Origin of the sequence: Rhizobium grahamii CCGE 502 (assembly GCF_000298315.2) — a bacterium.
Lineage (GTDB): Bacteria > Pseudomonadota > Alphaproteobacteria > Rhizobiales > Rhizobiaceae > Rhizobium > Rhizobium grahamii.
Genome location: NZ_AEYE02000029.1, coordinates 112,624 through 165,404, shown reverse-complemented (window position 1 = coordinate 165,404; position 52,781 = coordinate 112,624). Strand labels below are relative to the sequence as shown.

69 protein-coding genes, 1 tRNA gene and 1 pseudogene (2 of these 71 only partly in view) are annotated in these 52,781 nt (G+C 58.6%); 45 read left to right on the top strand and 26 right to left on the bottom strand.

What is annotated here, in order from left to right:
* The 4 genes in view from RGCCGE502_RS22690 to RGCCGE502_RS22675 are tightly spaced (at most 32 nt apart) and all read left to right on the top strand, a layout consistent with a single transcriptional unit that may run on beyond the window.
* A protein-coding gene (locus tag RGCCGE502_RS22690; RefSeq protein ID WP_016556537.1) for a fatty acid desaturase family protein crosses the window boundary here: on the top strand, positions 1-1,052 show its 3' portion. 37 nt of this gene lie to the left of the window's left edge; the window shows 1,052 of its 1,089 coding nt (coding positions 38-1,089); its start codon lies beyond the left edge, outside the window; it ends in the stop codon at positions 1,050-1,052.
* 32 nt (positions 1,053-1,084) lie between these two features.
* A complete protein-coding gene (locus RGCCGE502_RS22685; RefSeq protein WP_016556536.1) occupies positions 1,085-1,399 on the top strand; it encodes a MocE family 2Fe-2S type ferredoxin in 315 nt (104 codons plus the stop codon).
* 10 nt (positions 1,400-1,409) lie between these two features.
* A complete protein-coding gene (locus tag RGCCGE502_RS22680; protein WP_016556535.1) occupies positions 1,410-2,636 on the top strand; it encodes an NAD(P)/FAD-dependent oxidoreductase in 1,227 nt (408 codons plus the stop codon).
* A gap of 29 nt (positions 2,637-2,665) precedes the next feature.
* The gene (locus RGCCGE502_RS22675) at positions 2,666-3,463 is read left to right on the top strand and encodes a 3-methyl-2-oxobutanoate hydroxymethyltransferase (RefSeq protein WP_016556534.1); all 798 of its coding nucleotides are present in this window, start codon (positions 2,666-2,668) and stop codon (positions 3,461-3,463) included.
* A 28-nt stretch (positions 3,464-3,491) separates the two neighbouring features.
* Here the strand turns inward: RGCCGE502_RS22675 and RGCCGE502_RS22670 are convergent, their stop codons facing one another.
* From RGCCGE502_RS22670 to RGCCGE502_RS22590, 18 genes are all read right to left on the bottom strand, one after another.
* Positions 3,492-3,914: a hypothetical protein gene (locus tag RGCCGE502_RS22670; protein WP_016556533.1), complete on the bottom strand. Its 423-nt coding sequence runs from the start codon at positions 3,912-3,914 to the stop codon at positions 3,492-3,494.
* A gap of 16 nt (positions 3,915-3,930) precedes the next feature.
* Positions 3,931-4,245: a hypothetical protein gene (locus RGCCGE502_RS22665; RefSeq protein ID WP_016556532.1), complete on the bottom strand. Its 315-nt coding sequence runs from the start codon at positions 4,243-4,245 to the stop codon at positions 3,931-3,933.
* Between the two features lie 242 nt (positions 4,246-4,487).
* Positions 4,488-5,702, bottom strand: coding sequence for a site-specific integrase (locus RGCCGE502_RS22660; RefSeq protein ID WP_016556531.1), 1,215 nt, complete (start codon positions 5,700-5,702; stop codon positions 4,488-4,490).
* A gap of 29 nt (positions 5,703-5,731) precedes the next feature.
* A complete protein-coding gene (locus RGCCGE502_RS22655; RefSeq protein WP_016556530.1) occupies positions 5,732-5,938 on the bottom strand; it encodes a helix-turn-helix domain-containing protein in 207 nt (68 codons plus the stop codon).
* A complete protein-coding gene (locus RGCCGE502_RS22650; RefSeq protein WP_016556529.1) occupies positions 5,935-6,117 on the bottom strand; it encodes a hypothetical protein in 183 nt (60 codons plus the stop codon). Before RGCCGE502_RS22650 ends, RGCCGE502_RS22655 begins: the two co-directional genes overlap by 4 nt.
* Complete coding sequence (locus RGCCGE502_RS22645) at positions 6,114-6,329, bottom strand: hypothetical protein (protein WP_016556528.1); 216 nt, start codon at positions 6,327-6,329, stop codon at positions 6,114-6,116. The genes RGCCGE502_RS22650 and RGCCGE502_RS22645 overlap by 4 nt, the downstream gene beginning before the upstream one ends.
* Positions 6,326-7,048 carry a hypothetical protein gene (locus RGCCGE502_RS22640; RefSeq protein WP_016556527.1) on the bottom strand — a complete coding sequence of 241 codons (723 nt, stop codon included), beginning with the start codon at positions 7,046-7,048 and terminating at the stop codon, positions 6,326-6,328. The genes RGCCGE502_RS22645 and RGCCGE502_RS22640 overlap by 4 nt, the downstream gene beginning before the upstream one ends.
* Positions 7,045-7,803, bottom strand: a complete 759-nt coding sequence (locus RGCCGE502_RS22635; RefSeq protein WP_016556526.1) for a DUF5131 family protein — start codon at positions 7,801-7,803, stop codon at positions 7,045-7,047. The genes RGCCGE502_RS22640 and RGCCGE502_RS22635 overlap by 4 nt, the downstream gene beginning before the upstream one ends.
* 3 nt (positions 7,804-7,806) lie before the next feature.
* The gene (locus tag RGCCGE502_RS22630) at positions 7,807-8,145 is read right to left on the bottom strand and encodes an HNH endonuclease signature motif containing protein (RefSeq protein WP_040675471.1); all 339 of its coding nucleotides are present in this window, start codon (positions 8,143-8,145) and stop codon (positions 7,807-7,809) included.
* Positions 8,142-8,411: a hypothetical protein gene (locus RGCCGE502_RS22625; protein ID WP_016556524.1), complete on the bottom strand. Its 270-nt coding sequence runs from the start codon at positions 8,409-8,411 to the stop codon at positions 8,142-8,144. The genes RGCCGE502_RS22630 and RGCCGE502_RS22625 overlap by 4 nt, the downstream gene beginning before the upstream one ends.
* Complete coding sequence (locus RGCCGE502_RS22620) at positions 8,408-8,935, bottom strand: hypothetical protein (protein WP_016556523.1); 528 nt, start codon at positions 8,933-8,935, stop codon at positions 8,408-8,410. Before RGCCGE502_RS22620 ends, RGCCGE502_RS22625 begins: the two co-directional genes overlap by 4 nt.
* Positions 8,935-10,839 (bottom strand): DNA cytosine methyltransferase, encoded by a 1,905-nt coding sequence (locus RGCCGE502_RS22615; protein ID WP_016556522.1) that lies wholly within the window; start codon positions 10,837-10,839, stop codon positions 8,935-8,937. Before RGCCGE502_RS22615 ends, RGCCGE502_RS22620 begins: the two co-directional genes overlap by 1 nt.
* Positions 10,839-11,030: a hypothetical protein gene (locus RGCCGE502_RS22610; RefSeq protein WP_016556521.1), complete on the bottom strand. Its 192-nt coding sequence runs from the start codon at positions 11,028-11,030 to the stop codon at positions 10,839-10,841. The genes RGCCGE502_RS22615 and RGCCGE502_RS22610 overlap by 1 nt, the downstream gene beginning before the upstream one ends.
* Positions 11,020-11,370, bottom strand: a complete 351-nt coding sequence (locus tag RGCCGE502_RS22605; RefSeq protein WP_244441787.1) for a hypothetical protein — start codon at positions 11,368-11,370, stop codon at positions 11,020-11,022. The genes RGCCGE502_RS22610 and RGCCGE502_RS22605 overlap by 11 nt, the downstream gene beginning before the upstream one ends.
* Positions 11,355-11,537: a hypothetical protein gene (locus tag RGCCGE502_RS22600; protein ID WP_016556519.1), complete on the bottom strand. Its 183-nt coding sequence runs from the start codon at positions 11,535-11,537 to the stop codon at positions 11,355-11,357. Before RGCCGE502_RS22600 ends, RGCCGE502_RS22605 begins: the two co-directional genes overlap by 16 nt.
* Complete coding sequence (locus tag RGCCGE502_RS37485) at positions 11,534-11,707, bottom strand: hypothetical protein (protein ID WP_176705723.1); 174 nt, start codon at positions 11,705-11,707, stop codon at positions 11,534-11,536. Before RGCCGE502_RS37485 ends, RGCCGE502_RS22600 begins: the two co-directional genes overlap by 4 nt.
* Positions 11,708-11,781: 74 nt before the next feature.
* A complete protein-coding gene (locus tag RGCCGE502_RS22595; RefSeq protein ID WP_016556518.1) occupies positions 11,782-11,979 on the bottom strand; it encodes a hypothetical protein in 198 nt (65 codons plus the stop codon).
* Positions 11,980-12,215: 236 nt separating this feature from the next.
* Complete coding sequence (locus RGCCGE502_RS22590; protein WP_244441786.1) at positions 12,216-12,872, bottom strand: LexA family transcriptional regulator; 657 nt, start codon at positions 12,870-12,872, stop codon at positions 12,216-12,218.
* Between the two features lie 49 nt (positions 12,873-12,921).
* On the opposite strand from RGCCGE502_RS22590, the gene RGCCGE502_RS37480 reads away from it, so the two are divergent.
* From RGCCGE502_RS37480 to RGCCGE502_RS22430, 31 genes are all read left to right on the top strand, one after another.
* The gene (locus tag RGCCGE502_RS37480) at positions 12,922-13,143 is read left to right on the top strand and encodes a helix-turn-helix domain-containing protein (RefSeq protein WP_016556516.1); all 222 of its coding nucleotides are present in this window, start codon (positions 12,922-12,924) and stop codon (positions 13,141-13,143) included.
* A 211-nt stretch (positions 13,144-13,354) separates the two neighbouring features.
* The gene (locus RGCCGE502_RS22580; protein WP_040675521.1) at positions 13,355-13,804 is read left to right on the top strand and encodes a hypothetical protein; all 450 of its coding nucleotides are present in this window, start codon (positions 13,355-13,357) and stop codon (positions 13,802-13,804) included.
* 205 nt (positions 13,805-14,009) lie between these two features.
* Positions 14,010-14,240, top strand: a complete 231-nt coding sequence (locus RGCCGE502_RS22570) for a hypothetical protein (protein ID WP_016556513.1) — start codon at positions 14,010-14,012, stop codon at positions 14,238-14,240.
* Positions 14,240-15,883, top strand: a complete 1,644-nt coding sequence (locus tag RGCCGE502_RS34725) for a DNA translocase FtsK (RefSeq protein ID WP_016556512.1) — start codon at positions 14,240-14,242, stop codon at positions 15,881-15,883. Before RGCCGE502_RS22570 ends, RGCCGE502_RS34725 begins: the two co-directional genes overlap by 1 nt.
* Positions 15,870-16,148, top strand: coding sequence for a hypothetical protein (locus tag RGCCGE502_RS22560; RefSeq protein ID WP_016556511.1), 279 nt, complete (start codon positions 15,870-15,872; stop codon positions 16,146-16,148). The genes RGCCGE502_RS34725 and RGCCGE502_RS22560 overlap by 14 nt, the downstream gene beginning before the upstream one ends.
* Positions 16,145-16,444, top strand: coding sequence for a hypothetical protein (locus RGCCGE502_RS22555; RefSeq protein ID WP_016556510.1), 300 nt, complete (start codon positions 16,145-16,147; stop codon positions 16,442-16,444). Before RGCCGE502_RS22560 ends, RGCCGE502_RS22555 begins: the two co-directional genes overlap by 4 nt.
* Positions 16,441-17,685, top strand: a complete 1,245-nt coding sequence (locus RGCCGE502_RS34720) for a helix-turn-helix domain-containing protein (RefSeq protein ID WP_019280506.1) — start codon at positions 16,441-16,443, stop codon at positions 17,683-17,685. The genes RGCCGE502_RS22555 and RGCCGE502_RS34720 overlap by 4 nt, the downstream gene beginning before the upstream one ends.
* Positions 17,675-18,361: a transcription termination/antitermination protein NusG gene (gene nusG / locus RGCCGE502_RS22545; protein ID WP_016556508.1), complete on the top strand. Its 687-nt coding sequence runs from the start codon at positions 17,675-17,677 to the stop codon at positions 18,359-18,361. Before RGCCGE502_RS34720 ends, nusG begins: the two co-directional genes overlap by 11 nt.
* A gap of 264 nt (positions 18,362-18,625) precedes the next feature.
* On the top strand, positions 18,626-18,850 hold the full coding sequence (locus tag RGCCGE502_RS22540) for a hypothetical protein (protein WP_016556507.1): 225 nt from the start codon (positions 18,626-18,628) through the stop codon (positions 18,848-18,850).
* Entirely contained in the window at positions 18,825-19,280 is a 456-nt protein-coding gene (locus RGCCGE502_RS22535; protein ID WP_244441785.1) for an HNH endonuclease, read from the top strand. Before RGCCGE502_RS22540 ends, RGCCGE502_RS22535 begins: the two co-directional genes overlap by 26 nt.
* Before the next feature lies 1 nt (position 19,281).
* Positions 19,282-19,479 carry a hypothetical protein gene (locus RGCCGE502_RS22530; protein ID WP_016556505.1) on the top strand — a complete coding sequence of 66 codons (198 nt, stop codon included), beginning with the start codon at positions 19,282-19,284 and terminating at the stop codon, positions 19,477-19,479.
* A 287-nt stretch (positions 19,480-19,766) separates the two neighbouring features.
* Positions 19,767-20,063, top strand: a complete 297-nt coding sequence (locus RGCCGE502_RS38265) for a hypothetical protein (RefSeq protein ID WP_244441784.1) — start codon at positions 19,767-19,769, stop codon at positions 20,061-20,063.
* Positions 20,063-21,832 (top strand): terminase large subunit, encoded by a 1,770-nt coding sequence (locus tag RGCCGE502_RS22520; RefSeq protein WP_016556503.1) that lies wholly within the window; start codon positions 20,063-20,065, stop codon positions 21,830-21,832. The genes RGCCGE502_RS38265 and RGCCGE502_RS22520 overlap by 1 nt, the downstream gene beginning before the upstream one ends.
* A 50-nt stretch (positions 21,833-21,882) precedes the next feature.
* Positions 21,883-23,160 (top strand): phage portal protein, encoded by a 1,278-nt coding sequence (locus tag RGCCGE502_RS22515; RefSeq protein WP_016556502.1) that lies wholly within the window; start codon positions 21,883-21,885, stop codon positions 23,158-23,160.
* Positions 23,147-24,004 (top strand): head maturation protease, ClpP-related, encoded by an 858-nt coding sequence (locus RGCCGE502_RS22510; protein WP_019280504.1) that lies wholly within the window; start codon positions 23,147-23,149, stop codon positions 24,002-24,004. Before RGCCGE502_RS22515 ends, RGCCGE502_RS22510 begins: the two co-directional genes overlap by 14 nt.
* Before the next feature lie 27 nt (positions 24,005-24,031).
* Complete coding sequence (locus RGCCGE502_RS22505) at positions 24,032-25,540, top strand: phage major capsid protein (protein ID WP_016556500.1); 1,509 nt, start codon at positions 24,032-24,034, stop codon at positions 25,538-25,540.
* 65 nt (positions 25,541-25,605) lie between these two features.
* Complete coding sequence (locus RGCCGE502_RS36785; RefSeq protein WP_016556499.1) at positions 25,606-25,995, top strand: hypothetical protein; 390 nt, start codon at positions 25,606-25,608, stop codon at positions 25,993-25,995.
* Positions 25,996-25,998: 3 nt separating this feature from the next.
* Positions 25,999-26,568, top strand: a complete 570-nt coding sequence (locus RGCCGE502_RS34715; RefSeq protein ID WP_016556498.1) for a head-tail connector protein — start codon at positions 25,999-26,001, stop codon at positions 26,566-26,568.
* A gap of 6 nt (positions 26,569-26,574) precedes the next feature.
* Positions 26,575-26,928, top strand: a complete 354-nt coding sequence (locus RGCCGE502_RS22490; RefSeq protein ID WP_016556497.1) for a head-tail adaptor protein — start codon at positions 26,575-26,577, stop codon at positions 26,926-26,928.
* Positions 26,928-27,374 (top strand): HK97-gp10 family putative phage morphogenesis protein, encoded by a 447-nt coding sequence (locus RGCCGE502_RS22485; RefSeq protein WP_016556496.1) that lies wholly within the window; start codon positions 26,928-26,930, stop codon positions 27,372-27,374. Before RGCCGE502_RS22490 ends, RGCCGE502_RS22485 begins: the two co-directional genes overlap by 1 nt.
* Positions 27,375-27,764: a DUF3168 domain-containing protein gene (locus RGCCGE502_RS22480; RefSeq protein ID WP_016556495.1), complete on the top strand. Its 390-nt coding sequence runs from the start codon at positions 27,375-27,377 to the stop codon at positions 27,762-27,764.
* Positions 27,758-28,192, top strand: coding sequence for a phage tail tube protein (locus RGCCGE502_RS22475; protein ID WP_051158721.1), 435 nt, complete (start codon positions 27,758-27,760; stop codon positions 28,190-28,192). The genes RGCCGE502_RS22480 and RGCCGE502_RS22475 overlap by 7 nt, the downstream gene beginning before the upstream one ends.
* Positions 28,192-28,542 (top strand): hypothetical protein, encoded by a 351-nt coding sequence (locus tag RGCCGE502_RS22470; RefSeq protein ID WP_016556493.1) that lies wholly within the window; start codon positions 28,192-28,194, stop codon positions 28,540-28,542. The genes RGCCGE502_RS22475 and RGCCGE502_RS22470 overlap by 1 nt, the downstream gene beginning before the upstream one ends.
* Positions 28,543-28,676: 134 nt before the next feature.
* Positions 28,677-28,841 (top strand): hypothetical protein, encoded by a 165-nt coding sequence (locus tag RGCCGE502_RS38260; RefSeq protein WP_244441783.1) that lies wholly within the window; start codon positions 28,677-28,679, stop codon positions 28,839-28,841.
* The gene (locus RGCCGE502_RS22460) at positions 28,842-31,115 is read left to right on the top strand and encodes a phage tail tape measure protein (protein WP_016556491.1); all 2,274 of its coding nucleotides are present in this window, start codon (positions 28,842-28,844) and stop codon (positions 31,113-31,115) included.
* A complete protein-coding gene (locus tag RGCCGE502_RS22455; protein WP_016556490.1) occupies positions 31,115-31,828 on the top strand; it encodes a hypothetical protein in 714 nt (237 codons plus the stop codon). The genes RGCCGE502_RS22460 and RGCCGE502_RS22455 overlap by 1 nt, the downstream gene beginning before the upstream one ends.
* Positions 31,828-32,403 carry a hypothetical protein gene (locus tag RGCCGE502_RS22450; protein WP_016556489.1) on the top strand — a complete coding sequence of 192 codons (576 nt, stop codon included), beginning with the start codon at positions 31,828-31,830 and terminating at the stop codon, positions 32,401-32,403. The genes RGCCGE502_RS22455 and RGCCGE502_RS22450 overlap by 1 nt, the downstream gene beginning before the upstream one ends.
* Positions 32,385-32,798 (top strand): DUF6950 family protein, encoded by a 414-nt coding sequence (locus RGCCGE502_RS22445; RefSeq protein WP_016556488.1) that lies wholly within the window; start codon positions 32,385-32,387, stop codon positions 32,796-32,798. The genes RGCCGE502_RS22450 and RGCCGE502_RS22445 overlap by 19 nt, the downstream gene beginning before the upstream one ends.
* Before the next feature lie 5 nt (positions 32,799-32,803).
* Positions 32,804-34,852, top strand: a complete 2,049-nt coding sequence (locus RGCCGE502_RS22440; protein ID WP_016556487.1) for a phage tail protein — start codon at positions 32,804-32,806, stop codon at positions 34,850-34,852.
* Positions 34,853-34,870: 18 nt separating this feature from the next.
* Positions 34,871-36,622, top strand: a complete 1,752-nt coding sequence (locus RGCCGE502_RS34710) for a hypothetical protein (protein ID WP_016556486.1) — start codon at positions 34,871-34,873, stop codon at positions 36,620-36,622.
* On the top strand, positions 36,619-37,194 hold the full coding sequence (locus RGCCGE502_RS22430; protein ID WP_016556485.1) for an SGNH/GDSL hydrolase family protein: 576 nt from the start codon (positions 36,619-36,621) through the stop codon (positions 37,192-37,194). Before RGCCGE502_RS34710 ends, RGCCGE502_RS22430 begins: the two co-directional genes overlap by 4 nt.
* Here the strand turns inward: RGCCGE502_RS22430 and RGCCGE502_RS35710 are convergent.
* Positions 37,157-37,450: a hypothetical protein gene (locus RGCCGE502_RS35710; protein ID WP_016556484.1), complete on the bottom strand. Its 294-nt coding sequence runs from the start codon at positions 37,448-37,450 to the stop codon at positions 37,157-37,159. The genes RGCCGE502_RS22430 and RGCCGE502_RS35710 overlap by 38 nt on opposite strands.
* 49 nt (positions 37,451-37,499) lie before the next feature.
* The gene (locus RGCCGE502_RS22425) at positions 37,500-38,633 is read right to left on the bottom strand and encodes an acyltransferase family protein (protein WP_019280503.1); all 1,134 of its coding nucleotides are present in this window, start codon (positions 38,631-38,633) and stop codon (positions 37,500-37,502) included.
* Positions 38,634-38,776: 143 nt separating this feature from the next.
* Between RGCCGE502_RS22425 and RGCCGE502_RS22420 the strand changes: the two genes are divergently transcribed.
* From RGCCGE502_RS22420 to RGCCGE502_RS22395, 6 genes are all read left to right on the top strand, one after another.
* The gene (locus RGCCGE502_RS22420; RefSeq protein WP_016556482.1) at positions 38,777-39,433 is read left to right on the top strand and encodes a glycoside hydrolase family 19 protein; all 657 of its coding nucleotides are present in this window, start codon (positions 38,777-38,779) and stop codon (positions 39,431-39,433) included.
* Positions 39,434-39,441: 8 nt separating this feature from the next.
* The gene (locus RGCCGE502_RS22415) at positions 39,442-39,720 is read left to right on the top strand and encodes a hypothetical protein (RefSeq protein ID WP_141652403.1); all 279 of its coding nucleotides are present in this window, start codon (positions 39,442-39,444) and stop codon (positions 39,718-39,720) included.
* Positions 39,721-39,764: 44 nt separating this feature from the next.
* The gene (locus tag RGCCGE502_RS38255; protein ID WP_016556480.1) at positions 39,765-40,025 is read left to right on the top strand and encodes a ubiquitination-like system serine protease family protein; all 261 of its coding nucleotides are present in this window, start codon (positions 39,765-39,767) and stop codon (positions 40,023-40,025) included.
* 3 nt (positions 40,026-40,028) lie between these two features.
* Complete coding sequence (locus tag RGCCGE502_RS22405; protein ID WP_016556479.1) at positions 40,029-40,391, top strand: hypothetical protein; 363 nt, start codon at positions 40,029-40,031, stop codon at positions 40,389-40,391.
* Positions 40,366-40,638 (top strand): hypothetical protein, encoded by a 273-nt coding sequence (locus RGCCGE502_RS22400; RefSeq protein WP_016556478.1) that lies wholly within the window; start codon positions 40,366-40,368, stop codon positions 40,636-40,638. The genes RGCCGE502_RS22405 and RGCCGE502_RS22400 overlap by 26 nt, the downstream gene beginning before the upstream one ends.
* Before the next feature lie 166 nt (positions 40,639-40,804).
* Positions 40,805-41,425 (top strand): hypothetical protein, encoded by a 621-nt coding sequence (locus RGCCGE502_RS22395; RefSeq protein WP_016556477.1) that lies wholly within the window; start codon positions 40,805-40,807, stop codon positions 41,423-41,425.
* A gap of 2,111 nt (positions 41,426-43,536) precedes the next feature.
* On the opposite strand, the gene RGCCGE502_RS22380 is transcribed toward RGCCGE502_RS22395, so the two are convergent.
* Together RGCCGE502_RS22380 and RGCCGE502_RS22375 are read right to left on the bottom strand one after the other, a co-directional pair.
* On the bottom strand, positions 43,537-43,827 hold the full coding sequence (locus RGCCGE502_RS22380) for a hypothetical protein (protein ID WP_016556474.1): 291 nt from the start codon (positions 43,825-43,827) through the stop codon (positions 43,537-43,539).
* Between the two features lie 165 nt (positions 43,828-43,992).
* Complete coding sequence (locus tag RGCCGE502_RS22375) at positions 43,993-44,511, bottom strand: hypothetical protein (protein ID WP_016556473.1); 519 nt, start codon at positions 44,509-44,511, stop codon at positions 43,993-43,995.
* Positions 44,512-44,680: 169 nt separating this feature from the next.
* On the opposite strand from RGCCGE502_RS22375, the gene RGCCGE502_RS22370 reads away from it, so the two are divergent.
* Both RGCCGE502_RS22370 and RGCCGE502_RS22365 read left to right on the top strand, forming a co-directional pair.
* Positions 44,681-45,310: a hypothetical protein gene (locus tag RGCCGE502_RS22370; RefSeq protein WP_016556472.1), complete on the top strand. Its 630-nt coding sequence runs from the start codon at positions 44,681-44,683 to the stop codon at positions 45,308-45,310.
* Positions 45,307-46,395 (top strand): helix-turn-helix domain-containing protein, encoded by a 1,089-nt coding sequence (locus RGCCGE502_RS22365; protein WP_016556471.1) that lies wholly within the window; start codon positions 45,307-45,309, stop codon positions 46,393-46,395. Before RGCCGE502_RS22370 ends, RGCCGE502_RS22365 begins: the two co-directional genes overlap by 4 nt.
* A gap of 12 nt (positions 46,396-46,407) precedes the next feature.
* Here RGCCGE502_RS22365 and RGCCGE502_RS22360 read toward each other — a convergent pair whose 3' ends face one another.
* The 3 genes from RGCCGE502_RS22360 to RGCCGE502_RS22350 form a co-directional block, all read right to left on the bottom strand.
* On the bottom strand, positions 46,408-46,878 hold the full coding sequence (locus RGCCGE502_RS22360; protein WP_016556470.1) for a hypothetical protein: 471 nt from the start codon (positions 46,876-46,878) through the stop codon (positions 46,408-46,410).
* A gap of 302 nt (positions 46,879-47,180) precedes the next feature.
* Positions 47,181-47,257: transfer RNA gene (locus tag RGCCGE502_RS22355), tRNA-Arg, on the bottom strand.
* Positions 47,258-47,329: 72 nt separating this feature from the next.
* On the bottom strand, positions 47,330-48,493 hold the full coding sequence (locus tag RGCCGE502_RS22350) for a M20 aminoacylase family protein (protein ID WP_016556469.1): 1,164 nt from the start codon (positions 48,491-48,493) through the stop codon (positions 47,330-47,332).
* 157 nt (positions 48,494-48,650) lie between these two features.
* On the opposite strand from RGCCGE502_RS22350, the gene RGCCGE502_RS22345 reads away from it, so the two are divergent.
* Together RGCCGE502_RS22345 and RGCCGE502_RS22340 are read left to right on the top strand one after the other, a co-directional pair.
* Positions 48,651-49,778 carry a D-alanyl-D-alanine carboxypeptidase family protein gene (locus tag RGCCGE502_RS22345; RefSeq protein WP_016556468.1) on the top strand — a complete coding sequence of 376 codons (1,128 nt, stop codon included), beginning with the start codon at positions 48,651-48,653 and terminating at the stop codon, positions 49,776-49,778.
* Positions 49,779-49,790: 12 nt separating this feature from the next.
* On the top strand, positions 49,791-50,960 hold the full coding sequence (locus RGCCGE502_RS22340) for a CobW family GTP-binding protein (RefSeq protein ID WP_016556467.1): 1,170 nt from the start codon (positions 49,791-49,793) through the stop codon (positions 50,958-50,960).
* A 47-nt stretch (positions 50,961-51,007) separates the two neighbouring features.
* On the opposite strand, the pseudogene RGCCGE502_RS22335 reads toward RGCCGE502_RS22340, so the two are convergent.
* Positions 51,008-52,781 (bottom strand): annotated as a pseudogene (locus tag RGCCGE502_RS22335) (ABC transporter ATP-binding protein); it runs 88 nt beyond the window's last position.

The window sequence follows — 52,781 nt, the reverse complement described above, 5'->3', positions numbered from 1 at the left end:
TTGGCGAAAGCGGCCGGACGGCCGTCGACATGGGGCTGGCGGCTGCGGAGTGGTATCACACCGAGGTTCCGCGCAAGGAGATGAAGGCGCTGATGCAGCGCTCCGACGCGCCGGCCATTCGCGACACGATCATTTGGCTCGGTGCGATGATTCTCCTTGCCGGGCTTGGCGTCTATTTCTGGGGCTCCTGGCTCTGTGTGCCCTTTTTCCTTGCCTATGGAGTTCTCTACGGTTCGGCATCGGATAGCCGCTGGCACGAATGCGGCCATGGCACAGCCTTCAAAACGCGCTGGATGAACGATGCGGTCTATCAGATCGCCTGCTTCATGATCATGCGCAATCCAGTGATCTGGCGCTGGAGCCATACGCGCCATCACACCGATACGGTGATCGTTGGCCGAGATCCCGAAATTGCCGTGATGCGCCCGCCGGATCTGCTGCGGCTGGTCCTCAATTTCTTCGGCATTCTCGATGTCTGGCATGCGATGGTGGACATGCTGCGCAATGCCTTCGGGGTCATCAGTGCCGAAGAGAAAACATTCATCCCCGAGATGGAGCAGCCGCGCACGATCCTGATCGCCCGCATCTGGCTTGCTATTTATGTCGTCACGATTGCCGCCGCGATTGCCATGGGGTCTATCCTGCCGCTGGTGCTGATCGGTCTGCCGCGGCTCTACGGGGCATGGCATCACGTATTGACCGGCCTGCTGCAGCACGGTGGCCTCGCTGACAATGTCATCGATCATCGCCTGAACAGCCGAACGGTCCATATGAACCCGATCAGCCGGTTCATCTACTGGAACATGAACTACCACGTCGAGCATCACATGTTCCCGATGGTGCCCTATCATGCGCTGCCGCGCCTGCATGCGATGATCAAGCACGATCTGCCGGGCGCGAATCCGTCGATGTGGTCAGGGTATCTCGAGATGATCCCGGCGTTCCTGCGCCAGCTGCGCAACGAGGACTATTTCCTCAAGCGCGAACTGCCAGCGACAGCGCGACCCTATCGCGAAGAGTTGCACGCCGAGCTAGCGCCGGCCGCCCAATAGAGCAGCGAAGACATCAAGCATGGGAGGACAAGATGAGCGGAAATTGGATCGAAGTCTGTGCCGTCGAGGACATCGACGAGGAAGATGTCATGCGGTTCGATCATCAGGGCAGGACCTTTGCGGTCTATCGCAGTCCGGACGATGAGTTTTTCGCAACAGATGGGCTCTGCACCCACGAGCAGGTCCATCTGGCTGATGGCCTTGTCATGGACGAGATCATCGAATGTCCCAAGCACAACGGCCGTTTCAACTACAAGACGGGGCAGGCCAAGGGGGCGCCGGTTTGCGTCAACCTTGCCACCTATCCCGTGAAAGTCGAAGACGGCGCTGTCTTCATTTCGATCTGAGGTGGTTGCGATGACCCATTTCGTCATTGTCGGGGCGGGAGAATGCGGCGGGCGCGCGGCGTTTGCTTTGCGCGAAAAGGGGTTTGACGGCGAGATCACGCTAATCGGAAGCGAGACCCTCGCCCCCTATGAGCGACCGCCGCTTTCCAAGGCGGTTGACGGAGGTGCATCAGCGCCGAAGTTTATCGCCGAGCCGGAGAGATATGCGGCGAGCGGCATCAGCCTGCTGACGGGCGTGACGGTCGAGGACGTTCATCCTGATGCAAAGGCGGTTACGCTTTCCGATGGCAGCTCTATCACTTACGAGAAGCTCCTGCTCGCGACCGGCGCTCGCGCGCGGGCATTTCCCGGGATTGCCGAGGATAGCAGGCACATCCGCTCGCTCCGCACCCACGCGGACGCGGAAGCCCTCCGCAAAGCGATGATGCCCGGAAAGCATATCGTGATCATCGGCGGCGGTTTTATCGGTCTCGAGCTTGCAGCAACGGCGCGCGCGCTCGGAACCGAGGTGACGGTTCTCGAAGGCCTGGATCGCGTCCTGAAGCGCGGGGTTCCGGAGGAGGTCGCAGGCGCGATCTGCGAGCGGCATCTGCTGGAGGGCGTCGACATCCGCTGCGGGGTGGCGATCACTGCGATGGCCGAGGAGGGTAGCAAGGCGATCATCCAACTCGCCGATGGCGACACGATTAACGCGGATCTCGTGCTCGTCGGGATTGGCGCCACGCCGAATACGGAGCTTGCGGCGCGCGCCGGTCTCCAGATCGACAACGGCATTGCCGTGGACGAATTTCTGCGCAGCTCTGCGCCCGACGTGTACGCAGCCGGCGACTGCTGCTCTTTCCCGCTGGCGATCTATGGTGGCCGGCGGGTACGGCTCGAATCCTGGCGGAACGCGCAGGAGCAGGGAGCCTTGGCCGCCGCCAATATGATGGGGCTCGGCGAAGCCGTGTCCGCCGTTCCCTGGTTCTGGTCTGACCAATATGACGTAACGCTGCAGATTGCCGGTCTGGCGGAGGGCGCCGTCCAGCATTTGCGCCGGGACCTCGGTGACGGTGCCTTCATTCTCTTTCATCTCGATCAGGCCGGCAGGCTGCTGGCGGCGAGCGGCATCGGTCGCGGTAACGTGGTTGCCCGTGATATCCGGCTTGCCGAGATGCTGATCGCGGCGCGCGCACATCCGGATCCAGCCGCGCTGGTCGCAAGCAGCGTCAAATTGAAATCCCTCCTGGCCGCCTGACCGGCGGTGGCATTTTCAAGGTATTGGTGATGGGCAAACAACTCAGACCGACTGTGCATGATCTCTTGGCGATGAAGGGCAAGCGGCAGCTCAGCATGCTGCGCGTGGTATCGCTCGAGGAGGCCGAAGCAGCCGAGGCTGCCAGAATCGACCTGATTTCCATTCCGCCCGAACTTCTGTTCGATCCGCGATTTCGTGATGCTGCCCCAGGGCGATTCGCGATTCCCGGCGGCGAATACGGCCAGAGCGGCGCCACTACGGATGAGATACTGCGTTCGGCCGTGAAAATGCGAGCAGCCTCCGCCGATGCGGTCTATTGCGCTGCCAGCCTGCATACGATCAGGCGGCTGCGCGACGAGTATATTCCTGTCTGCGGGCACACCGGGCTCGTTCCATCGCATTCCACCTGGACGGGCGGCTTTCGCGCCGTGGGCAAGACGGCCCAATCCGCCGCATTCGTCTACAAGCAGGTGAAGGATCTGGAGGCCGCCGGTGCCTTCAGCGCCGAGATCGAGGTCGTGCCGGCCGAGGTCGCGGCGGCGATTTCTGAGCGCACTTCTATGCTGATGATCTCGATGGGCGCCGGCAGCGGCTGCGATGCCCAGTACCTCTTCTCCGAGGATGTGCTCGGCCTCAACCGCGGGCACTATCCGCGCCACGCCAAGGTCTACCGCAACCTTGCCGCCGAATACGACCGCATCCAGGCGGAACGGATCGTGGCATTCCGCGAATACTCCGCCGATATCGCAAACGGCTCCTATCCAGCGGAGCAGCATCGGGTGCCCGTCGATGCTGAGGAGTTGGTGGAGTTTCTATCAGGGCTCTGAGCAGTCGGCCCGGCGCAGCCCTGTCAGCTCATTGCCACACCACCTGGTCGGCGAAGTCGGGGTCGGCCTTGACCTTCTCGGCCGCCGCGCAGGCTTCCGACGGATCGTCGGACAGCGCTGCCAGTTCACCGCCGACGAGAATGCCGTAGATCACCAGGATGTGCTTGTCGTGATAGTCCTTCTGGGCGTCGCTCATCTTGGCCGCGTCGGCCGGGGCAAGCGCCTCGAAAGCCTTTCCCATTTTTGCGTCGTCGAGCGTAAATCCCAGGCAGACATCGGCGATCGCCGTCTGGTAGGCGACAAGTTGGAGTTTGGTCTGCTGTTCCTGCGTCAGCGCGCGTTCCAGCAGGTCGATCGCGTGCAAGCGAACGAAGCCGCTGGTCGGGCTTTCGGCAAAGGAGGGCGAAGCGGCTCCCAGGCATGCGGCGAGTGCTGCTACCAGTCGTCTCATCTCGGTTTCCTCGCAATCAGAATAGCCGGTTGGTCCAGGTCGGCAGAAAATCGCCGTCGGGATTGAAGCAGGCGCCCTGCCTTGGATAGCAAATGACGTCGCGGGCGGGACTGAAAGGCGCGCTGCGAGGCGGATAGGGCGGCGGCGGAGGAATGTACTGGTTTTGATGCACATGATCATGCGATGCGGCCGAAGCGGCAATGCCGCCGAGCAGCAGGCCACCGACCAGTGCGGCAGTATCATCGGAATGCCAGCTGCGTGCCGAACTGGATGCCGGCAGTGCGGTCGTTACGAGTGCGCAGAGAAGCAGTGTCATCGAAGTTCGAAGCATGGAACGTCCCCCGGGGAAACAATGACGCCGTGCAATCTAGGTTGCTAATGCAATCGAGGCAAGAATTGTGTGGGGAAGGATGTCAATCGAGAGATGATAGCGATAGCTGGCGCGAGGCGCCAAAACCTCGTCTACCAGCGAAAACATTGGTGATCCCGACGCGATTCGAACGCGTGACCCCCAGATTAGGAATGTGTTAATAACCCTATAGTTTGCAAGGCCTCTAGCCTATCGTGCGCCATTTATGCGCCATTGGCGAAAATCGACGATGCGATCGCGTCCATGGCGTGGCGGTGGTCATCGCTCGGAAATAGGTGGCCGTATCGGTCCATCGTGACGGCAAGCGACGAGTGGCCGGCGAAGGTTTGGACCGTCTTCGGCGCCAGGCCAGCCTCGATCCAAGTCGAGATTGCGAAGTGGCGCAGAGCGTGCCAGCCAAATGGTGAGAAGCTTTTACCTTGCTCTTTCATTGCTTCGGCCGCGCGCTTCAATGTCGGGGCGAGAACGCGCGTGCGCATGTTTTTATGGTTCTCGAATTTTCCTTTCGAGTTCGGAAACACGAGATCGTCGTCCTTCTTGAACGCTGTCTTCAAACGCCATTCCTTCATGACCTTTATGACGTGCGCTCCCAGCGGGATCTCGCGAAGGCCGGCTTTGCTCTTTGTGGTATCTTCCTGGCGTTTAGAATCGACGCGCGTTTCAACGGTAACGGTGCCCGCTTTCAGGTCGAGATGTTGCCAGCGCAGCGCGTGAAACTCTGAAGCGCGCACGCCTGACGCCGCAGCGAAGATAAGTTTGACGGTGAAGGCATCGTCCGCAGCTTTGATAACAGCGGCAATCGCGTCCTTTGACGGCGGGACGATCTTCTTTGCATCCTCGTTCCGCTTACCGACGACGCGGATGCCCTTTGCCACATTGACGGCCAGTAGGTCGTTTGCGATGGCGTTCTGTAGGACGCGAGAGAGAGTGCCTAGGATCTGACGGGTGGTAACGACGCTGACGCCGGATTTTCGAACCTCGTCGCGAAATTCGCTGACGATCCTGGCGCTGAGCTGGGACAGCTTTTTGTCGCCGATGCCCGACTGAAAGAGATCGGGACGGCGCTTGTTCTTGCCTTTTTGGTTCGCTCGTCGCTCCTCGTCGGGAGCGATGTAGTTCCACATATGGCCAGTGACGTTGTCGAAGTACTCGGACGTGACCTTTTCACCTCGATCCTTCCGGGCGCTGAGATCTTTCTCATACTGCTCGCAAGCGGCGCGGACCGTGGTCGTAGCTGCGTCCGGCCTATAGGTGCCCTTGCCGATCTGCTCCTCGATCTCCTTGCGACGGGCTTCGGCGTCCCGCTTCTTATCGAACTGCTCTCTGTGGCGCTTCCCGTTGGCGTCCATGTAGTTGAGCAGCCATGCCTCGTGCTCGCCGCTCTTGTTTGTCCATTGACGCTTTCGGATTGTCGCCACGTGTGACCCTCACATTCGAAGGGCGCACGCTAGCTGGCTGCGCGGTTTCCTTCAAGGCCTTCCATCCATTTCGTCAGGCTAGACCGACGGGCCGCGACGGTGCCGCCAAGCTTGAATGACGGGATGATCTCGTCATAGACCAGACGATAGACCTGGCGGCGCGTTACTCCAAGGAAACCTGCGATGGCGTCGGCGCCCATCAGCAGGTCACCTTCACGAATAGCTGGAGCGGTCATTCCGAGCTTTCCTCCCGGTGCGTTGGTACGGCCGCGTGAATTCGGCTTAAGTGGATTTCGTAGGCCTTGTGGAGGGAATAGCTCAGAGCCCCGATCGTTTCCTTGTCCCAATCCGGACCCATGAACATGACCATCCATTGCCATTTGTTGAGCGGCCGTTTGTCGATCTGCCCCATCATGCCGGTTGGTCCCTCGGTGTGGGTGGTGGGTAGTTGGGATCGTCGACGGCATCACCGAAATCGTCGTCGTAGGTTGGATCTATCAACCCTTCGCCCTCGCACTCCCAGCATGTGTCTTCGTCTTGGCCGCAGATGCAATCGCCTGGCCAGCAGTCGCAGCGGAAGTAACCGAGCCCGCCACAAGCTGAGCATTTCGCGAGCTTGTCGGTCATGAGGCCTCCTTCGACAGGCTGTCGATATTCTGGCGATGGACGGTGAAGGTGTAGGCGACGACCCATGGGTTGAGACCCCACGCTCCTTCGCCGTTGATGTAGTCCCACAAGTCCCAATAGGCGTTGGAGGGATTCGGCCAGATCCCGCCGTCTGGACGGCCAGACCACCCGGCATAGCCGCCGACATGCTCTTCAGTGATGCCTTCGGCTATTGCGTCATCATCGCTGATGTCCTGCAGGTGCTCGACGCGAACGTCAGTGACTATGAGGGTGAGCCGTGATGCCCAGCGGGGCATATGAATGGAGGGTTGCCAGCGCAGAGAGCCATCAGTGTTGTGGCTCTTACTTGGAAATACCGACGGCGCCTTTCCGTCGCGAATGCCAGTGCCGCATGTTGGCAATTGAAGCCATCGGCCAGATTCATCCTCGTCAGCTAGGTACGAGACCTGATGCTTGTCGCCATCCTCGTGGTGCCAGCTTTGATGGCGCACGGCGGCATTCTCACGCACCCAGAGGCGGTCGCCCACGTTTATGCGGGTCTGTACCTTTGCGAGGCAACCGCTGATTTCCGCGCAAGCATATGGGCCGTCATCGTCTATCTCGAGGGTGCCCGGCACCGCCCAGTTCGGCAGTTTGAAAAGGCGACGCGTCTGGGTTTTGGTGCCGACGAGGAGAGCTCGAACCATCGGCGAGGAGAACAGGATCGGGCGATCTGTCATGCTGCTGCCCTCGCGATAGGCCACTGACGGACGAGGAGATCAGCTGGGATCTCCTGCTTCCGTGGCATTTGCTTCATGAAGAATGCTCGGTTGAGTTTGGCGCTCTGGTCGCGCAGGTGGCGGAACCACTGAGGATCTGTGAACCGGGCCTTGTGAGAACCCTGATCTGTCTCGCCGCCGGTGATTATCCAGTCGGGCGCGAAGCTGTCCAGCGCGACGCGGCTTAGGAGCGGCTCGAAGCTTCCGAATGTGAATAGCGGATCCAGCCCCTGCTTGACCTCCCAAAGCTTCAGGCGGTCCCGGTCGTACTCATCCTGGTTGGCAATGGTCGCGCCGATCGCCGCGTTGCGCGGAAGCATCCGATGTCCGCGAGCAGGATCGGTCATCTTCATGACGTTGCCGATGCGCTTTGTCAGTAGCAACCAGACGAGGTTTGGCGTCGCATCGATCAAGTCTATGAGGTCGTTGCGCCAGCGGTCATCGACCTCGTTGTCGAAGACGTCGGCGAGGGAGGCGCAGAAGACGTAGGGACGGGTGCCACTGGCCTTTGCTTCCTTGTCCCATGCGATCGGCTTCCGCCAGTTGGCCGCGCCGGTACGCTGGCGATCCTCTCCCGCGCCCCACTGAACCCGTTGGTACCGATTGGCCATAAGGTTTTCGGCGTAGCAGCCGTCACATGCCGGCGACACCTTCGTGCAGCCAATCCACGGATTGAAAGTGTGCGTGGTCCACTCGATCTTACTGTTCTCAGCCATCTTCTAAGCCTCCTCGCAAAGCATTGCGCGCTTTGCCTCTTCGCGACGGATCGCGTTGCGTTTCCTGGTCACCATTTCCAAGTGTTCGGGATGAGGGCGAACGCACAACCGGTTGCGGCATACGTGATCCAGTTCTTTCTTGCCGGGGATGAAGCCGTGCTCATTCGTCCACATGACGATGTGGACGGCCACTGTCTGCCCCGCGAGAGACATGCGCGGGTAACCAGCTCCTCGGCCTTCGGTACCGGAGGTCGGTCCGGTCCATATCCAGCAACCTGTCCCCTCGTCCATGCGGACGCGAGCCATCACCTTCTCGCGGATTTTGTCGCGCCGGTTCATCAGATCCAGAACTCCAGCTCATGCTTGAGATCTCCATAGATCGACGAGTAGCGTTGACCGTCGTCGTCTTCCGTGAGGCATTCGATTGCGATCTTGGCTGCGTCCAAAAGCTTCTCGACAACATCGATATCGCCGAAGGTGCCCTTTATGTCCGACCCCTCGCGACTGAAGCGCAGCAGCTCGGTTACAGCTTCAGACGCCTGGTGCGCTGCGGTGATGGCATGTGCCTGCCGATCGGCGTCTGACATGTTGTAGATATCCACCGTCATTCGGCGTTCCTTTTCCAAGCTTCGAACTCGGCGCGCAGATCGAACCATCGATTGCGGGCGCCGGCGGCGGTGTTCAGTTCATTGCGGCTGTCGATCTTCAGGAGGTAGCGAACGTGCGAGTCCACGCGGACGGCGTCACTGACATCGGCCGCGCCCGTTTCTTCGAGCAGGAAGCGGCGGAACATCTGATCGTTTGATCGCATCGCGCACTCGGCAGCGTAATTCGCGTTCTTGTGAGCGTGCTCTACCTGTTGCTGCTGGCGAGGTTTCCAGCGCCTGATCTCGGCAAAGGCCTCCTGGAGCAGCCCCAGGACAAAGCGTAAATCGTCATGGGCGTGAAGCAGAAAGTCGCGGTCGATGTAGCCGCATTCGACGGTGAGCTGGGCAACGGCGACCGGCTGCGTATTCGGCACGATGACGGCGAGCAGCTCCGTTCCGGTGCTGCCGAGCTGCCAGTTTGTGCTGGCCTCAGCGTGTCGGGTTCTGATCGTCGCCAGGCGCTGGGCGTCTGCTTTCGAAGCCATTATTCCGCTGCCTCCCGATACTCGACGAGATGCTGGCAGTTGGCTCCAACGATTGCGGCTGCGACTGGAGGGCAGACCGAATTGCCGACACACGACACCTGGACGTTCTTGGGAAACGGGCGCCCATTGAGATCGGAATCAATCCGATAATCCGACGGAAAACCTTGGGCGTTGTAGAGCTCGCGCGGCGTGAGCATCCGCATGCCGATATCTACGATGACGAACTCGGAACCGGCGATCGTGATGGTGACGAATTCGCGAGCATCCCAGAAGCCGTAGGAGCGCATGAAGTCGGCGACCTGGCGGGCTCGATCGGCTTGATCGTACCTGAACGGTGGAGCATCGATCGTCGCCTCAACGTGGCCGTGGCGATCCTTCGTCGTGATCGTGCGGCACGGCTTATCTTCCTCACCACCGTCGCCGGTGCCGTAGTAGGCTTGAAGGTAGGGAGCGACGAGGAGCGACTTGCCGCCGCCGTCTGCTGTCGTCGTGCCGAGAGGCTTTTCCACCTCGTGGCCTGTCGAGGTGCCGAACTGGCGAGAGACGAAAGCCGTGACGGCTCCCTGCTGCGCTCCCGACGCCGTTACCGTCGACATCGGCTCGTCGGCAGATCGGCCTGGATTCACGCCACCGATGCGCCTGCTGTCATTGTTGTTCTGGGCCACGAAGGCGACCGCAGCGCAGGTGTCGGCCTTTGCCGTAATGGTAGCCGATGGCTCGTCGCTTCCGCGAGGACGGCTCTGCCCTGCCCGTCCGCCGCATCCGACCAGTGTCGGGATGATGACGGCGTTCTGGTCCTTCTTGCTGGCGCAGATCGTGTGGTGGGGCTCTTCAACAGATCGATTGGCTCCGCCCTGTTGAGCGTAGGTAAGAACCGGAGCAACAAGGGCGTGTCGGTTCTCGGTCGTGACCACACGTACCGGATCCACAGCGCTAGCGGATCTGTCCTTGCTTCCTGCACCAGGACCATAGAAGGCAGAGAGATGCGGTGCGACCACCGCCTTTTCGCCTCGGTTGGCACCGGTGATAGTCTTAAAGGGAACCGCGCAGTCTTCGACCCGGCCGCCATGCGTCAGGTTGACGAGGAAGGGGCGCTCGGCGTCTAGAACGTATCGCTTCATGCCGCGAGCGACACGGGCCATAGTGTTTTCAGCGAGGGGACGGATGGCGCGGAGCTGATGCTTCTGCCAAACCTGCTCGGTAGTGTCGAAGATCGATGGAGTTGGTAGTGACCAGTCAATGCACTCCGCCGCGGTCCGCCACGGCTTCTTGCGGCCTCCGATTACTTCTCGATCATCTGGCGCTCCGTGCGTCGGCTTTGGCCAAACAATGGCCTTGCCGTCCCGGCGCGCGATGAGAAACAGGCGTTTGCGAATGGTCGGCGCGCCATAATCACAGGCGCGCAGCTCGCGGTGCTGGATCTTGTAACCGGCCCGCTTCATCGCCTTGCACCATTTCCGGAAGGTCTCGCCGCGGCTGTCCGGGCACGGCATCAGTCCGCGCTCGGTCTCGATCAACGGACCCCAGTCCTTCCATTCCTCGACGTTCTCCATGATGATGACGTCGGGCTTTGCACGTTCTGCCCAGAGGACGATCACCCATGCGAGGTCGCGAATGTTTCGCTCGACCGGCTTGCCGCCCTTCGCCTTGGAGAAATGCTTGCAGTCGGGAGAAAACCACGCCAGCCCGACATGCTTTCCCGCGACGTGGTCGAGCGGGTCAACCTTGAAGATGTTCTCGGAGAGGTGGAGCGTCTCCGGATGGTTCGCCGCATGCAGCGCCAGCGCGGCGGAGTTGTGATTGATCGCAATATCGGGAGAGCGGCCGAGGGCCATCTCGATACCGGTCGATGCGCCGCCGCCACCGGCGAAGCTGTCGACGATCAGAGGGAGAGAATGGTTCATCACAGGCCACTCTCCTGCAGAGCGGCTGCGTACATCGCGTTCCAAGGAAGTTTGAAATCCACATAGGCAATGCCGCCGTGATCCCCTGCGACGACGCGCCTGTTCACTGTGATCGTCTTGATCACAAGCGGACGATCGAGCGTCTGACGGCGAAGCTCTCTGCCGGTCGGTTTCTTCGGCTTAGTCCGCACTGGCGCTCTCCATCCGCTCGATTGCCTCGTTGAGGAGGCGGCGCAGCGGCAGATCGGCGTTACGGCAGCCGAGAGCATCAATGACATGGACCATCGCGTGCGCGAGGTAGGCCATGGTGTCGTCGGTCAGGCCTTCGAGGCCGGCTTTGCCGCAGAGACTGTCGACTGCGAGATCCATGTTTGCGATGGCGACATGTTCGAGAGCTCTCTGAACGTTTCGGCGCCTAGCCTCGGCCATCTCGATCTCGATCGCTTCGATGACGCTGGGGCTGAAGTCATCAGACACCAAGCGAAGCTTCCGGGGGAAGGTGACGATTTCCGCCATCACATATCCCTCCATGGAGAGTTCTCCCACGTGTCGTCTACCCTCAACGAGCGCAAGCGACGCCACTCGATGAGGCGGAGCACAGCCCGTGGCAGCTTTCCAACGAGCAGTGCGGTGCCGAACAGCATTCCGGCGCAGAAGGCTGCGCCGACGCCAGCAAGGATGGCCGTCGTCGCCGTCATGCCGGCACCTGCAGGAGGATGGCGATCGGGAGAACGATCGCGATGATAAACAGTAACGCGAACTCCATGCGGCGCTGATGCTCAACAGGCATCCGCGTTAGGCGCAGAGTAAGCGAACCCGGTTCCGGCAGCGCGATCGCTACCGGACTAACTGTCCGAACTGTTTGCATGATGGGAGCCCTTTCGCTTCCGTTTCGGAACCCGCTCCGTTCCTGGTCGGAGCGGTGACCGAAACCGGAAGGTTTCAGGCGACCCGGCGCAGGGAGCGGCGGGCGAAAATGGCAGCAGCGGCGTCGCTGTGACGCTGGATCTGGGCTTCGGTGAAGCCGAGGCGCTTGTAGTCCTTGAAGGTCAGGCCCTCGCCGCGCTCAAGCGCGTGATCTGCCATCTCGCTGGCGATGTCTCTGGCAATGGTCGGGGAGTAAGGGGTCTGAGTCTGCATTTTCGTCTCCGTGCTTCCCGGTCTCGCCGCTGCTCAGGGAGGAGGTTGAGCAGCGGCGCACCCTTGATGGGCGACCCGGCTTGGGAGGATCGAGACCGGATGAGGCGAATATATACGCATACGTATACAGCGCAAGGCAAAAAATACGTTGACGAATAAAATCTCACCGAAGGAAACGCGTAACGCCCCGCCTTTTAGGGCGGGGTTTTTGTTGGTGGCGGCGAATCAGTCGAGAGCTAGAGCCGAGTCCACTCTTCCCGTGGGATGCGAAAGCGATATGGGGCGGACCACTCGATCACGACATCGTCGATGTCGGATGCGTTCGAGCTCACCAGAGTGAAAAAGCCTGGCGAAGAGCCGCGTTTGATCTTCTTGATGTACATTCTGCCGTCGCTCAGCCGAACGACGCACATCTTTCCGACCAGGTCTTCCGGTGGCCGCCCGGCCTTATGGTAGCCGATGAGATCGCCATCCTCGAATATCGGCATCTGCGAATCGCCTCGAATAACGACCGCACCCGTACCTTCTGGAATAGGGAAATCGACTTCTACCGTGTCGAAGCCTTCATGCTCGACGTCATTAAAGGGAACAACTTCGGCACCGGCGCCGACATACCCGAATATACGCACAGTCTGAGTCCAACCTGTTTCCCAACCAGTCTCAGACAGATCGAACTCTAGGCCGCGTTCTTCCGCAAAATTCTTCAACTTCGCGATATGTTCGAACTCGGGTTTTGCGCCGGTTTCCCATCGAGACACGGTTGGCTGCGTCGTGCCGAGGGCTTCGGCAAACGCGCCTTGTGTCATGCCAGCAAGCGTTCGCAAGCGGCGGATGGCGACTTTAAGCTCCATACGCCAGCGCATATCAAGGGGTTCCATTAAATCAAAATACACGAACGCATATCCTCTTGCATTACTTCATACGTATACGTATAAATGCGCCATGAGCACGATAGCCCACATCCGCAAGGCGGTGTTTCGCATCAATCAGGATGAGTTCGCAGCAATCGCTGGCGTAACTCAGCCTACCGTTTCCCGTTGGGAGCGCGGCGCCGAGGAGGCTATGACTCTGGAGCAAATGACGCGCATTCGCGCAGCCGCAACTGCTCGAGGACTGGTCTGGCAAGATCAGTGGTTCTTTGATCCGCCGGAGTGCGCGGCATGATGATTTATAGTTCCCCGCGCGGACAGTTCCTCCGCGCCACTTCGCACCGGATCGGCGGACCTCTGAGATCCGGTGCGCTTTCTCTACGTTGGTTTGTCCAGGCATGCGGACCTCCGTGATGTCGATGCCTGATCTCTAAGCCACGCTCGCGAGGCTGACACGGAATCCCTTCATCAAACTTTTTTCCTTGACTACTTTCAGGGGTGTTTTTGTGCGCGCATATCTCTCTCAATCAGATGCTCTCTTGAAGGCGGCGACTGTCGCTGCTGTGGATGCAGTGGGCGGTGTCTCTCGTGCTTCGCAACTTCTTGGTATGGGTACCTCCGCGCTTACCAAGTACTGCTCGACCGCCGAAGAGTGGTCGAAGAACTTCATTCGCGTCGACCTTGCCGTCGCTCTCGATAGGGCAACCGCGCATCCTTTCATATCAACCGCAATAAGCCAGTTGGTTGCCGACCAAGCTCCGGCAAGCGTTGGTGAATTGACGGCCTCGGCGGTCCTCCGGTTGGACGGTGTGTTGGACGAGGTGGTGCGGACGATCGCGGTGGCGATTGAAGACGGCCACTTAGACGCGGCAGAACGGCAGGCGGTCCGCAGCCGTATCGTACCAGCGATGCTGTTTCTAGCGCGTCTCGACGCCATGATGGCGGGTGCATGCTGATGGAAAGAGATGCGGACCTTACGCAGATTGCCGATCAAATAATCAACATCCTCCCTCAAGGCGATGAAGATGCTGCGCAGGTTGCGCTTGCCGTGGCGGCCGCGAAATGCATCGACGCTGGGCTAACGGATGATCAAGCGAGCGCTGGATTAGTCTCGGCGCTTCGCAGCATACGAAAGCGGCTTTTGCGGGGGAGGTCAAACTGATGATCACCGAGCCCGGCCTCGATAGTGCTGGATGCCGGCTTCTGTACCGCGTCCGCCTCCACGCCCAGCAAAACAGGCGCGCCTATCCACTTTCATTAGATTGCGACAAGCGGGGCGTCGGCTCGGCCGTTGAAGGCGGCTATCTGGTCCGGCTTCACGACGACCCGCACTTCGTGACGATGACCGAGAAGGGAAACGCCTTCCTCGACCGGTTGCTGAGGTGCGAATGATGGTCGAAGAAGATTACCAGCGCGCCGTCGCTTTCGTCCGCTCAGTTGGGAAATGCTCGGCTTCATTTCTGCAGCGCCGCATGCAGATTGGATATAACGCGGCTGCTCAATTCGTAGAGCGGATGGAAGCTGAGGGGCTCGTCGGGAAAGCTGATTCCAGCGGAAAGCGCGCACTCGTTTCCAATGCAAACGACGTTGCCAAGGTGGAGCATCACGATGCGTCGAACCTTGCCGCAACCGTGGAACGTGCCCGCGCTCTTCTCGACGATGGCGACTATAATGCCGCGCTGATGCTGTCCTCCGGTGCCTATGATCAGGCGAAAGCAGCGGCGGGTTACGCCAAGCGACTACAGGCGGGCGATCAGTTGATCGCCAAGGCGCGTCGCATGCAGGCCGACGCGCTGCTGATCGAGAGCCGCGCCAAGATCGCGCTTGCCAATCAGTTTGACGAGGCCCAGGCAGCTGGGTTTGTCGCAACACCCGGTCGCCCCAAAAAGGTTTCAGACGAAAACCTTTTTCGCTTGGAGGATGTCGGGCTCTCAAAGGCGCAAGTCCATGAGGCGCGAAAGTTGCGCGATGCAGAGGCCGATCAGCCTGGGCTTGTCCAACGAGCGATCGATGCCCGCATTGAGGCAGGGCTCGAGCCGAGCCGGGCGAACCTGCGAGCCGCCATCGGTACGGCTTCAGCGCCGAGGGAAGATCGAGGCGACAATTTCTACCAAACGCCAGCGGTTGCCACGCGCACGCTGCTAGCCTTTGAAAGCTTCTCTTCGACCGTATGGGAGCCATCCTGCGGACTTGGCGCGATCTCCAAGGTGCTGCAAGAACAAGGATATGACGTCATCCTGTCGGATCTCGTCGATCGCGGAACGGCCGACAACGACGGCGAGCTGCAGGCGGTCGGTGATTTCCTCGCGAGCGGTCGCGACGAAGGCAATAGCGCCGATATCGTCACCAACCCTCCCTACGGCGAAGTGCTGAACGACTTCGTTGCGCACGCGCTGCGCGTCCATCGCCCTCGCAAGATGGCGCTGTTGCTGAACCTTAACTTCATGTGCGGATTTGCCGACGAGGCGCGTAACTTCGTCATGGACGAAAACCCGCCGGCGCGCGTCTACGTGTTCAAGCGTCGTCTGCCGATGATGCACCGAGAGGGCTGGGACGGCAAGAAAGCCTCCAGCCGCATGAACACTGCGTGGTTCGTGTGGGAGCTGCAGGAGGATGGCACCTACGGCAGCGCGACGACTGTCCGCCGTGTCGACTGGGCTGAGTTCCAGGATGCTGACGCGGTCGAACCGGGTGAAAGCACTCACGTCGGTGACTTCTATTTCAACGATGAGGATTTTACCCGCTCGACGCCGCGCAAGACGCTTGACGAGCGCGTCGACGAGGAACGGGCGCGGGCGCTGGTTTGGGCCGGCGAGCATGATCGCTTCGACGCGGTCGAAATGCGCCGCGGCATTGGTGTTCGGCCAACCACGGCAGACGGTCTGATCCTGTCATTGCATGCGGATGGGCTAATCCGTGCCGACGACGAGCCCGGCCGTTGGCTGGTCTCAGACGACGGCTGGCGGTCGCTCAAGGCGATGGCAAGCGTCGTCGTCGGCATGAAGATCATGGAGGCTGTCGATGGCGGTCGCTGACGATTTCTCTCCGCTTATGCTGAAGCGCTTTCTGCGGCTCCGCGTCGAAAAGATGGCCCGTACAGCTTATCCGGCTTTCGGCACGACCGGTGCGCGGGCAGCGAAGGTGGAGCTTCGAAAGCTAAGTGGACTATCGCGTGAGGCCTTCGACTTGGCATACGATGGTCGGCTTCACGATGTCGAGCCTCGGCGGCGGATCTGGGCGGCACTTTGGGTCGACCCGGAGGCTGTCGGCGTGACCTTGACCGACGAGGCGCTGTCATGAGCGACATGCTGCCCCTCGTCGACATTCTCGCGGACGCCGGAACGGACGCAGAGCGGGCCGATTGGCTGTTCCGCTGCCCGTACTGGGTCATCAATCGTGAACACATGAACATTCGGGAAATCCTCCGGCAGGCAGGGCTGCATGCTGGTGTCGCATACCTCGACGCGATGCTTTCGCTAACGAGCGCACGGCGCCTCCCGGATGGTTCGATACCTCAGACCATTGTCATGCCGGTGCATATTGCAGCCCATGACCTCAGAGAAGCGGCGCGGGGCGGCGCCACGGAGGCACAATGAGCAATCCGCGTTTCTCCATAATCCCGGCGTGGATTGTCACGGACAGTCGTCTCAAGGGCAGTGACCTGCGGGTGCTTTGCCTCTTGGGAACTCACACCAACAAAGAGGGCTGGTGCCGTCGTAGCCAGGTGACAATGGCGAAGGAGCTCAATTGCGGGCGTTCAACGGTTCAGGACTCACTCAATCGTTTGGCAGAGATCGGCGCCGTGGAAAAGCGCAAGGTTGACAGCGCGAGCGGCCGCGACAGTGCCCACTACTATCGTGTCATCCTCGATCGCGTCATCGCGAGCAATGCGTTCGATGCATGGGAAGCCGAGGGTGGAGAGGAATTCGATCCTATCCCGAGCGACTTCGACGAGGCACCCCCTGCCGGTATACCGGCACCCCCTGCCGGTCCTAGGGCGGCACCCCCTGCCGGTTCTGGACCGGCACCTATTAACGACAGTTCTCTAACTTCCAATCTTAACGAAGAAGAGAGAGAGCGCGATCGCGATGATGAAGGGGAGGAAAATCCCAAGGCGCTGGAAAAGCGATTCCGCAAATGGTGGTCGACATGGCCAACCTATGCGACCGATACGGAGGCCACGACGCGGCGCGCCTGGCTGGACCTGACGGACGAGCAGCGAAAGGCTTGTGAAGACCGCACCGCCGACTACCTTGCTGCGGCGAAGGCGTCTGGACGCAAGTTCTCGAAGGCGGCTGCGACTTACCTCTCGGAACGCGCTTGGGAGCGGCTGGGCGAAAAGGCCGGCTTTGCAGCTCACGCGGCGCCGGAGGCCTATACGGCCTATTCGCGGGCCGGCCGTGCCTTGTTGCTGGCGGAGCTGCTGAGGCCAGAGCGCAGCCTTACTCTCAACCCGATCGAGCAGAAGATCATCGATGACAAGCCTGAAAAGCGGGATCTGATCTGGCGCGACAAGCGCGAAAAGCAGGGATGGCCGGAGGCTTCGAGGCTCATTGACACGACAACGCAAAGGAAGCGTTTCAACGTCCCATCTCGCATTGTGGCGATGGCCCAGACCTTCGACAAGGTGAAGGTAGGCGGCGACGTCTGGAAGGCGTGGCAGCGCCTGCACCATCGTCGTTGCTGGCCATGGCTGATGGCTCCTGAGGGTCTGGAATGGATGCAGTTCCCGCGCCTGCCTGATGCGATCGAGGATCTCGATGAGGCTTGTGAACTGGCACTGAGCGAATTTGAGGCGGCACTGAGAGAGGTCAGGGGCAATGACAATGCAGCGTAAGATCACCGGAAGGAAGATCAACTATCGGCCGATGATCGAGGCCGAGCTGTCGCACCTCGAGAAGTTGCGAGCCTATCAGCGTTCGACGAGAGCAGACCGGATCGCAAGAATCGCAGCGGACAGGTTGCGGTCGGCATCCAAGGAAATGTGTGAAAGGAAGCCGAAAATGGCGAATTGGTACTGCCTACGGGTGGAGAGCGGCAAAGAGTTCATTGTGGAAAAGTATCTTGAGGCCGCGAATGTCGAGGCTTTCATGCCGTCGGAAAAGATCTTTCGCGTTCACAAGGGAACGAGAATCGAGGGATCGAGACCGTTCTTCCCGTCATATATGCTCGTCCGTTTCGTGCCATCAGGCGATGCATTTCAGGGGCTAAAAAACGTCAAGCACGTGATCGATATCGTCGGCGGGCCGAACGGCTATCATGTCGTCAGAAACGAAGATATTGAGCGTTTCAAAGCGCTTACCAGCAGCGGAGATATACCTTACGTGAAGACGGACAAATCGATGAAGGAGGGTGACATTGCCGAGATTACCTTTGGTCCCTTCTCCGGACTCTCGTGCCTAATCGTGGCTGTGAAGTGGTGCCGACAGGCACAGGCCAGGGTGAAGATCGACGTTTTTGGAAAGCGCTTCGATGTCGAGAGTATGCCTCTTGCTTTCCTGAAAAAGTCATGACAGCAATTATGTCACTGGACGAGCCGGACAAGCGAACCCTCTGATCTCATCGCTGGACGATGTGGAGAGTAGGCGAAAGCCGCAGGGAACATCGCACCCGGCCCCAGCCTTGACCGCCTCAAATTCGAGGCACTGACTCAAGGCCAGTGCTACTGCTATGACTTCTCTGTTGCATCCAACTAGGCGGCCTGATGGTCGCCTTTTCTGTTTCTAGGTTATGGGCTGTCGTGCTGGGCTCATGAAATCCTAGATCAGGAGATCGCAATGGGTATCCGTTGCAAGATGACGCTGGAGAACGTTTACGCGAATGCATGGGGCGGCTCGAAGGCAATCTTCCGCTGCACCTATGACAAGGCGATAGCTGAGGACCTGTCGTTCTCGAAAGCGACGCCGAGCGGGTTTGCCGAGTACAACATCGACAATCCCGCGGCTGCTGAGCAGCTCGTCATCGGAAAGCAATACTATGTCGACTTCTCTCCAGTGGAGTAGCATCACGGACAGGGCGGCCTTCGGGTCGCCTTTTCTGTCTAAGGGTATGGGCAAGCTCACATCTCTGAAGCCAAGGCTCAAGACGCTTGGCTCTCGCCTCTCTCCAATATCGCCATCGACGCGACAGGAAGCGGAAGCTCAACGCAGTCGTGAGCGTGACCAGAGCCAGCCATGGCGGGCCTGGTACAAGAGCAACCGATGGCGGAAGCTGCGGGAGGAAGTGCTGAGGCGTGACCTCTACACCTGCAAGCAAACGGGTGTTCTCTGCAGCGGCAAGCATCCAGCCGATAACAGTCCGGTGGTTGACCACAAGATCCCGCATCGCGGTGACGAGCGGCTGTTCTGGGATGTGAACAACCTGCAGACCGTAAGCAAGGCTTACCACGACAGCGAGAAGCAGAAGCAGGAGCGGGCTCGGCCCGGTTGGTGATATGGCCAAGGATGCAGGCGAGATCATTGTCGACGGCAGCGAACTGCTACGAACCCTGAGGATCGGTGTTCGCCTGCCCAAGGGCTTCGCTCTCCGGATGTGGATGGCGACAAAGCTCTTCGAGTTAGCAGGCACCATAAGTGGCACGACCGTGGTCATCGAGGTCGATGACAGCAACACCGACGAGGCCGGAGCCTGAAGACATCGGAGGCCCAGACCGCTCAAGGGGGGTGGGTCAAAAGTCTGAAAGGCCGCCTCGGCCCGGACCCGCGCCCCTCTCACGCACACGATTTTTTTCCGATGACCCAAGATTTTGACCTCTTCGGCAACCCTCTGCTGACTGTCGACGCCAAGCGCGGCAGGCCGGAGCATGAGCCATCGGAAGAAAACATCATATTTGTCATGGTGTTACTGGCATCTGGCCAAACAAACCAAGAGGTTGCAAAGCGCCTCGGCCTTTCGGTCCCGACTTTTCGGAAACATTATTTGCATTTGATCAAGCATCGCGAGCTGATGCTTGATCGTTTGAAGACAAAGCTGCGGGTGACGCAGATCCAACAAGGCCTTTCCGGCAATGCCTCAGCTCTGAATGCTGCCTTGTCTATGCTTGATAAGGTCGGATCCGAAGGGGCTGAGGCCAAGTTCAAAGGCAGAGAGAAACCCAAACAGCAGGAGAAGACGAGGAAGCTCGGGAAGAAGGAGGAGCGACAGCTGGCGGCGCAAAAGGTCTCAGGGAAGTTCGCTCCACCATCAGCACCGAAGCTGATCGTCGATAACCGTTGATGAAGTGGTCCACTGCCTGTCTCGATTGGGAAGATCGGATTGTTAATCGTCGTTCGCTCATTGCGTTCGATCCGCTTTTCCCGGATGAGGCCGAGGCAGCGCTTGAAGTCTTCAAGTCGCTCCGCATCGTCGATGTTGCAGGGCAACCGACATTTGGCGAGGCCTGCGGCGAGTATGTTTTCGACTTCGTGCGGGCGATCTTCGGAGCCTACGATGCCGAGACAGGCCAGAGGTTGATTGAGGAGTTTTTTCTCCTTATCTCGAAGAAGAACATCAAGAGTACACTGGCCGCCGGGATCATGTTGACGGCACTGATACGCAACTGGCGACACTCCGCCGAGCTGCTCATCTTGGCTCCAACGCAGGAAATCGCGGGAAATTCCTTCAACCCAGCGGCCGACATGGTCGATGCTGATCCGGAGCTGAAGGAGTTCCTCGATGTAAATCGGAACCTGAAGAAGATCACTCACCTTCGGACGAAGGCGGTTCTCAAGGTAATCTCCGCCGATTCCAAAACATCATCCGGCAAGAAAGCAGCATTCGTACTCATTGAGGAGTTGTGGCTGTTCGGCAAACAGGCCGGGGCCGGCTCGATGCTTCAGGAAGCGACCGGGGGATTGATATCTAGGCCGGAGGGCTTCGTGATCTACATCACGACGCAAGCCGACGAGCCGCCAGCCGGAGTATTTCGGGAGAAGCTCGATTACTTCCGTAAAGTCCGAGATGGGAAGATCGATGATCCGCGCAGCTTGCCCGTGCTGTATGAGTTCCCAGATCAGTTGGTCGAGGACAGGGCTTACCTGGACCCGAAGAACTTTTACATCACCAACCCGAACATGGGGCGCTCCGTTCGCCAGGACTGGCTGGAGCGGAAGTTCGATAAGGTACAGGCTGGCGATGACGAGGAGGGCGATACGATCCAGTCCTTCCTGGCCAAGCATCTTAACGTCGAGATCGGCATGCGCCATCGCGCCAATCGGTGGGAAGGCGCGCCTCTCTGGATTGGTGGCGCTGATAATATTCTTTCGAAGCTTCCTCATATCGAGGCGTTTCATAAGATCTTGCGACGCTGCGAGTGTCTGACTGTCGGCATTGACGGCGGCGGCCTCGATGACCTCTTCGGCTTCTCGATCGTCGGGCGGGAGCCTGGTGAAATCGAGGTTGATATCGAGGTGGATGGTGTCAAGCGCAAGGCATTCATGAAGCGGTGGCTGGGGTGGTCCCATGCTTACTGCGACGAGGATGTCCTTCGCATAAGGAAGAAGATCGCTCCGAAGCTTCTCGACCTAAAGGGCTCAGGTCACCTCACCATCGTCAGCGATGGTTTGAGCGACATGGGTGAGATCGTCGAACGCATCAACCAGATCAAAATGGCCAACAAACTCGGCGGCGTCGCCGTCGACCCAGCGGGTATTGGTGACCTGATCGATGCCTTGGCAGAGATCGACGTCACGATCGACAACGGCCTCCTGATCGGGGCACCTCAGGGGATCGGTATGATGAACGCCCTGAAGACGACGGGGCGGCGCTTGAAAAGTGGGCTGTTTAGACACGCTGGCGGCCCGCTCATGGAGTGGTGCATCTCGAACCTGAAGATCGAGCCTACCGCCACGGCGATCCGGGCAACAAAGCAGACGGCCGGTGACGCAAAGATTGATCCGGCGATGGCGATGTTCAACGCCGTCACGCTGATGAGCAGAAATCCGGAACCATTCAGGCTCGAAAGCCTGAATGACTTCCTTTCCAACCCTGTCATGGTCGGTGCTTGATGGCCTCACGTACGAAGAAACGTTCTCGCCAGGAGGTCGCCCCGGCGAACATGACGAATGACCAGCTGGCCGCGAAAGAGCGTCGGCTGACGCTTAAGAATGGCGCTGGATGGGCGGCGGCGTTCGGAACGGGAAACCACGCAGGAAAGAGCGTCAATCTTCATTCCGTTCTCCAGCTCGCCACCGCCTGGGCATGCATCCGGCTGACCGCGCAGGCTGTGTCGTGCCTTCCTCTGGCGATGTATGAACGTCGCGGCGATAATGACCGGGTCCGCATCGACGATGACGATGTTGCAGAAGTCATCTGCGACAGCCCGAACGAAGACCAGACGCCGCTCGAGTACTGGGAATCGCAGGTTGCTTGGATGGCGGCGACCGGAAATGCGTATTCTGAGAAGGTCGAGACTGGTCGACGCCTCAGTGCGCTACAGCCGATGGCGAGCACGCATTGTTGGCCGTTTCGGGATGCCGAAGGCGTCTTGAAGTACAACTACTCGGATCGAGGCAAGAACGAGGTTCTCCCCCGCGAAAAGGTATTCCATCTTCGTGGCTTTGGGTTTGGCGGTGATGTTGGTCTCTCGCCAATTCAGTTCGGCGCGCAGGCCTTTGGATCTGCGATTGCCATCGACGAGGCGGCAGGGAAACTTTACGGGAATGGGCTGCAGGCCAGCGGCGTCCTGTCCTCGGACAAGACGCTGGAGAAGGATCAGCGCGAGGCTCTTCAGAAGATCATGGAGAGGTTTGTCGGGTCGACGAACGCCGGCAAGCTGATGGTTCTTGAGGCAGGCCTGAAGTACGATCGACTAGCTCTCTCTCCAGTTGATGCCCAGATGCTGGAGAACAAACGGTTCAGCGTCGAGGAGATATGCCGCTGGTGGGGCGTGCCGCCAATTATCATCGGCCACGCTGCGCAAGGGCAGACGATGTGGGGCTCCGGGGTAGAGCAGATCCTGCTGGCTTGGCTGACCCTCGGGATTGATCCTCTTTGCGACCGGATCGAGGCGCGGATCAAGAAGCAGCTTATCCGGCCGACAGGCAATCGCAGACGTTATGCCGAGTTCAATCGCGAAGCGCTGCTGCAAATGGACAGCAAGTCCAAGGCAGCGTTCCTGTCGACGATGACGCAGAACGGCCTGATGACCCGTAACGAGGGTCGCGCCAAACTTAACCTTCCCCGTGTCGCCGGGGGCGATGCGCTGACAGCTCAGACGAACCTCGCACCACTTCATCTGCTTGGAAACGCAACCGACAACAATACCGCACGCGCCGCAATGCGCGCCTGGCTAGGTATCGAACAGAGCGAAAGGCTTCCTGATGACCATACGTAGTCTCCCCGCCGCGAACATAGCGGTTCGCCCTGGTCTGCGTTCGGAAGTTTCTCCGCATGTGCTCGATCGTTGGAACTCCAGCATTCGGGCTGCTGCCAAGGAAGATGAGGAAAACACGATCTCCATCATGGAGCCGATCGGAGCAGACTGGATGGGAGATGGGGTAACAGCCAAGCGGATCTCCGGGGCGCTCCGTGCCATCGGCAAGAAAGATGTCACTGTCTCGATCAACTCCCCTGGCGGCGACTACTTCGAAGGGCTGGCGATCTACAATCTCCTTCGCGAGCACCCGGCGAACGTCACCGTAAAGATCGTCGGCATTGCCGCCTCGGCTGCCTCTGTCATCGCAATGGCCGCCGACGAGGTGCAAATTGCTCGCGCCGGCTTCCTAATGATCCACAATACGTGGGTCTTTGCGATGGGCGACAGAAACGAACTTCGAAATGTCGCCGACTGGCTTGAGCCATTCGATCTCGCCGCGGTCGATATCTACGCTGCCCGCACCGGCATTGATCCGAAGGAGCTTGGAAAGATGCTCGATCGTGAGACTTGGATCGGTGGCGCGGACGCCGTCGCTAAGGGCTTCGCTGATACGCTATTGTCAGCCGACGAGATCGACAGCAAGGCCAAGAACTCGATTGAGGGCAAGGTCGTGGTTGCGTCTCACAAAATCGAGACTTTTCTCGCCCGTGCGGGCGTATCGAAATCTGAGCGGCGGGAACTACTTGCCGCGATGAAAGGAGGCATGTCTAGCGCTGCCTCAACCGGCATGTCTGGCGCTGCCGTTTTGTCGGGGGTCGAAGACCTCCTCTCATCCATCAAAGCGATCTCATCGAACGCCTGAGCGCGTTCCTCTCAAAAGGTAGATGTCATGATCAAGAAACTCGCATTTTGCGGGGCTCTCGCCGTATTGGCTATTGCAGCCGTTATGCTCAGCGCCCCAATTGCCGATGTCCTTCACCCGATGGTCGCCGTTGCGACTCATCACCTTCCCACGCCGGCAATGGCTATGGTCGCTGTTCTCGGCGCTCAGCGTCCTGCGCTGATGTCCCGCAAGGCATTGATGCCTGGCGTGTCGCTGGCGTCTCTTACGGCCAACCAGCCTCTCGGTGTTTGCGGTTCTGTCCGCAACGATATCGATGCAGGAAAGATCGAAGCTCTTCTAAAGGATGTGAAGAGCGAACTTTCCAAGGTTGGCGACGACGTAAAGCGCACGGCGGAAGATGCTCTGAAGCAGTCCAAGGATGCGGGCTCTCTCTCTCAGGAGACCAAGCAAAAGGCTGATGAGCTTCTCATGGCGCAGGGCAAGCTCTCTGCGGCCCACGACAAGCTGAGCGAAAAGCTGGAGCAACTGTCGACGCGCAGCACTGATCTTGAGCAGAAGATCGCCAACCGCCGCCAGGGTGGCGATGCAGCGCCGAAGTCCCTCGGCCAACTGGTTGGCGAGAACGAGAAGATCAAGGCTTTCGCAGCAGCTGGTGGCGCTGGCACAGTCAAGGTCAGCGTACAGAACGCCATCACCAGCGCGGGCAATTCTGGTGGTGCGTTGATAGTGCCCCAGCGTGATACCGAAATCGTTGGTCTGCCGCGTCGCCGCATGACGATCCGTCAGCTCCTGCAGGTCGGTTCAACGAACTCGAATTCAATCGAGTATGCTCGCATGATCACCCGCACCAACGCCGCGGCGGCGGTTGCGGAGGGGGCGCAAAAGCCGGAATCCAACTATGTATGGGAGCCGCGCGACGCGCCAGTTCGCACCATCGCTCACTGGGTCGCGGTTTCTCGTCAGGCAATGGACGATATCCCGCAGCTGCAGAGCGAAATCGACGGCGAACTGACCTACGGCCTGGACTTTGTCGAAGAGGCGGAAATCCTCAAGGGCGACGGTACCGGTCAGCACCTTCTCGGCCTCGTGCCACAGGCCACGGACTACGTTGCACCCGCTATCACGGTGCCGAACATGACGAAGATTGATGTTCTGCGTCTCGCTCTGCTGCAGGCCTCGCTCGCCGAGTACCCCGCTGACGGTATCGTTCTGCATCCTACCGATTGGGCAGACATCGAACTGACGAAGGATGGCGAGAACCGCTACATCTTCGCCAACGTCATTCAGCTCGCTGGTCCCCAGCTCTGGGGCCGCCCGGTCATCGATACGCAGGCGATGTCGCTCGACGAGTTCCTTGTCGGCGCCTTCAAGATGGCGGCAAAGGTCTGGGACCGCATGGATACTGAAGTTTTGATCTCTTCGGAAGATCGCGACAACTTCATCAAGAACATGCTGACGGTCCGCGCAGAGAAGCGCTTGGCACTCGCTGTGAAGCGCCCTGCTGCCATGGTGACGGGAGACTTCAGCGACATCCTCACCGCAGCTGGCGGCTGAGGCTTCGGCTCATCAAGGCGGGCGGCTTCGTTGCCGCCCGCTCTATGAACCGAAGGAGAAAGACCATGAAAATTCAGGCATTGCGTGGGACCTACGGCGACAAGGGTTTTGTCCATCGTGGGCAAGTCATTGACGTACGCGAGGACAAGGCGCGCGAACTTATCGAGCGCGGGCTCTTCGTATCCGCCGCTGAGGCAGCAGACGCCCGCGCCAAAAAGGCAAAGGAAGAGGCTGACGCCAAGGCAAAGAAAAAGGCCGACGCGAAAGCCGCTAAACAGACCGAGGCCGATGCGGGAAAATCTGCTGCTGATGCGAAGGCAAAGGCAGACGAAACGGCGAAAGCTGACGCAGACGCAAAGGCAAAGGCGGATGCGGAGGCGGCTGAAAAAGCCAAGGCTGAAGCTGACGCCAAGGCAAAGGCGGACGCCGACGCTGCTGGCGGCAAGAAAGAGTAATCCATGGATCGGCAGGTCAAGGTCATCGAGGCGCCCAAGCCGTTCGTGTCGTGGGAAGATATGAAGACCCATGGCAAGATCGAGGAGGAGTCGGAGAAGTCGTATGTCGAAACGCTGGTGAACGGCGCGACGACTTGGCTCGACGGGCCAACGGGCTGGTTGGGTCGATCTCTGGGCGTACAAATCCTCGAGTTCTCGTCGTCGAACTGGCCTTGTCATGTTGATGACTTGCCATACGGGCCCGTGATCGAAGTTATCTCTGCCGAATACGTAGACCCAAATGGCGACAGCCATAGCATAGTCACTGAAGATCTGACGGATTTCAGCGACATGCCTGATGTTCGAGGCGATGAGGGCGACGTCAAAATCCGCTACCGTGCTGGTTACGGGGTGCAGGACAGTGACGACCAAACGAAGTGGAACAACGTCGTTCCATCGCCAATCCAAGTCGCGGTCATGATGCTCGCCACGCAGTGGTATCAAAACCGAGAAGGTGTCTCGGTTGGCTCCTCGGTGGACGAGCTTCCGTTCGCGGTGAAGGCATTAATTCAGCCGTTCAGAATATATCGGTGAAACATCATGGCGAAGCCTGCGACTGGCGATCTTGACCGGCGCATTACCTTTCAACGCGCCACCAAGACGAACAACGAGTTCAACGAACCTGTCGAGGTGTGGGGCGACATCGGGTCCGTATGGACTAAGCGCCATGACTTTTCTGACAGTCAGCGGATCGAGTTCCTGGCGGCGGGAAAGGTCAGTGCGTTTGCGGTCTCCCGCTTTACCGTACGTTCCACGTCATTGACGCGATCGATCACACCCATCGACCGCCTCACTCATGAGGGTGCCGTTTGGCAAATCAATTCGGTCAAAGAAGTGGCTGAGGGCGGGCGCCGAGGCTACCTTGAAATCACCGCGTCGCGGAGCGCCGACTGATGGCAAAGGTGACGGTCAAGATCGAAGGTCTGAAAGAACTAGACCGAGCACTCGGGCAGCTCCCGAAGTCGACCGCTAAGGCAACCTTACGCCGGGTTCTCAAGGAGGCTGGTGAGCCGATGGCGCGAGCAGCTCGCGCAGGGGCGCCGGTCGACGAGCATTATTTGTATGAAAGCATCGACGTGTCGACGAGGCTCAACCCTCGGCAGCGCAGCCTCCACAAGGAGGAAGGCGGCAGGGCATTTCAGGAAATGTTCGTTGGCACCAACAACCCCGCAGGCATCCAACAGGAATTCGGCAACGAGCATAATGCGGCGCAGCCCTTCATGCGGCCCGCCTGGGACGCGACCAAGCAACAAACCCTCGATCTGATCGCCAACTCCCTTTGGGGTGAAATCGAGAAGTCGGCGCAGCGCCTCGCCCGAAAGGCAGCAAAGGGCAAATAGATGGAAGAGACGCTTATGGCGTTGCTGCTGGGAGCGACTGCGGTCACTGCCCTGGCCGGCCAGCGCATTCGCTTAGGACGCGCCGATCAGGCTGACGCTCGGCCCTACGTCGTCCTGCAGAAGGCGAGCAGCCAGCCGAACTATCACATGCAAGGGGCATCCGGTTACGTCGCCACTCGCGTCCAGATCGACTGCTATTCAGACACCTTCACCCAGACCACCAAACTTGCTCGCGCCATCAAGGCGGCTCTGTCAGGCCATAGTGGCGGGAGCATTCAGGGCATTTTCATCGAGAGCGAACGGGATCTGCCTGCCGCGGATGCGGGCAGCGTCTCCAATCTGTTCCGCACATCCATCGACATCACGGTCCACTATGGAGAACCATCATGACTGACGCCCGCATCGGCTACGGCACCAAATACAGCATCTGGGACGCTACTCTGACGACCCCGGCCTTTGTGCCGATCGCGGAGGTCACCAGCGTCACACCAGGCGCAGCGCAGGCAGACCGCATCGACGCAACCCACATGCAGAGTCCCGGCCGTCGCCGCGAATATATCGCCGGCCTGATCGACAGCGGTGAGGCCTCGTTCGAGATCAACTGGGTTCCGGGCAACGCTACTGACGAGCTGCTGCGCGATCTCATGAACTCGGGCGCCACGGTCGAGCACAAGATCGAATTCCCGAACGGTGTGACGGTCACCTATGATGCCGTCATCACCGGTTACGAGAAGGCCATCCCGGTTGACGACCGCATGACGGCGACGATCACCGTTGCCGTATCCGGCGATGAAACCTGGGGCGAGGCAACTCCGTAATGGCAAACAAGAACCGTGGGGAGGTCTCATTCGAGGCCTCCGGCAAGATGTGGACGATGAAAGTCGGCACGAGTGCCATGTGCGAGATCGAAGCAGCGACCGGCAAGAGCATTGCCGAAGTCGGGCAAGCTCTCGGCGATCAGAAGACGGCCACCATCACGCTGCTTCGAGCCGTTTTCTGGGGCGCGCTGCAGGATCAACATGAAGGCACTACGCTCAAGGAAGCCGGAAGCCTCATGGACGAGGTCGGAGTTCAGCGCGTCGGCGAGTTGATCGGCGAAGCGTTCCAACTTGCCTTCCCGCAGAAGACGGCAGGTGCTTCGGACCCTCGGAAGGCGACGGCGGCATAGACTGGCCGTCGCTTATTTCCTTATGGGTCGAAGCAGGTCAGCCGTACGAATTGTTCTGGCGGCTCACGCTTCGCGAAATCAGCGTCATCATCGCTGGCGTGACGAACCGGAAAAACAGGGAAAGGGACGAGCGAATGTCCCTTGCCTGGCACATCGAGGCATTGGCGCGGCAGAAGAAGCTGCCGAAGCTAGAAACCATGATGACCGGTGCGAATAAGTCGACCGGCAAGCAAATGTCGGCCGAACAGATGGAGGCCGTCACCCGTAGCTGGATGGCCTCCCGTCATAGGAAGAAGTAGATGGCATCAGCAGTGATCGGCGCTCTTCGCGTCAACCTCGGCATCGATAGTGCCGAGTTTCAGGACGGATTGAAGAAGGCACAAGCCAGCTTGGCGGGCGCTGGCAAGTCGATGCAGTCGGTAGGCAAGAACATGTCCACCTATCTGACGGCGCCGATTGCGGCTCTGGGCGCGCTGACGATCAAATCGGCCGGCGACTTCGAGGCGGCCATGAACCGCGTCGGCGCTGCGTCTGGGGCAACCTCCGAGCAGCTCTCTACCTTACAGAAGATGGCGCTCGACCTCGGCGCGAACACCTCAAAGTCGGCTTCTGAAGCTGCCGATGCGATGGAGATGCTGGCGAAGAACGGCGTTTCTGTCGAAGATATCATCGGCGGCGCTGCTGCTGCATCGATCAAGTTGTCGGAAGCGACGGGCGGCGATCTGTCCAGCGCGGCGGACGTCGCGACCAACGTCATGGCGCAGTTTAAGCTGGAGGTCACGGATCTCGGCAAGGTCGTCGACGGCATCACCGGCGTGACGCTGCAGTCGCAGTTCGGGTTTGAGGATTACAAGAATGCGCTGGCGCAGGCAGGCGGCGTGGCTGGGTCACTCGGTGTCAGCATTGAGGAGTTCAATGCGGCCATCGCTGCTACATCCTCCGTCTTCAACAGCGGCTCGGATGCTGGCACCTCATTCAAATCTTTCCTGACGACACTAACTCCAAAGAGCAAGGAAGCCGCGGCGGCGATGCAGGAGCTCGGTCTCGAGTTCTTCAATGCCGATGGCTCTATGAAGTCGATGTCCGCAATCGCTGAAGAGCTGAAGGGAAGCCTGTCTGGCCTCAGCGACGAGGCGAAGATAAATGCTCTAAAGGACATCTTCGGCGTAGATGCGATGCGAACAGCTATAGCCCTAGCCGACCAGGGCGCCGCAGGCATCGATAAGATGTCGGAAGCGGTATCCAAGCAGGGAAGCGCAAACGAACAGTCTGCCGCCCGCATGAAGGGCTTCAACGGCGAGATGGAGAAGCTTTCCGGCGCGCTGGAGACGCTCGCAATCAACATTGCCAACAGCGGTCTCCTGAAGTTCGCAACGGATCTTGTTAGCGGACTGGCGGGTATCGTCGACAGCCTTTCAAAGGCAAACCCCGAACTCCTGAAATGGGGAGCGGTCATAGCCGGCCTGACTGCCGTGCTTGGTCCGATCGTTCTCACTGTCGGTCTGTTCGTGACCGGCATCGCGGCAATCAGCTCGCCCGTTCTCGCGGCTGTAGCAGCTATCACCGCCATCGGCGTGGCGCTTGTTGCTCTCTATCAGGGACTCCAGATCGCGTGGCCCTATATCCAGCAGTTCGCGGGCGACGTTTGGGCCAAAATCACTACAGGAGTCGAGAGCGCCAAAGAGGCATTCATTGGCTTCAAGGATCGCGTAGTGCAGATTGGGGCCGATATCATAGCCGCCTTCGTCGCGCTTCCCGGAAAAATGATCGAGATTGGCGGTCAGATCATCGACGGGCTCTGGCAAGGAATTCAAGCCAGGTGGGAGGGCGTGAAGGCCAATATCGCCGGCATCGGCGATAGCATCGCGACCAGCATCAAAGAGACACTCGGCATTCATTCGCCGTCCCGTGTCATGCACGAGGTCGGTACCAATGTAATGGAAGGCCTGAACAACGGGATAACCAACTTCTCGGGCACCGTTGTGAACACAGCGACGGGGGTTGCCTCATCGGTTACCGGCGCTTTTTCCAAAATGGAAAGCATCGGCCAGACGCTTTCGAGCAGCCTTTCTAGCGCATTCAAGGGCGTTATTGACGGTTCGAAGACGGTCAAAGAAGCGCTCTCGGATGTGCTCGGCAGTCTCGCCGATATGGCTTTGAACTCGGCATTTCAGGCAATCTTTGGTGGCGGCGGCATTGCCGGCTCGTCTGGCGGCATCTTCGGTTCGCTCTTCGGAGGGATTGGAAAGCTGTTTGGCTTTGCCAGCGGCGGTTCGTTCCAGGTGGGTGGCGCAGGAGGTATTGACAGCCAGCTTGTCGCCTTCAAGGCGTCGCCGAACGAGACGGTGTCTGTCACCAAGCCGGGGCAGGAGCGTGCAGGTGGCGAGCTACATGTCACGGTTGGCGTATCTGCTGACAATAACGGCAACTTGCTCCCGTTCGTGCAAAGCGTTTCGCGCGATACGGTGGCGAAGGCGGCTCCGAATATCGTCAGCCAGGCCAATCAAAGGGTTGTTCCTACGATGGCGCAATATCAGACCCAAAAAGCCGGCGGCGATTATAGGACATCGTAATGACAGACATGATTGTGTGGCCTCGTGATCTGCTAATCCCGAAGGAGTGCCGCCCGAATATCGTGCCCTTTACCCGTACGGGCGGCCGGTCACTCGGGGGTGTGCAACCATCGATCCGCACTGATCTGGGATTCTGGACTGTCGAGTTGAACAGTGTGCTGCTCGATACCCCCGCGCGGCTGAAAACCTTTGAGGCAATCAAGGATTTCCTTTCCGGATCTGCTGGTCGCGTCGCCGTGCCTGTCTATGCGTTCAAGCGGGCGCCATATGAAACTGGGGCCTACGAGCCTCCAGTGGAGGTGCCGCATGACGACAATGCCACGTTGGAGGACGGGACCGAGTACCTTCAGGGGGCTATCTCCGCGATCAGTGTTGGCACAACCGCCATCGGATCGACGACCATAAAAATCAGGGTCATCAAGGGCGGGGACGATATCACGGGCGCGCTGTTCTCCGTTAATCACGCGCTCTATCGGATCGGGCAGACGCTCGATCGAACCGGCGATGTCTTCACTGTGAAGATCAGCCCCACCATCCGCGAGCTCATTCCCGATGGGGCGGATCTGGATTTCGATCAGCCTACCTGCCTCTGCAATCTTTCGGAAGACACCGGCATGAACAGCGGCGAAAACATCGAGGGTTATGAGTTCGTGAGCCTCTCCTTCACCGAGGATACGAACTACTGGAGCCTGCTGGCGTTGGGGCTGATCTGATGGTTTCAAAATCAATCCGCGTCCTGGTCTCTGTCGACCTACCTTCGGGAACGATCCGCATGTGGGACGGGTCGGGCGGGCCGTTCATGGATGCCGATGGCGAGATTTGGAGGTCGTGTACCCTTACGGATGACGCCATTGATCAGATCGAGATGGCCATCAATGCGCAGGCGTTTACGCTCTCGCTCGCAATTTCGGGAATCGATACTGACACCTCGAACAAAATCTGGGCGGACTACGAGTCGGGCCAGATAATTGGTTCCCGCGTGCGCGTCATGCTCCAGGAGCTGGATGACTTCGAGCAGCCGGTAGGCGCAGCCGACGTCAAGTTTACTGGCTCAATCGACAATCTTGTTTTCGGGGATGATGTCTCTGGAGGGCAGATCAAGTCGGTCATTGCGGTAGAGATCACCAATCGCTTCACGCTTCGCAAGCTCACAAACGGTTCAGTTCTTTCGGATGTAGACCAAAGGGCAAGATCAAAGATCCTCAACCCAACTGGCAATCCGGACCGCTTCTGTGAGCGAATTCCCCTCCTGGTGGACAAGACAATCGCATGGCCGAACTTCGGATGACTGAGCTCCTTTCGGCCTTCCTCGATGAGTACCGTATCAGGCCGTGGAATCCTGGCGTTGATGTGGATTGCTGTCTGTTCCTGGCAGAATGGGCGATGGTGATCGGCCATCCTGACCCGGCTGCGCACTTGCGCGGCACCTACAGTGACGAGGCTGGCTTTCGCGAGATCATAATTCAGGCCGGCGGGGCCGTCGCAATAGTCGAGGGCTGCACCGCCACAATCAATGCGAAGCGCGTGCAGCAACCGGCGCCCGGCGATATCGGCGTCATAGGCAGCCCGACGAACATTTTTCGTCAGTTCGGCGCGATCTTCGACGGCGAACGTTGGCTCGTTCGCTACGAAAACAGCATTGGCCCCTTGGCAGCCACATCGTTGGCGATCTGGAGATTATAACCAGCATGCCCGGATTGATCGAAATTCCAGCGTTGATCATTTCCTCGCTGGCGACAACGACGCTTGCCGCAAACGCTCTATACCTCGGCACCTATGCCTTGGCGTACGCTGGGCTTGCTTTCGGCGCGACCGCCTTGCAGGGGCTGTTTGTAAAGAAGCCCGACGTGCCCACGCCTGAGGATGGCAATTATAACCTCAAACAGGCTGTGCCATCACTGGCCTATGTTCTCGGGCGAGCCAAGAAAGGAAGCGATTACGTTTTCCTTGAGGAGGCAGACGGTACGGCCTATCACATTCTTGTTTGGGCGGGGCACCAGATCAACGGCTTCGTCCAGCACTACCTTCACGATGAGGCTGTTACACTCGATGTGAATGGGCTCGTCGTGACGCCGTCGCACTTCGTGGTTCGCGGATCCTCGCGGGTGTCGATCCACACGCGTGTCGGTTTTCCCGTTAGCACCGTCTACTCCGATATCGCCATTGCCTTCGCATCCATCTGGAACAGCGACTTCCGCGGCGACGGCCTGGCTACCGTCCGCATGGCTTGCGAAACCGTTTCTTCTGAAGACTACATGGGATCTTTCCCAAATCAGATGCCGCAGCACTCCGCGATCGGCGAGGGTGCGCTCCTGTATGATCCTCGAAGCGGCATAACTGCTTTCTCGACGAACCTTGCCCTCATGCGGTTATGGCATCTCACCAATCCCGTTGGAGGCAAGATGGCACTTGCTGACATGTATCTTCCGGACTGGGTCAACGCTGCGAATGTTTGCGACGAGTTCGTGACGAACCGCTTAGGCGAAACCGAGCGCCGCTATCATGGTGGTTTCTGGTTCCGAGCTGAGAACGATCCCGTCGAGGTCGGGCGAATAATGGACCAGGCAGGGGAGCTCGTGGTCTACGAGCGGCCTGATGGGTTAATTGGCGTCCATGCCGGTAAGTATGTCGACCCGGACATCAGGCTGACGGCATCGGCGATCATCAGTTGCGCTCATGATGTCAATCAAAGGCGAAGCTCAACCGTCCTTGCGGTGCGCGGTCAATGGACCGATCCGGCGAACCGGTACAACACCGTCGATGCGGCGATTTATGGAGACCCGTATATCGGCGAGGATACCGAGCGTTCAGCCACTATCGAAAATCAGGCTGTCCAGTCTCACAACCATATGCAGCGACTGCAAAAGATCACCTACACAAGGAAGAACGCGGCTCGCCTGACGATCAAGGCGCACTATTCCGATGCCAAGAATGTTCCCTACCGGCGTTTCGTACGAATTCACTACCCGCCGCGGCTCAATGAGGTCGTCGTCGAAATCACCGAGGCCCCGAAGATCTCGCTCAGAAACATGACTGTCGAGTTCTCGGGAATCATCGTGCCGTCGACGCTGTACAATTTTAACGCGGCGATCGAGGAGGGAGCTCCCGGTGCGAATGCGATCATCCTTCCGCCTGGCAGTGTTCCAAGCCCTGTCAACTTCAATGTTGTCATACAAAATGAAGTCATAGCCGGAGGATCTACCGCAGCCTATGCACTGGCGACCTGGAATTACATTTCGGATTCGCTGATCTATGAGCTGGAATGGGAGCCAACTTCTGGCTCGGAGCCAGCTCGATCGGTGAACTCAAAGACTGGGGAACTCTCCGTCCGCTCGAACTACCTATCTGATGGCGTCCAATATCGGTTCCGCTTGAGGTCTTGGTCGAACGGCAAGAGCTCTGCTTGGACGAGCTATGAAATCAGGACCGCGACAGCAGATCCAACGGCGCCAGGAGTTGTGTCCAGCGTCGCAGCTACAGGCGGAGCTGGCCAGATAGCATTCAGCTGGGTTGCTCCAAACAGCGCGAACTATGCTGCCGCCCGGATTTACACCAACACTACTAACTCGATGACCGGGGCGACGCTCAGGAGAACCGAGTACGGCCCGCCGGCAACCGCGGACAGCTTCACGGTGACGGGCCTCAGCGCCGGGACCTACTACGGATTTGTCGAGGCCATCAATGCATCCGGCGTCGCCGCGACCGCTGTCGCGACGGGTGCCAAGACCGTTACCTAAGCATCCAGAGGAAGCCCCATGCCTTTACCTTTCGCACAGATCATGCGCGATTTCGTCACCGATGGCGTTCCCTCGTCGGGTAATAACAAGCCGAAGAAGAGTGAACTTCGGTCCTGGGGGCAGTGGGTCGAGTCCCTGATTTCCGCGTTTACGTCAGGTAGCGACGGGAACGTTTTCCTCACTCGCGCTTCCCTGTTCGGTACGCTGACGGGTTTCGTCGACTTCGACATGGCTTGGGTCGTTCAGGATCCAACCGCCGCCTACAACGGCATTTACCAAAAGAATGGTGGCTCCGGGACTGGCTTCTGGGTTCGGGTTGCTGATCTCCCGTATAGCTTTATCGCGGCTTCTGACGTTGGGGCGGGCACGGCGAACGCTATTCAAGCGTCTTCAACAATTCCGATCAGTTCATCTGCACTGGTGATCATGAACGTGTTTAGGGCGAACACCGGGCCGGTCACCGTATCGTTCAACGGGGGCGCCCCGCTGACCATAAAGAGCAATGCCGGCAACGATATACCCTCGGGTGGGTTGGTCCCAGGTCTGTTGCTTTTGGGCACGGTTTCGGGATCTGCGTTTCGCCTTGCGAGCGATATCAACTCTGCTGCCAGCCAAGCCGCGGCTGAGGCGGCTGCTGCGGCTGCATCAGCGTCTGCAAGCCTTGCTCAGCAACGGTTTGTCAGAACAAGGGTCGTTGCCACGTCCAACGTCAACATCGCAAATGGTCTGGAGGCGGGTGATGCCATTGACGGAGTGACGCTTGCTGCCGGCGATTTAGTTCTGCTTACGGGCCAGACGGCGCCATCGCAGAACGGAATCTACGTCGCGGTAGTATCTGGCGCTGCATCGCGATCGCCTCAGTTCTCGGCGTTCAATGACCATCCGGGAACTTATGTGACGGTCCTTGAGGGAGCGGTGAATTCCGGATCTCGGTGGCAGTCGTTCACGCCTATGGGCGGCACGCTGGGAGCAGCCGCGATAACATTCGCGCTTACGTCTCTAAGCGGTCAGGACGGGGAAGGATTTCTTCGTGGTGGCGGCTACGCCAACAACGCGACTGACGCGAACAACGATATCGACTTTGCGCCGCTCTACTGCCGCGACCGAGACAACACTATCACCTTCAGTCGCGCCACTTCACTCACAAAGCAATTGGATGCTCTTTGGGTCGCGGGAACGAATGCCGGTGGCCTCGACGCCGGCACGAAAGCAATCAACACATGGTATAATTTCCACGCGATCAAAAACCCGACGACGGGCGTCGAAGACGTGGTTTTCAGCACGTCGATGACCAACCCCGACATGACGCGACCGAACGCGGCGGGCTTCACTAAACGTCGTTGGCTAGGCGCTGCGTTGACGGACGGGAGCGGCAATTTCATTCCGTTTACAAACGATAACGAGTGGTTTCGTTTCAAGACCGACGTAGTGTCCGCATCGACTGTTGCAAACGGAAACGTCGCGACGCTTCGGCAGCTCGCTATTCCGTCTGGCGCGAAAGCGGAGGCGGAAGTCTACGTTCAGGCCTTCTCAAGTGGTGGGACAAATACCGGTTTCCTGTCCGTCCGAGACCCGGACAGAGGAGCATTTACGGCGTCAGCCACGACGGCCATCGGCTTCTACGGAACCGGTACTGCGCAATTCATACAGTCGATAAGGATATCCACCGATAACGTTGGGCGTGTCTACACCGGGGACTCCAACAATGTCGACGGTAGGCTCAACCTGCGCACGATCGGTTGGCGAATTGATAGGACACAAATGCGATGAGATGGGATGCCTTTGATGTTGCCTTCATGGGCACCAGCCTCACTGCAAGGCTGACCGCGAAGAAGTGGATCGACGCGTTTCAATCTCGAACGCAACTACAAACGCAACGACCGTTTAGAACCTACGATTTCGGCTCTCCTGGGAAGGCCTCTGACTATGGCGTCACTATAGTTAGTCAGGTGGTTGCTATGAAGCCCAAGGTGGCCGTCATCGAATATGCGATGAACGATGCTGTTACCACCTCGGGCATCTCGGTCGCTGCGTTCCAGAGTAATCTGGTCCTGATGTTGCAGGCCTTCTGGGCAGGATCGCCCGCAACCAAGCTGTTTCTAATGACAATGAACCCGGCAATCTCTCCGGGGACAGCCCTCGTGCCCAGTCTAGCGAGCTATTATCAGGGAATGCGGGCTGTTGCTGCTGCGCAGGGAGTGAGTCTTATCGACAACACGCCCTCGTGGGGAACTCCCGCGCCTGGAGATATGCTGCCGGATGGAATCCACCCTCTCGATGATCCCGCCGTGGCGGTGATTGTGCCTAACGTAACTGCCGCGATCGCGCCGCTGATCGTTTAGGTGCGAGCCGAGAGATGAGGCGATCAAAAATGGATGGCTGGACGGGAAGGCCGATGTATTGGCGTCCTTTGTTGGTAAGGCGGAAATAGCGATCCTCGCCCCATCCCATCACGACCTTGACCAATCCGTCCTGCTCGGCGCTCTCGGCTAGCTTTGAAAGCTCCTCATCGGGAACGCCTGCGCTGTCCCAATTGTTGAACCCGTCGTTCTCGTGGATCGCGCTCAACAGCTGCCGATAGGTTGTGATCTTGCTCATGGATATCCAATAGCAAGAACATGCAGCGGCTGCAACGCAGTTGGCGGTGTCACTCTGCCGGAGCGAGTTGGCCGGCGACGGCTGGTCGTGATTTCAGCCGCTTTGCGAGTTTCTGGGTGGGCTTCTCTACGAAACGATGCAGCAGGTAGGCTGCGCCAATGGCGAATGACGTCGCGACGATCAAGGCCAGCGACGACCTCATGCCGATATTTTGCAGGACAAGGAGAAGGCTGTAGCCGGCGACGGCATGCACGACGTAGAGCGGATAGCTGATGCTCGCGAAGAATTTCGTGAAGGCATTGGAGGCGAAGTACCGCTGAAATGTGAATGCCGTCCAGAAAACAAGAAATGCTGCGGCGTAGTTCCACGCCTGCGCCAGCAGGACGCCAACTGGCCATACCGTCCAAAGCGAGAAGAAGCCGATCGCGATAGCGCTGGCGACCAGAAGGCCAGCCCTCTCGGTCAGGAGCCCGGCATGAATGTAGTAGAACGCCGTGCCAACGAACATAAAAGAGATGAACTCGGAGGCAAAGACCATCCGGCCGAGTAAGCCAATCATGCTTGGGGCTGTGAGGTAAGCGAGGATCTGGATGCCAAGCACGATAGCGGCCGGCACAAGGAAGACGGCGGCGGAGCCTTTCCGAAACAGTGGCGCGATCAGGGCGCAGACGAGATAGAACTTCATCTCGATTTCAAGCGTCCAGATGATGCCGTCGATGTTCGTGGTGCCTAGGATATCCCGAAGACCTGGGACCATGTGGATAAAGACGTGGGATAGTGGTGTTGGCCAAACTCCCCCTTGTCCAACGGTATTGAGATAAATGGCCGCGAGCGAGATGAGAAACCCAACGACATAGGTTGGCACGATCCGGAAGAGCCGAGCCACCAAGAATGCGGGACCAGTCGAGCGGCTCAGCGACATTGGTATGACGAACCCACTGATCAGGAAGAAGACGGCAACGCCGAACGCTCCAAAGTCGACCGGCGGGAGGTGAAGCCACTGGATGTAGATCGGCACGCTGATGTTTTCGGAAAGCCCTTGCGCCCGCGTCAGCCCCAGCACTGCGGCGCGCTGATACCAGTATACCCCGTAAAAATGCGAGATGACGACGCTAACCGCTGCCAGTCCCCGCAGAGTATCGGCGAATTGAACGTGCTCTCGTCGAGCGGGAGCAGATTGCATGCGTCTGCCTTTCAAACCTGTTGCTCGTGGCGGTTCTATTGGAAACGCCCAGCCATGAAAACAGTCCCATCTTCACCTAACAACAGTTTTTGACCCCTGCGCGCGCAGGCGGCCCTTTAAATCCCAACAATCTGGAGCGTCCTATGGACCGCAAGCATTTCTTCGATGCTGTGCGAGCGTCGATCTTTGCCTGCTCGCTCACTGTTCCTCAGGTAGAGGGCATGGAGGCGCTATTCGACGCCGCGGCAGCCTATCAGGTGGTTGATCAGCGTCACGTCGCCTACATCCTAGCCACGCCGATGATCGAGACGGGCGGGACGTTCGAGCCGATCGTCGAGAACCTGAACTATTCGGAGGCGGGTCTGCTTCGGACCTTTCCGAAATACTTCTCGGCAGCAGATGCGAGAGCCTATGCTCGTCAGCCCCAGCGAATTGCGAACCGCGCCTATGCGAGCCGCATGGGCAACGGCGACGAAGCCAGCGGCGACGGCTGGCGGTACCGAGGCAGGGGATATTGCCAGATCACCGGGAAGAACAACTACCGGCGATTCTCGGATCTGCTCGGTGTCGACCTCGTAACCAATCCGGATCTCGCGTGCCATGACGACATCGCGGCTAAGATCATCACCATCGGTATGCGCGACGGCCTGTTCACAGGCAAGAAGCTCCACGACTACTTCACGGCAACCTCATCTGATTGGGTGAACGCTCGCAGGATCATCAACGGCCTCGATCGGGCCGACGAGATTGCTCTGTTCGGCAAGAAGTTCAACGCAGCTCTGCAGGTAGCCTCCCAATGAAACTCTTCATGGATCATATAGCCTCGCCTGATTGGGCGGTTCGCCGTCGCATCATTATCCTAGTCCTCACCTGGTGCACCGGGATAATTACTTATCTCGCGGTGTGGGGCCGACCGATCGCTCTGAGTGACACAATCGCGATGAACCTCATCCTCCTCATGGGTGGCATCATCGGCTCGTATGTCTTCGGCGCGGTCTGGGAAACGAACGTCGCACGCAAGTCGAGCATCGCGCAGCAGGCAGTCGAGCAGGGCGATGCTGACACCACGGTCGAGGTGAAGCCATAAGCGCACTCTCTAAAAAGCTTCGTAGCGCGAGCGGGGGCAGAGTTATGTTTTGGTGCCCCGGTTGCGATGGTGCCCACGTCATCACGGTCGAGGATGCGCCTAATCGCCAAGGTCCGATCTGGGGATATAACTGCAATCCCGATGCGCCGACATTTACGCCATCCATCCTTGTTCAGGGATCTATGCGGAAAGGACCGATCAATTGCCATTCATTCGTGACGGACGGGAAGATCCAATTTCTCTCTGATTGCCACCATGCGCTAGCCGGCCAGACCGTCGATCTCCCAGACTTCGACAAGGAGTGAGAGATGCCAGATTTCATCACCGGTCCGGTCGGCAAGGTGCTGGGCGGGGCGCTTCTCCTCGCTGCTTTATATGGCGGGTTCCGCCTTTGGCTGCACAACCACGATGCGGCAATCCTCTCCGGCTACGTGCTCCTGTCGGAGAAGACAGCAGCCGAGGCAAAGGTTACCGAGATGGAGCGCCAGCGCAATGCGGCGTCTCAATCTCTCGACGAACTCCTGAAACGCGCCGCTGCTGACGACATCGTCGAACACCAGAAGCAAGCCACCCTCGAACAAGATCTAAAAGCCAATGAGCTACTCCTCAGCGAGAAGAACCGTTCCTGTGCTGCTGACGTTGGGGATGTTGATTTCATCAACCGTCATTAGCGGCTGCACCACGACCAAGCGTATTGAGGTTGCCGCCGCGACCCAAGGCAAGATCGACGCCGGCGTTGTCCTGCCGAAATGGCCGGAAGACTGCCGCCGCCAGGAAGCTCACGCTGCCGTCGAGGTTGGTGCAGAGCTTCGATCAGTCATTGTCAGGGAGCGAAGCGCCCTCGATCGGCAGAACGCACGAACCGAGCGTTGCTCGATCTTCTACGATGACGTGAAGACGCGTTACCGCGCAAAGTAGGCAAGGGCCCGACCCTCACAGGCAGGCCGGACCCTCCCATTTGCCGCCTCGGGGGGCAATGAGCACGGCGGCGGGCGAAATAGTCGATCGGCTACGACCGGTCAAGTGAAACCATTGCATTGGAATGCGCATTCACGGGGTAACGGGGCTGATGGGAAATTCCGAAATGGCGAGCAACGGCTTCGACCCCATGACCTCATGGGCCCGACTATCTGAGCGAGTAGAGAACCAAGGCAAGGACATCGTCGATCTTCGGTCGAACATGAACACCGGGTTCCAGACGATCAACTCGGCGATCAGCACCCTCTCGAACGAGCTGCGCACGAACAGCAAGACACAGTGGCCGGTCATCTGGTCGGCCGCCGGTGTCTGCTTCACGATCCTCGCGGCTCTGGGGGCGTTCTTCTATGGCACCTTGAGCAAGGGACAGGATCGGCTCGATACCGCGATCGTCGAGACCAGCAAGGGCGTTCAGGCTTCACTGGAGAAGATGACCGAGAAGATGGTCACCCAGAAGGAGCTCGAATGGCGGACGGCTCGATCCTCAGAGGATCGCCAGCGGACCGACATCGCCATAAAGGATATCCGCGACAACCTGGTCCCTCGGGCAGAGCATCAGCGCGTCTGGCAGAACTATGACGATCGAAGCAAGGACTTCCAGCGCCAGATAGATGAGATCAAGCAGGCTCAGGGCAGTGTCTATGGCCAGCGCGATTTCATGCTCGACATCAGAGAGCGGCTCGATCGCCTCGAACGGGATAGGGCGAGGGCTGCCGCTACGCCATGAACCGTGATTAGGCCAAGGACTGAATTCAACGCAGCCCTTGGCCAAGGATCTTACGACCCTGCGCCGCGGTTAACCAAACCCGTGCTCGACGCCCAGCAACGATGCCTGCTGGGGTGCCGAAAAGATATCCGTAAAATGTCGTATTTTTTGCCCGGCGGGTAAGAAAAAGCCCCACCTTGGAGCGGAGCAGGCGGGGCTTTAGTTCGAGGAAAACAGAGAAGGGCGTTCATCTCCTTCCCCGCTCGCATAACAAGCCGCTTCAGGTTTGGTTCCCGTTATCCATCGTACAAAAAGCGCTTTTCGGCTGGAAGGAAGGCTCGGGCGGTACAACCCCTATGGGTTAGACCGGGAGGCTTCGACGGGTTCATGCAACATTGCTCGAAGCCTCCCGGCGTCCGACAGGATCGGACAGGCTCGAACAAAGCATCCGGCCCTCTTGTTCCAAGCAAGTTCAATTTCCTATAGCAACACTATGACCCGGTTTCTCACCCACGACATTTTCCTTCGCATCTCCGTGTGGAAGGTCAGAGCCGTGGGAAAAGAGGAGGCGCATTGCCCGCATGGCCGGACGCTTGCAGATATGTTGGAAATCGGCATAGTTGTCGCAAGGACACTAGTCTTCGGCCGGTTCGTTATGGCTTCTCTGTAGAGCTTAGGACCACAACATGTGCAGCGCACGCGTAAGGATGAGTGCAAAATTCAGGGTCGCGGAGAGCCCCGTCTACGACGGCAAGTGGGCTGTAGTAGAGAACTCCACCGATTGTCCAGCAATTGTCGAAGGCACTCCCCTGGATTGCCTGACTGTTCAGGAGGCGCGGGACCTTGTTGACCTTATGAACAATCGCGACATCAGAGCGCACGAGCCGTAGGGTGGTTCGTCCACATACACTGCGAAAAAAAACCCTGCGCAGGCAGGGCTTAGATGATGATCACTGAGGGGTTTCAATTCTCAGGACGTAAGCAAACGCGTCACCCTCAACTTTAGTCCCGAGTAAGCCGGATCAGTTGATCGGCGCCCCCTGGGATATTCGTAAATGGTCTTATCTTTGCGCGCCGAGAAAAAAGCCCCGCTTTGGCGAGCGGGGCAGGTGGTGACGGGGAAAGGAAAGAGGGGTGTGCGTCCCTCCTCTGAGCCCATAACAATCTGTCTCACCGTTGGGTTCCCGTCATCTAGCGTACAAATTAGAAGAGGCTAATACCTTGCCGACCTGGCTCGTAGCTTGCTCTATCGCTGGTGGGACGTGAGACGCTGCAGCGCGGAGGCCATGAGGGGGTTTCCGCGACACCTCATGGCCTCCGTGTCCTTCGCCGGTCACCCGGTTGGAAGAACAACGGTAGAGTATTGGCGATCAACACACACGACAATCGGACCTTGGTCCGAAGGTAAGCCTGAAGTGACCTATCGTACTTCTAAGGAACTATGCCCCACATCACGCGTTATATCCTAGCTTCGTAGCCCATCGAAGCTAAACTCCACCTCATGCCCCGCCGACTTAACTGGCACGCAGGGGCTTTTTTTCTAGGACAGATTGATGGAGGAGGATTTTCGAAGACAGAAGTACCAGGATCTCGTCGAGCGGAAGCTTCTTGAGCAGCTCCCCGGCCCCGGACAGGTCCAATCGCTTTGCGATCTCGGTCAGCCATTGATGAAGATGGGATTCACGGAGACAGAAATTGTTCGAGCGCTCGTCGCATTAACGCATGCGAGGACGATTCAACTGCTTCCAGGCCGCCAGCTTAGAGTTCTCAAGCACTCGGTTTAGCGTTTGTCTAACGATGCGCTGCCCCATCTTTCCCGTCCAGTATCACGATCGTGAACCGATGGGTCGCTCAGAAATTTCTACCGAAACAGCCTGAGGCAAACTGGAATCGCTGTCGGCGTCGGCTAGGTTCTCGCAGCTTGCCACACACACAGGCTCCTGAACCTTCCCCCTCGGTTTCCTTAGGACCTTAGTCCGTCTAGACTGCCCCTCCGAGAAGAGTACCCTCCCGCTTGTCCTTCGCTGAGCAGAGCAAGGATAGAAGAGAAGCACTCGCCCCCCGTGGAGTCACGTGCAGAATGAACCCACTGAGTGCTTCTCTTCGCCTTTAAAAGCGATCTAGCCCCACGGTTATCTCCTGATTTCATTGTTCTCGAGGAGGCGATCATAATACTCCTCGACCTTCCGCATGGCCTCCCGGCCTTCGGCTTCATAGCCCTGATGCGGCAGATGCCGTTTTGCCACGTTATGGCCGTGCCCGGACCAGAGCCAAAAATCTTGCTTCAGGCCGTGCGCCTGCAGCTGGATCCTCCCCACAACAACCTTCCCGTCATACCCAGACCAGTCGTTATCGGTCGGCACGTCGCGCTCGTCGATCTTCGTTCGACGCCATTTGTATTTGGGGTGGTACGCTTCGCTCATATCTTCTACTGCAAAAGGTGAGCTCAAAATCCGCGAAACAGGCTTAAACCGTGAGACATTTCTCTAGAAAAGCATAACGATCCTGTAGACGAACCGTATGCCTCACAATCTCCAAGATTTTGTTTTTGCTCACATGCCGTACTCCGGCATGGGGCGCCACCCGCATTAGTCCGGAAGAGGCTCCAATAGCCTAGTCACTTGCCTTTGTGCAGCCACGATCGCCGATCGAAGGGTGACAACACATAGGCTTAACTTCTTCCGCTCCTCGAACTCTTTGAACGCTCGATGCGTCCCGTCTGTTTTTTTGTTTCCAGGCATAGCGCGAAGCACCTCGTTGATCACTTTCTTATCTTCCTTCGCAAACGAAGAGTAGAAATTGTCGGCGTCGCTGTTATCGAATTTTGCATCGAGCTTGTGTGCGAAGTCGTTTCTGAGCTTAGCTAGGGCTTTGAGCGGTGTCGCCAGCCGAGGATCCATGCCCAACCCAATCACCAGACCAACCTTCTGGGCGTACGTCAACTTTAGGTCAGTGATCGCAGAAGGATCAGCGAAGGCTAGCCGAAAGATCTCTTCGATTTCGGTCTCAATCACGATGGCGCTTCTTATCACCGCTTCGAAGGGAGTTGCATCCGCCATCATGGCATAGAACTCTTCGTCGGAAATACGCTTAAGTGGTTTTGCCAATTTCTCTTCCTCTCATCACGCCTTGGACATGCATTCGATTCGGCGAATTAGTCGAGTGCCATCGTCATCAGCAGAGACCAAATGCCCAAAAGCATAAAGTTGCGCATAATTCAGTCTTGTTTTTGTAAAAGCGATGTGAGACGCTCCTTTAAATTCAGGAGACGACTCAATGCCTTTGCCGATGCGAACTGTTGTCAATGAACTCCTTGTCAAAAATGATCGGGCCACGAAGATTTATGAAGCTGTTCATCGTGCGTGGGATCGCGCGGTGGAGCTTTACCCGCAGCGAGCAGTATGGCTCCGCAAGGCAACTTTTCGCGGAATAGTGTGGGAGCACGTGGTTCGCGAGTTGAACTCCTTGGCATCCGCCGATCCTGGTATCGCCCCGCTCTTTCACCGTGATACCGCGTCATTCATTATCGACAACGTCATTTTGTTTCGCTTCAAGCACGCTAGCGTTAGCCTGGCAACTGCGAACTATCCCACGCCGGAAGCCGTCGCCTACGATGATCACGAGATGGATCTCTACGGTTATGAAGGCTTGCAGCGCGTGGAGCTTTGCTATGTCTTGAACGAATTCGAAACTGAAGTTATCTGGGTCGGTATATCGGCACGGAACAACGGCGAGTTCCTGTGGAAAATCGAGCTAACATCGGATGGCATCGCAATCCCGATGCAACCGGAATTCTTCAATGATGACGAGTTTGACCCGCTCCGTATCGCCAGCTTCAAGCAACCCAAATCTGATGAAGCCGAACAGAATAAAGACAAGAAGAAGAAAGATAATGGCTCATCATGAGCAGCACATTCAATCACGAGCTACTGCTTCTCGCGAGGCAGTATCGCGGAAAGAGTCAAGCTGAGGTCTCCGAGGAGGCCGGGCTCGATCAGGGCCACTATTCGCGAATAGAGCGCGGCCTCCTCAATGGAGAGCCGCTGCAGTCAACAATCGAGGCAATCGCCTCCGCCCTTCGATTTCCGATTGATTTCTTTACGCAGGACGATGAGCTGTCTGGCTTGCCTCTCAGCGTTCATGATGTGGCGTGGCGGAAAAAGGCCTCGGTTACAGCGGGAGAGATGAAAAGGCTTCATGCCGAGCTCAATCTTCGCGTAATGCATCTTCGGCGTCTGTTGACCTCTATCGACATCAAGCCGGACCTTCCCCTTCCGCGCGTGGACGCTGACGAGCTCGGCGGAGCTGACAAGGTCGCCCAATTAATCAGGCGCTCCTGGTTGATTCCTGATGGCCCGATAAAAAACCTGACTGCCCTTTGTGAGCGGGCGGGAATCTTAGTTGTGATCTGCAACTTCGTTGAGAATGTCGACGGGGTAACGATGCGATTGCGGGATGTTCCTCCAGTCGTGTTCTTGAATAGCAAGGCGCCAGCAGATCGCATGAGGCATTCACTAGCGCACGAGCTTGGCCATCTGATCATGCACTCAGTGCCTACCGATGAGATGGAGGCAGAAGCCGATCTGTTTGCGGGCGAACTATTAGCTCCGGCAGCTCAGCTTCGTTCCGACATTATCGGTGGCCGAGTAACGCTGGAGCGCCTTGTTCAGTTGAAGCGTTATTGGCGCGTCTCCGTGGCATCCCTCTTGTATAGAGCCGGGGCTGCCAAGCTGATTAGCGACAATCAGTCATCGTATCTGTGGAGACAACTCAGCGCACGGGGTTGGCGCAAGACAGAGCCTCCGGAGACACAGTTTCCTCCGGAGCCAACCCGCCTGTTCGTGCACGTCCTCGATCTTCACAAAAGCGAACTAAATTATACAGCGTCGGATTTTTCTAAGCTTTTACGATTCGACGAGGACGAGGTAACCACTGTTTACGGCGTCGAACGTAGGGAGCGGGAAAAGCCCACGTTGCGAGTTATTAAGTAATATCACGGGATTTCAAATCCCGCGCCGGCTTAGGTGATCAAGGACTTTCCGGTTGATATTTTGCCGCGTTTGCAGCTGCTTGCCGGAAAGTACCCGCTTGAGCATTGTGTCGCTTTGAAACTTGTATTCCCACGGTGTAATCACGCCCTTCTCGTAAAAGAAGACTGTGGCATCTGCGTTTAGGCTCTTTGAAGAGTCTTCTCTGATCCGCTTGAGCCCGGCAAATATGAGGTCCGACCTCAGTCCTAGGAACCGCTTTACACATCGGTTGCCGACTTCGACCCTGCTGCCATTTAGTGTGTTGGCCAAAACGCAAACCTCGATGATGGGGGTATGACCGCACAAGCAGGTGTCCGGCTCATCGGCCTCATATATACCGACGAGTTTCCATTCTTTTTTTGCTAGATCCCAATCCTGTGCCTGGCTTCGGGCAAGGATTTTATCTCGTAGCCTTTTGAAATTGTGTCCGCCCTCGTCGACCATTCGCGATGCGCCCCCTTCCGTTTGCGCAATCTATTTAGGTGCTTAGCGACACTGTATCAATAAGAAGAAACAATTTCCGGTAGAGGGGCCTCGGTGCTCCCGCAGGTGCAACTGTCTGCCAAGAGCCAATGCTTCAGCTGCAAAAGGCCCTAAGGGAAGGCAGTCCTGTGAGCCACCGTGCGCCAATCATGCGCCACCGAATCCCCGCTAACTCACAGCAATGACTGTAAATGCTGGTAAAATTGGTAAAGCGATGGCGCACGAGTGCGGAGTGAAAATTCAGGCTATATCCTTGAAAATATTGGTGATCCCGACGCGATTCGAACGCGTGACCCCCAGATTAGGAATCTGGTGCTCTATCCTGCTGAGCTACGGGACCACTTGAGCGTCATGCATACAAAAGGCTTGGCCGGAAGCCAAGCTCTTTTGCATGTGTCTGATGAAGTGAATTTCAGTCGCCGAGGCGCTGTTCAGCGAGCCGCACCCAGTAGGAAATGCCGTGGGCGATGGTTTCATCGTTGAAATCGTAGGCGGGGTTGTGCAGGCCCGCCGTATCGCCATTGCCGATGAAGATGAAGGCGCCGGGGCGGGCGTTCAGCATGTAGGAGAAATCCTCGCCGCCCATCAGCGGGTCGATTTCGGCGTTTACGTTGCCTGTGCCGGCAATCTCACCGGCGATACGGACGGCGTGTCCGGTTTCCGTCGCGTGATTGTAAGTGACGGGGTAGTTCCGGTTGAAATTGATATCGACTTCGGCGCCGTGAGCGGCAACGAGTCCGTTGACGACCTGCTTCAATCGGGTTTCGGCAAGATCGCGCACCTCTTCGTCGAGCGTGCGCACGGTGCCGGCGATCGTTGCGTCGTTCGGGATGACGTTGTGCGCGAAGCCCGCGTTGAACTTGGTGACCGAAACCACGATCGAGCGCAACGGATCGACATTGCGGGAGGCGATGAGCTGCAGGTTGCTGACGACCTGGGCGCCGATGGCGATCGGATCGATCGTGCGGTGCGGCTGAGCCGCATGGCCGCCACGGCCCTTGATGGTGATGGTGAATTCATCGGTTGCGGCCATGATCGCGCCGCTGCGGATGGCAAAGTGTCCGACCGGAAGACCCGGAAGATTGTGCATTCCGTAGACTTCTTCGATGCCGAAGCGCTCCATCATGCCGTCCTTGACCATCAGGTTGCCGCCGCCGCCGCCCTCTTCGGCCGGCTGGAAGATGACCGCGATATTGCCGTTGAAGTTGCGCGTTTCAGCCAGATACTTCGCCGCACCGAGCAGCATGGCGGTGTGGCCATCATGGCCGCAGGCGTGCATCTTGCCGGGCGTGGTCGAAGCCCAGGGTTTGCCGCTGATTTCGGTCAGCGGCAACGCGTCCATATCGGCGCGCAGGCCGATCGTGCGGCTGCCTTCGCCCTTGCCCTTGATCAGGCCGACGACGCCCGTTCTGCCGAGCCCGGTGACGATCTCGTCGACACCGAATTCCTTGAGTTTCTCGGCCACGAAGGCGGCGGTGTTCTCGACGGCGAAGAGAAGCTCCGGGCGCGCATGAATATGCCGGCGCCACTCTGTTACCTCGTCCTGAAGTTCGGCGGCTCTGTTCAAAATCGGCATGTCAGCTTCCTGTCGTGAAATCGAAACGGGGACGGAACCGGGTCGCGGAGACACGATGCCGCAGAAATAACTTAATCAAGGCCCTTTGCCATGTCATGGCCATATACGTTAAATAGGGGAAACTTTCGAGACTTCCGGACATCTTTAAGGACGAACCGTGTCGACGCGCCAGAATCGTTTGCTTGCCGCCCTGCGGCCGCTTTCAATCGCAGCTTCCGCAGCCGCCATCGCTCTCTCGGCTTCCGCGCAGGCTTATGCGAACCCGCACATCCTAGTCGACGTGCAGAGCGGCCGCGTGCTGGAGCATGACGAGGCTTTCCGCAAATGGTATCCGGCGTCGCTCACCAAGCTGATGACGGTTTACACGGTCTTTGATGCGGTTCGCGCCGGCCAGATCAGCCTCGATACCCCCATCGTGATGAGCAAGCGAGCTGCAGCCCAGCCGCCAGCGAAGATGTATTTCAAGCCGGGACAAAAGCTGACGCTCGACAGCGCGCTGAAGATCCTGATGGTCAAATCCGCAAATGACATCGCGGTTGCGGTTGCCGAGGCCGTTGGCGGCACGCAGGAAGCCTTCGTCTTGAAGATGAATGCCGAGGCCGCGAAGCTTGGCATGAACGATTCGCATTTCGTCAATCCGAATGGACTGCCCGGCAAGGGCCAGTACACGACGGCGCGCGATCTTGCGGTTCTTTCCGTGGCGCTGCGCCGTGACTTCCCGCAATATGCCGGATACTTCTCGCTTGAGGGCATTACGACCGGCACGAAGAACGTACCGAGCATCAACGTCCTGATTGGACGTTTCGCCGGCGCCGACGGCATGAAAACGGGCTTCATCTGTGCTTCGGGGTTCAACCAGATTGCTTCGGCGACGCGCAACGGCCGTACCTTGATCTCCGTCGTGCTCGGCACCGATAGCCTGGCCGCTCGCGCGGATGCGTCCGCTGACTTGCTGCAGAAGGGCTTCACCTCGCAATTTTCCGCCCCCGATACGCTCTCTTCCCTGCAACCCTACGGACCTGGCCAGGACCAGGTCACGGATATCACCGCCGATATCTGCAGCGCCAAGGGCGCCAAGGTCCGCAGTGAAACGCGCGATGAAGTCGGTCGCATGAAGGTTCAGTCGCCTTACATCCAGGAAATGGACCACGAGCCGAACTTCGTCTTTGCGGGCCTCATTCCAGGTCAGAACGAGCCGCAGCCCGACAAGCTGGCAACCGCCGAGACTGCAGGCACGATTGCCAACGTGCCGGTGCCGCTGCCGCGTCCTGCCACCTCCTTCTAAGGTCAATTCGCGATGAGCGCTGCTTCCAATCGCATCCCGGTCACCATCCTGACCGGCTTTCTTGGCGCCGGCAAATCGACGCTGCTGAACCGTATCCTCAAGGATCCGGCGATGAAGGACGCTGCCGTCATCATCAACGAGTTCGGGGATGTTGGCATCGATCATCTGCTGGTGGAAAGCTCCGGCGACGCGATCATCGAACTGTCAGATGGCTGCCTTTGCTGCACCGTGCGCGGCGAGCTGGTCGATACCCTGGCAAATCTGATGGATGCGGTGCAGACCGGCCGGGTCAAGCCGGTGAAGCGTGTCGTCATCGAGACCACAGGGTTGGCTGATCCGGCACCGGTCATGCAGGCGATCATGGGCAACCCTGTCATCGCTACCAATTTCGACCTCGATGGCATTGTGACGGTGGTCGATGCGGTCAACGGTTCGCAGACCCTCGACAATCACGAGGAGGCGGTGAAGCAGGTCGCGGTTGCCGATCGGCTGGTTCTCTCGAAGCAGGCCATGGCGTCGCAGGAGGCATTGCGCGCGCTGGAAGCGCGCCTCACCGTGCTAAATCCGCGCGCGGCACTGATGGATGCCGATGGCGCCGAGGCGGGCAGGGCAAGCCTACTTGTCAACGGCCTCTATGACCCAGAGAGCAAGATTGCCGACGTGGGCCGCTGGCTGCGGGACGAGGATGCCCACGACCTGCACCACCACCATGACCACCATCACCATGGTGCCGACGGAAACCATCACCACCACCATCATCATCACGGACACGACCACCAGGATCCGCATGATCTGAACCGCCACGATGCCTCGATCCGATCCTTCTCGATCGTCGAGGACAAGCCGATTGACCCCATGGCGCTTGACATGTTCATCGATCTCCTGCGGTCCGCGCACGGCGAGAAGCTGCTGCGGATGAAGGCGATCGTTGCGGTATCGGACCGTCCGGATCGCCCGCTGGTGCTTCACGGCGTGCAGAGCATCTTCCACCCGCCGTCGCGGCTGCCGGCCTGGCCGGACCCTCAGGACCGGCGCACGCGCATGGTCTTGATTACCAAGGATCTGCCGGAAGCCTTCGTCAAGGATCTGTTCGATGCGTTTCTTGGCAAGCCGCGCATCGATACGCCGGATCGGACGGCGTTGAACGACAATCCGCTCGCCGTGCCGGGCATGCGATTCTAGTCGGCGGTCCGCTTCATCTGCCTTGCGGACACTAAATGAGCTCTTGGTCAATTTGGGTCGTCGATTTCCTCCGGAATGAAGCCGCCGGTCTGGCGCTTCCATAGCCGGGCAAACAGGCCATCTTGCTCGACCAGCAGCTCCGGCCTGCCTTCCTCCACGATGCGCCCGTGATCGAGCACGACGATCCGGTCCATACTGGCGATGGTCGATAGGCGGTGGGCGATCGCGATCACCGTCTTTCCCTGCATCACCAGATCGAGCCTTTGCTGAATGGCTGCCTCGGACTCGCTGTCCAGGGCGGAAGTTGCTTCGTCGAGCACCAGGATTGGCGCGTTCTTCAGGAGAACACGGGCTATGGCGACGCGCTGGCGCTGGCCGCCGGAGAGCTTGATGCCGCGGTCACCGACGAAGGCCTCATAGCCCTTTCGGCCTTCGCCGTCGGCGAGGTCGGCGATGAAGGCGTCGGCGCTCGCCATCCTCGCGACCTGTTCGATCTCCGCCTGCGTCGCCTCCGGGCGCCCGTAGCGGATGTTGTCGCCGACTGAGCGATGCAGCAGCGCCACGTCCTGCGCGATGACGCCGATCGCGCGGCGAAGGCTTGCCTGTGTGACGGCGCGGATATCCTGTCCGTCGATCAGGATCGCGCCGCCCCCGATGTCGTAGAAGCGCAGCAGCAGGTTGGCGAGCGTTGTCTTGCCCGCCCCCGAGAGGCCGACGAGCCCACTTTCTCTCCTGGCCGGATAGTCAGGGACAGATCGTCGATGACTGGCTTGCCGCCCTTATAGGCGAAGCGGAGGTTTTCGAACCGGATCTCCCCGCGGGCGACCACGAGACTGCTAGCATCCGGCCGGTCGATGATGGTGGGTGGCGTCGTCATGACCGGCATTGCGTCCTTGATCGTGCCGATCGCCTGGAAGATCTGCTGGCCCATCTGCAGGAAAGTGAAGATCTGCGTCGACAGCCGGTGGAGAATGTAGACTGCCGCGACGAACTCGCCGACGGTGAGAAAGCCTTTGACGAGACCGGAAAAGCCGATCGACATCATGGTGATCCACAGCACCGAGTTGAGAATGACGACGGTCACTTCCGAACTGCGATAGATGCGCTGTTCGTTGTGCTGTGTCTGCACGGCCTTCTGGATGATACGGCGGATGGCGCCGGCCTCGCTGTCTTCGGCCGCAAACTGCTTGATCATCTGCATGTTGGTGTAGAGATCGGTGATGGCGCCGGCCACAAGGCTCCGCTGTTTGGCGGTGCGGCGGGAACGCTCGGCAAAGGTGGGCACGACCTTGGCGGCAAAGATCACGTTGAGCATGATCCAAATGATGACAGGCAAGGCAAGCTGCCAGGACAACGTGCCGAGGAGAACGACGGACCCGACCATCTGAAAGATGAAACGCGGAATGGACTGGAAGGCGGCGATGATTTGCTGCTGGACGGCCGACGCCACCTGCTGCAGGCGCGAGGAGACCTGACCCGCAAACAGGTCATGGAAAAAAGCGAGGTCCTGTCGCTCTACCGCCTTGTGACCCTGCCATTGGATGGCCGCTGGCATGCCGACACCGAGCGTATGCGAATTAAGGGTGTTCAGCACGAACGACACGACCGGCATCACCGGAAAGATTAGAAAGCCGAGAAAGGTGAGTAGCGGCCAGTCGCTCCGCAGGAAGTCGGCGGCGCCCTGATGCGTCACTCCATCGACGATAACGGAGAGCCCCCAGATGATGGTCAGGTTGATGGCCTCGAACATGATGGAGGAAAGCGCCAATGCGATCAGCACGCCGCGAAACATGGAGATGAAATGCAGGAGCACCCTTACCG

Excerpts from the sequence above, each read along its gene's own strand:
- nusG (WP_016556508.1), top strand. The coding sequence starts at position 17,675 with ATGCAGCGTAAGATCACCGGAAGGAAGATCAACTATCGGCCGATGATC.
- RGCCGE502_RS38260 (WP_244441783.1), top strand. The coding sequence starts at position 28,677 with ATGTCCCTTGCCTGGCACATCGAGGCATTGGCGCGGCAGAAGAAGCTG.
- RGCCGE502_RS22420 (WP_016556482.1), top strand. The coding sequence starts at position 38,777 with ATGGACCGCAAGCATTTCTTCGATGCTGTGCGAGCGTCGATCTTTGCC.
- RGCCGE502_RS22450 (WP_016556489.1), top strand. The coding sequence starts at position 31,828 with ATGGTTTCAAAATCAATCCGCGTCCTGGTCTCTGTCGACCTACCTTCG.
- RGCCGE502_RS22470 (WP_016556493.1), top strand. The coding sequence starts at position 28,192 with ATGGCAAACAAGAACCGTGGGGAGGTCTCATTCGAGGCCTCCGGCAAG.
- RGCCGE502_RS22370 (WP_016556472.1), top strand. The coding sequence starts at position 44,681 with ATGCCTTTGCCGATGCGAACTGTTGTCAATGAACTCCTTGTCAAAAAT.
- RGCCGE502_RS22635 (WP_016556526.1), bottom strand. The coding sequence starts at position 7,803 with ATGGCTGAGAACAGTAAGATCGAGTGGACCACGCACACTTTCAATCCG.
- RGCCGE502_RS36785 (WP_016556499.1), top strand. The coding sequence starts at position 25,606 with ATGAAAATTCAGGCATTGCGTGGGACCTACGGCGACAAGGGTTTTGTC.
- RGCCGE502_RS22485 (WP_016556496.1), top strand. The coding sequence starts at position 26,928 with ATGGCAAAGGTGACGGTCAAGATCGAAGGTCTGAAAGAACTAGACCGA.
- RGCCGE502_RS22520 (WP_016556503.1), top strand. The coding sequence starts at position 20,063 with ATGAAGTGGTCCACTGCCTGTCTCGATTGGGAAGATCGGATTGTTAAT.
- RGCCGE502_RS22555 (WP_016556510.1), top strand. The coding sequence starts at position 16,145 with ATGAGCGACATGCTGCCCCTCGTCGACATTCTCGCGGACGCCGGAACG.
- RGCCGE502_RS22445 (WP_016556488.1), top strand. The coding sequence starts at position 32,385 with ATGGCCGAACTTCGGATGACTGAGCTCCTTTCGGCCTTCCTCGATGAG.
- RGCCGE502_RS22570 (WP_016556513.1), top strand. The coding sequence starts at position 14,010 with ATGATCACCGAGCCCGGCCTCGATAGTGCTGGATGCCGGCTTCTGTAC.
- RGCCGE502_RS38255 (WP_016556480.1), top strand. The coding sequence starts at position 39,765 with ATGTTTTGGTGCCCCGGTTGCGATGGTGCCCACGTCATCACGGTCGAG.
- RGCCGE502_RS22535 (WP_244441785.1), top strand. The coding sequence starts at position 18,825 with ATGTCGACTTCTCTCCAGTGGAGTAGCATCACGGACAGGGCGGCCTTC.
- RGCCGE502_RS22605 (WP_244441787.1), bottom strand. The coding sequence starts at position 11,370 with ATGGAGGGATATGTGATGGCGGAAATCGTCACCTTCCCCCGGAAGCTT.
- RGCCGE502_RS34725 (WP_016556512.1), top strand. The coding sequence starts at position 14,240 with ATGGTCGAAGAAGATTACCAGCGCGCCGTCGCTTTCGTCCGCTCAGTT.
- RGCCGE502_RS22675 (WP_016556534.1), top strand. The coding sequence starts at position 2,666 with ATGGGCAAACAACTCAGACCGACTGTGCATGATCTCTTGGCGATGAAG.
- RGCCGE502_RS22670 (WP_016556533.1), bottom strand. The coding sequence starts at position 3,914 with ATGAGACGACTGGTAGCAGCACTCGCCGCATGCCTGGGAGCCGCTTCG.
- RGCCGE502_RS22425 (WP_019280503.1), bottom strand. The coding sequence starts at position 38,633 with ATGCAATCTGCTCCCGCTCGACGAGAGCACGTTCAATTCGCCGATACT.
- RGCCGE502_RS22405 (WP_016556479.1), top strand. The coding sequence starts at position 40,029 with ATGCCAGATTTCATCACCGGTCCGGTCGGCAAGGTGCTGGGCGGGGCG.
- RGCCGE502_RS22415 (WP_141652403.1), top strand. The coding sequence starts at position 39,442 with ATGGATCATATAGCCTCGCCTGATTGGGCGGTTCGCCGTCGCATCATT.
- RGCCGE502_RS22685 (WP_016556536.1), top strand. The coding sequence starts at position 1,085 with ATGAGCGGAAATTGGATCGAAGTCTGTGCCGTCGAGGACATCGACGAG.
- RGCCGE502_RS22340 (WP_016556467.1), top strand. The coding sequence starts at position 49,791 with ATGAGCGCTGCTTCCAATCGCATCCCGGTCACCATCCTGACCGGCTTT.
- RGCCGE502_RS22430 (WP_016556485.1), top strand. The coding sequence starts at position 36,619 with ATGAGATGGGATGCCTTTGATGTTGCCTTCATGGGCACCAGCCTCACT.
- RGCCGE502_RS22650 (WP_016556529.1), bottom strand. The coding sequence starts at position 6,117 with ATGATGGGGCAGATCGACAAACGGCCGCTCAACAAATGGCAATGGATG.
- RGCCGE502_RS22620 (WP_016556523.1), bottom strand. The coding sequence starts at position 8,935 with ATGGCTTCGAAAGCAGACGCCCAGCGCCTGGCGACGATCAGAACCCGA.
- RGCCGE502_RS34720 (WP_019280506.1), top strand. The coding sequence starts at position 16,441 with ATGAGCAATCCGCGTTTCTCCATAATCCCGGCGTGGATTGTCACGGAC.
- RGCCGE502_RS22440 (WP_016556487.1), top strand. The coding sequence starts at position 32,804 with ATGCCCGGATTGATCGAAATTCCAGCGTTGATCATTTCCTCGCTGGCG.
- RGCCGE502_RS35710 (WP_016556484.1), bottom strand. The coding sequence starts at position 37,450 with ATGAGCAAGATCACAACCTATCGGCAGCTGTTGAGCGCGATCCACGAG.
- RGCCGE502_RS22365 (WP_016556471.1), top strand. The coding sequence starts at position 45,307 with ATGAGCAGCACATTCAATCACGAGCTACTGCTTCTCGCGAGGCAGTAT.
- RGCCGE502_RS22665 (WP_016556532.1), bottom strand. The coding sequence starts at position 4,245 with ATGCTTCGAACTTCGATGACACTGCTTCTCTGCGCACTCGTAACGACC.
- RGCCGE502_RS22460 (WP_016556491.1), top strand. The coding sequence starts at position 28,842 with ATGGCATCAGCAGTGATCGGCGCTCTTCGCGTCAACCTCGGCATCGAT.
- RGCCGE502_RS37485 (WP_176705723.1), bottom strand. The coding sequence starts at position 11,707 with ATGCAAACAGTTCGGACAGTTAGTCCGGTAGCGATCGCGCTGCCGGAA.
- RGCCGE502_RS22395 (WP_016556477.1), top strand. The coding sequence starts at position 40,805 with ATGGCGAGCAACGGCTTCGACCCCATGACCTCATGGGCCCGACTATCT.
- RGCCGE502_RS22380 (WP_016556474.1), bottom strand. The coding sequence starts at position 43,827 with ATGAGCGAAGCGTACCACCCCAAATACAAATGGCGTCGAACGAAGATC.
- RGCCGE502_RS22625 (WP_016556524.1), bottom strand. The coding sequence starts at position 8,411 with ATGACGGTGGATATCTACAACATGTCAGACGCCGATCGGCAGGCACAT.
- RGCCGE502_RS22350 (WP_016556469.1), bottom strand. The coding sequence starts at position 48,493 with ATGCCGATTTTGAACAGAGCCGCCGAACTTCAGGACGAGGTAACAGAG.
- RGCCGE502_RS37480 (WP_016556516.1), top strand. The coding sequence starts at position 12,922 with ATGAGCACGATAGCCCACATCCGCAAGGCGGTGTTTCGCATCAATCAG.
- RGCCGE502_RS22595 (WP_016556518.1), bottom strand. The coding sequence starts at position 11,979 with ATGCAGACTCAGACCCCTTACTCCCCGACCATTGCCAGAGACATCGCC.
- RGCCGE502_RS34715 (WP_016556498.1), top strand. The coding sequence starts at position 25,999 with ATGGATCGGCAGGTCAAGGTCATCGAGGCGCCCAAGCCGTTCGTGTCG.
- RGCCGE502_RS22530 (WP_016556505.1), top strand. The coding sequence starts at position 19,282 with ATGGCCAAGGATGCAGGCGAGATCATTGTCGACGGCAGCGAACTGCTA.
- RGCCGE502_RS22615 (WP_016556522.1), bottom strand. The coding sequence starts at position 10,839 with ATGAACCATTCTCTCCCTCTGATCGTCGACAGCTTCGCCGGTGGCGGC.
- RGCCGE502_RS22600 (WP_016556519.1), bottom strand. The coding sequence starts at position 11,537 with ATGACGGCGACGACGGCCATCCTTGCTGGCGTCGGCGCAGCCTTCTGC.
- RGCCGE502_RS22505 (WP_016556500.1), top strand. The coding sequence starts at position 24,032 with ATGATCAAGAAACTCGCATTTTGCGGGGCTCTCGCCGTATTGGCTATT.
- RGCCGE502_RS22645 (WP_016556528.1), bottom strand. The coding sequence starts at position 6,329 with ATGACCGACAAGCTCGCGAAATGCTCAGCTTGTGGCGGGCTCGGTTAC.
- RGCCGE502_RS22480 (WP_016556495.1), top strand. The coding sequence starts at position 27,375 with ATGGAAGAGACGCTTATGGCGTTGCTGCTGGGAGCGACTGCGGTCACT.
- RGCCGE502_RS22560 (WP_016556511.1), top strand. The coding sequence starts at position 15,870 with ATGGCGGTCGCTGACGATTTCTCTCCGCTTATGCTGAAGCGCTTTCTG.
- RGCCGE502_RS22360 (WP_016556470.1), bottom strand. The coding sequence starts at position 46,878 with ATGGTCGACGAGGGCGGACACAATTTCAAAAGGCTACGAGATAAAATC.
- RGCCGE502_RS22640 (WP_016556527.1), bottom strand. The coding sequence starts at position 7,048 with ATGACAGATCGCCCGATCCTGTTCTCCTCGCCGATGGTTCGAGCTCTC.
- RGCCGE502_RS22490 (WP_016556497.1), top strand. The coding sequence starts at position 26,575 with ATGGCGAAGCCTGCGACTGGCGATCTTGACCGGCGCATTACCTTTCAA.
- RGCCGE502_RS22400 (WP_016556478.1), top strand. The coding sequence starts at position 40,366 with ATGTTGATTTCATCAACCGTCATTAGCGGCTGCACCACGACCAAGCGT.
- RGCCGE502_RS22455 (WP_016556490.1), top strand. The coding sequence starts at position 31,115 with ATGACAGACATGATTGTGTGGCCTCGTGATCTGCTAATCCCGAAGGAG.
- RGCCGE502_RS22540 (WP_016556507.1), top strand. The coding sequence starts at position 18,626 with ATGGGTATCCGTTGCAAGATGACGCTGGAGAACGTTTACGCGAATGCA.
- RGCCGE502_RS22680 (WP_016556535.1), top strand. The coding sequence starts at position 1,410 with ATGACCCATTTCGTCATTGTCGGGGCGGGAGAATGCGGCGGGCGCGCG.
- RGCCGE502_RS22510 (WP_019280504.1), top strand. The coding sequence starts at position 23,147 with ATGACCATACGTAGTCTCCCCGCCGCGAACATAGCGGTTCGCCCTGGT.
- RGCCGE502_RS22655 (WP_016556530.1), bottom strand. The coding sequence starts at position 5,938 with ATGACCGCTCCAGCTATTCGTGAAGGTGACCTGCTGATGGGCGCCGAC.
- RGCCGE502_RS22515 (WP_016556502.1), top strand. The coding sequence starts at position 21,883 with ATGACGAATGACCAGCTGGCCGCGAAAGAGCGTCGGCTGACGCTTAAG.
- RGCCGE502_RS34710 (WP_016556486.1), top strand. The coding sequence starts at position 34,871 with ATGCCTTTACCTTTCGCACAGATCATGCGCGATTTCGTCACCGATGGC.